Source organism: Mesorhizobium sp. P3_A8 (assembly GCF_056402995.1).
In genome coordinates this window covers 114093-170789 of the sequence record NZ_JBFUGI010000005.1, presented here as the reverse complement: position 1 = coordinate 170789, position 56697 = coordinate 114093, and the positions used below count along the sequence as shown (strand labels likewise).

52 protein-coding genes (2 of these 52 running past the window's edge) are annotated in these 56697 nt (G+C 64.3%); 28 read left to right on the top strand and 24 right to left on the bottom strand.

All coding sequences use genetic code 11. The features are described 5' to 3' along the window. On the bottom strand, positions 1-12 hold the start of the coding sequence (locus AC1DX4_RS13880; RefSeq protein WP_477220835.1) for an aldo/keto reductase. 1023 nt of this gene lie to the left of the window's left edge; only the first 12 of its 1035 coding nucleotides appear in the window; it begins with the start codon at positions 10-12; its stop codon lies off the left edge, out of view. Positions 13-196: 184 nt separating this feature from the next. Between AC1DX4_RS13880 and AC1DX4_RS13875 the strand changes: the two genes are divergently transcribed. From AC1DX4_RS13875 to kdgD, 4 genes are all read left to right on the top strand, one after another. After that, on the top strand, positions 197-1288 hold the full coding sequence (locus tag AC1DX4_RS13875; RefSeq protein ID WP_477220834.1) for a substrate-binding domain-containing protein: 1092 nt from the start codon (positions 197-199) through the stop codon (positions 1286-1288). Between the two features lie 141 nt (positions 1289-1429). Further along, entirely contained in the window at positions 1430-2503 is a 1074-nt protein-coding gene (locus AC1DX4_RS13870) for an ABC transporter permease (RefSeq protein WP_477220833.1), read from the top strand. Beyond that, a complete protein-coding gene (locus tag AC1DX4_RS13865; protein WP_224599357.1) occupies positions 2500-3327 on the top strand; it encodes an ATP-binding cassette domain-containing protein in 828 nt (275 codons plus the stop codon). Before AC1DX4_RS13870 ends, AC1DX4_RS13865 begins: the two co-directional genes overlap by 4 nt. Positions 3328-3407: 80 nt before the next feature. Next, on the top strand, positions 3408-4340 hold the full coding sequence (gene kdgD, locus AC1DX4_RS13860) for a 5-dehydro-4-deoxyglucarate dehydratase (RefSeq protein WP_477220832.1): 933 nt from the start codon (positions 3408-3410) through the stop codon (positions 4338-4340). Positions 4341-4388: 48 nt separating this feature from the next. Here kdgD and AC1DX4_RS13855 read toward each other — a convergent pair whose 3' ends face one another. Then, positions 4389-5120: a FadR/GntR family transcriptional regulator gene (locus AC1DX4_RS13855; RefSeq protein ID WP_477220831.1), complete on the bottom strand. Its 732-nt coding sequence runs from the start codon at positions 5118-5120 to the stop codon at positions 4389-4391. A gap of 155 nt (positions 5121-5275) precedes the next feature. Here AC1DX4_RS13855 and AC1DX4_RS13850 point away from each other — a divergent pair, with 155 nt between their 5' ends. After that, entirely contained in the window at positions 5276-6100 is an 825-nt protein-coding gene (locus AC1DX4_RS13850; protein ID WP_477220830.1) for an NAD-dependent epimerase/dehydratase family protein, read from the top strand. A 219-nt stretch (positions 6101-6319) separates the two neighbouring features. On the opposite strand, the gene AC1DX4_RS13845 is transcribed toward AC1DX4_RS13850, so the two are convergent. Next, positions 6320-7915 carry a GMC family oxidoreductase gene (locus AC1DX4_RS13845; RefSeq protein WP_477220829.1) on the bottom strand — a complete coding sequence of 532 codons (1596 nt, stop codon included), beginning with the start codon at positions 7913-7915 and terminating at the stop codon, positions 6320-6322. A 216-nt stretch (positions 7916-8131) separates the two neighbouring features. Between AC1DX4_RS13845 and AC1DX4_RS13840 the strand changes: the two genes are divergently transcribed. From AC1DX4_RS13840 to AC1DX4_RS13825, 4 genes are all read left to right on the top strand, one after another. Then, positions 8132-9208: a sugar ABC transporter substrate-binding protein gene (locus AC1DX4_RS13840; protein WP_477220828.1), complete on the top strand. Its 1077-nt coding sequence runs from the start codon at positions 8132-8134 to the stop codon at positions 9206-9208. A 159-nt stretch (positions 9209-9367) separates the two neighbouring features. Then, the gene (locus AC1DX4_RS13835) at positions 9368-10351 is read left to right on the top strand and encodes an ABC transporter permease (protein WP_477220827.1); all 984 of its coding nucleotides are present in this window, start codon (positions 9368-9370) and stop codon (positions 10349-10351) included. A 5-nt stretch (positions 10352-10356) separates the two neighbouring features. After that, positions 10357-11859 carry a sugar ABC transporter ATP-binding protein gene (locus AC1DX4_RS13830; RefSeq protein WP_477220826.1) on the top strand — a complete coding sequence of 501 codons (1503 nt, stop codon included), beginning with the start codon at positions 10357-10359 and terminating at the stop codon, positions 11857-11859. A gap of 4 nt (positions 11860-11863) precedes the next feature. Continuing rightward, positions 11864-12829 (top strand): ABC transporter permease, encoded by a 966-nt coding sequence (locus AC1DX4_RS13825; protein ID WP_477220825.1) that lies wholly within the window; start codon positions 11864-11866, stop codon positions 12827-12829. 83 nt (positions 12830-12912) lie between these two features. Here the strand turns inward: AC1DX4_RS13825 and gloA are convergent, their stop codons facing one another. Next, positions 12913-13323, bottom strand: a complete 411-nt coding sequence (gene gloA / locus AC1DX4_RS13820; RefSeq protein ID WP_019856614.1) for a lactoylglutathione lyase — start codon at positions 13321-13323, stop codon at positions 12913-12915. Positions 13324-13484: 161 nt separating this feature from the next. Here gloA and AC1DX4_RS13815 point away from each other — a divergent pair, with 161 nt between their 5' ends. Together AC1DX4_RS13815 and AC1DX4_RS13810 are read left to right on the top strand one after the other, a co-directional pair. Further along, positions 13485-14927, top strand: coding sequence for an FAD-binding oxidoreductase (locus tag AC1DX4_RS13815; RefSeq protein ID WP_477220824.1), 1443 nt, complete (start codon positions 13485-13487; stop codon positions 14925-14927). A gap of 3 nt (positions 14928-14930) precedes the next feature. Continuing rightward, positions 14931-15734: a FadR/GntR family transcriptional regulator gene (locus tag AC1DX4_RS13810; protein ID WP_477220823.1), complete on the top strand. Its 804-nt coding sequence runs from the start codon at positions 14931-14933 to the stop codon at positions 15732-15734. Positions 15735-16005: 271 nt separating this feature from the next. On the opposite strand, the gene AC1DX4_RS13805 is transcribed toward AC1DX4_RS13810, so the two are convergent. After that, positions 16006-16911 (bottom strand): NAD(P)-dependent oxidoreductase, encoded by a 906-nt coding sequence (locus AC1DX4_RS13805; protein ID WP_477220822.1) that lies wholly within the window; start codon positions 16909-16911, stop codon positions 16006-16008. A 122-nt stretch (positions 16912-17033) separates the two neighbouring features. Here AC1DX4_RS13805 and AC1DX4_RS13800 point away from each other — a divergent pair, with 122 nt between their 5' ends. Continuing rightward, positions 17034-17774 (top strand): FadR/GntR family transcriptional regulator, encoded by a 741-nt coding sequence (locus AC1DX4_RS13800; RefSeq protein ID WP_477220821.1) that lies wholly within the window; start codon positions 17034-17036, stop codon positions 17772-17774. Positions 17775-17803: 29 nt separating this feature from the next. Here the strand turns inward: AC1DX4_RS13800 and AC1DX4_RS13795 are convergent, their stop codons facing one another. The 5 genes from AC1DX4_RS13795 to AC1DX4_RS13775 all read right to left on the bottom strand — a co-directional run bounded on the left by AC1DX4_RS13795 (position 17804) and on the right by AC1DX4_RS13775 (position 22404). Continuing rightward, a complete protein-coding gene (locus AC1DX4_RS13795; RefSeq protein WP_477220820.1) occupies positions 17804-18526 on the bottom strand; it encodes an ABC transporter ATP-binding protein in 723 nt (240 codons plus the stop codon). Further along, positions 18523-19245, bottom strand: coding sequence for an ABC transporter ATP-binding protein (locus tag AC1DX4_RS13790; RefSeq protein WP_477220819.1), 723 nt, complete (start codon positions 19243-19245; stop codon positions 18523-18525). The genes AC1DX4_RS13795 and AC1DX4_RS13790 overlap by 4 nt, the downstream gene beginning before the upstream one ends. Next, positions 19242-20252: a branched-chain amino acid ABC transporter permease gene (locus AC1DX4_RS13785; RefSeq protein WP_477220818.1), complete on the bottom strand. Its 1011-nt coding sequence runs from the start codon at positions 20250-20252 to the stop codon at positions 19242-19244. Before AC1DX4_RS13785 ends, AC1DX4_RS13790 begins: the two co-directional genes overlap by 4 nt. Further along, on the bottom strand, positions 20249-21121 hold the full coding sequence (locus AC1DX4_RS13780) for a branched-chain amino acid ABC transporter permease (protein ID WP_477220817.1): 873 nt from the start codon (positions 21119-21121) through the stop codon (positions 20249-20251). Before AC1DX4_RS13780 ends, AC1DX4_RS13785 begins: the two co-directional genes overlap by 4 nt. Positions 21122-21195: 74 nt before the next feature. Further along, entirely contained in the window at positions 21196-22404 is a 1209-nt protein-coding gene (locus AC1DX4_RS13775; RefSeq protein ID WP_477220816.1) for an ABC transporter substrate-binding protein, read from the bottom strand. A 176-nt stretch (positions 22405-22580) separates the two neighbouring features. On the opposite strand from AC1DX4_RS13775, the gene AC1DX4_RS13770 reads away from it, so the two are divergent. Continuing rightward, entirely contained in the window at positions 22581-23567 is a 987-nt protein-coding gene (locus tag AC1DX4_RS13770) for an aldo/keto reductase (RefSeq protein ID WP_477220815.1), read from the top strand. Between the two features lie 14 nt (positions 23568-23581). On the opposite strand, the gene AC1DX4_RS13765 is transcribed toward AC1DX4_RS13770, so the two are convergent. From AC1DX4_RS13765 to AC1DX4_RS13755, 3 genes are read right to left on the bottom strand one after another with little or no spacing between them, the layout of a single operon-like run. Next, entirely contained in the window at positions 23582-24106 is a 525-nt protein-coding gene (locus tag AC1DX4_RS13765) for a DUF5943 domain-containing protein (RefSeq protein ID WP_477220814.1), read from the bottom strand. An 11-nt stretch (positions 24107-24117) separates the two neighbouring features. After that, complete coding sequence (locus AC1DX4_RS13760; protein ID WP_477220813.1) at positions 24118-25392, bottom strand: metal-dependent hydrolase family protein; 1275 nt, start codon at positions 25390-25392, stop codon at positions 24118-24120. 28 nt (positions 25393-25420) lie between these two features. Further along, positions 25421-26305: a fumarylacetoacetate hydrolase family protein gene (locus AC1DX4_RS13755; RefSeq protein ID WP_477220812.1), complete on the bottom strand. Its 885-nt coding sequence runs from the start codon at positions 26303-26305 to the stop codon at positions 25421-25423. 145 nt (positions 26306-26450) lie between these two features. Between AC1DX4_RS13755 and AC1DX4_RS13750 the strand changes: the two genes are divergently transcribed. After that, positions 26451-27152, top strand: a complete 702-nt coding sequence (locus AC1DX4_RS13750) for a GntR family transcriptional regulator (RefSeq protein WP_477220811.1) — start codon at positions 26451-26453, stop codon at positions 27150-27152. Positions 27153-27217: 65 nt separating this feature from the next. Here AC1DX4_RS13750 and AC1DX4_RS13745 read toward each other — a convergent pair whose 3' ends face one another. The 10 genes from AC1DX4_RS13745 to AC1DX4_RS13700 form a co-directional block, all read right to left on the bottom strand. After that, positions 27218-28264: an extracellular solute-binding protein gene (locus AC1DX4_RS13745; protein WP_477220810.1), complete on the bottom strand. Its 1047-nt coding sequence runs from the start codon at positions 28262-28264 to the stop codon at positions 27218-27220. 90 nt (positions 28265-28354) lie between these two features. Then, positions 28355-29158 (bottom strand): ABC transporter permease, encoded by an 804-nt coding sequence (locus AC1DX4_RS13740; protein WP_477220809.1) that lies wholly within the window; start codon positions 29156-29158, stop codon positions 28355-28357. Continuing rightward, on the bottom strand, positions 29155-30024 hold the full coding sequence (locus AC1DX4_RS13735; protein WP_477220808.1) for an ABC transporter permease: 870 nt from the start codon (positions 30022-30024) through the stop codon (positions 29155-29157). Before AC1DX4_RS13735 ends, AC1DX4_RS13740 begins: the two co-directional genes overlap by 4 nt. 1 nt (position 30025) lies before the next feature. Beyond that, positions 30026-31024 (bottom strand): ABC transporter ATP-binding protein, encoded by a 999-nt coding sequence (locus tag AC1DX4_RS13730; RefSeq protein WP_477220807.1) that lies wholly within the window; start codon positions 31022-31024, stop codon positions 30026-30028. A 143-nt stretch (positions 31025-31167) separates the two neighbouring features. Then, positions 31168-32259, bottom strand: coding sequence for an ABC transporter ATP-binding protein (locus tag AC1DX4_RS13725; protein ID WP_477220806.1), 1092 nt, complete (start codon positions 32257-32259; stop codon positions 31168-31170). A 4-nt stretch (positions 32260-32263) separates the two neighbouring features. Further along, positions 32264-33193: an ROK family protein gene (locus AC1DX4_RS13720; protein WP_477220805.1), complete on the bottom strand. Its 930-nt coding sequence runs from the start codon at positions 33191-33193 to the stop codon at positions 32264-32266. Then, positions 33193-34236, bottom strand: a complete 1044-nt coding sequence (locus AC1DX4_RS13715) for an SIS domain-containing protein (protein WP_477220804.1) — start codon at positions 34234-34236, stop codon at positions 33193-33195. Before AC1DX4_RS13715 ends, AC1DX4_RS13720 begins: the two co-directional genes overlap by 1 nt. A gap of 61 nt (positions 34237-34297) precedes the next feature. Beyond that, the gene (locus AC1DX4_RS13710; RefSeq protein ID WP_477220803.1) at positions 34298-35173 is read right to left on the bottom strand and encodes a carbohydrate ABC transporter permease; all 876 of its coding nucleotides are present in this window, start codon (positions 35171-35173) and stop codon (positions 34298-34300) included. A gap of 8 nt (positions 35174-35181) precedes the next feature. Continuing rightward, complete coding sequence (locus AC1DX4_RS13705; RefSeq protein WP_477220802.1) at positions 35182-36069, bottom strand: carbohydrate ABC transporter permease; 888 nt, start codon at positions 36067-36069, stop codon at positions 35182-35184. 98 nt (positions 36070-36167) lie between these two features. Then, positions 36168-37436, bottom strand: coding sequence for an ABC transporter substrate-binding protein (locus AC1DX4_RS13700; RefSeq protein ID WP_477220801.1), 1269 nt, complete (start codon positions 37434-37436; stop codon positions 36168-36170). A gap of 178 nt (positions 37437-37614) precedes the next feature. Between AC1DX4_RS13700 and AC1DX4_RS13695 the strand changes: the two genes are divergently transcribed. After that, positions 37615-38652: a Gfo/Idh/MocA family protein gene (locus AC1DX4_RS13695; protein ID WP_477220800.1), complete on the top strand. Its 1038-nt coding sequence runs from the start codon at positions 37615-37617 to the stop codon at positions 38650-38652. Position 38653: 1 nt separating this feature from the next. Beyond that, the gene (locus AC1DX4_RS13690; protein ID WP_477221090.1) at positions 38654-39439 is read left to right on the top strand and encodes a GntR family transcriptional regulator; all 786 of its coding nucleotides are present in this window, start codon (positions 38654-38656) and stop codon (positions 39437-39439) included. Between the two features lie 56 nt (positions 39440-39495). Here the strand turns inward: AC1DX4_RS13690 and tssH are convergent, their stop codons facing one another. Then, positions 39496-42321 (bottom strand): type VI secretion system ATPase TssH, encoded by a 2826-nt coding sequence (gene tssH, locus AC1DX4_RS13685; RefSeq protein ID WP_477220799.1) that lies wholly within the window; start codon positions 42319-42321, stop codon positions 39496-39498. A 325-nt stretch (positions 42322-42646) separates the two neighbouring features. Here tssH and tssA point away from each other — a divergent pair, with 325 nt between their 5' ends. The 12 genes in view from tssA to tssM are tightly spaced (at most 48 nt apart) and all read left to right on the top strand, a layout consistent with a single transcriptional unit that may run on beyond the window. Continuing rightward, the gene (tssA, locus tag AC1DX4_RS13680; protein WP_477220798.1) at positions 42647-43819 is read left to right on the top strand and encodes a type VI secretion system protein TssA; all 1173 of its coding nucleotides are present in this window, start codon (positions 42647-42649) and stop codon (positions 43817-43819) included. Positions 43820-43825: 6 nt separating this feature from the next. Continuing rightward, positions 43826-44365 (top strand): type VI secretion system contractile sheath small subunit, encoded by a 540-nt coding sequence (gene tssB, locus AC1DX4_RS13675; protein WP_023767752.1) that lies wholly within the window; start codon positions 43826-43828, stop codon positions 44363-44365. Positions 44366-44368: 3 nt separating this feature from the next. After that, entirely contained in the window at positions 44369-45874 is a 1506-nt protein-coding gene (gene tssC, locus AC1DX4_RS13670) for a type VI secretion system contractile sheath large subunit (protein WP_477220797.1), read from the top strand. A 48-nt stretch (positions 45875-45922) separates the two neighbouring features. Next, entirely contained in the window at positions 45923-46378 is a 456-nt protein-coding gene (locus AC1DX4_RS13665) for an Hcp family type VI secretion system effector (RefSeq protein ID WP_477220796.1), read from the top strand. Further along, positions 46365-47120, top strand: a complete 756-nt coding sequence (gene tssE, locus AC1DX4_RS13660; protein ID WP_477221089.1) for a type VI secretion system baseplate subunit TssE — start codon at positions 46365-46367, stop codon at positions 47118-47120. The genes AC1DX4_RS13665 and tssE overlap by 14 nt, the downstream gene beginning before the upstream one ends. A gap of 1 nt (position 47121) precedes the next feature. Continuing rightward, positions 47122-48996: a type VI secretion system baseplate subunit TssF gene (gene tssF, locus AC1DX4_RS13655; RefSeq protein WP_477220795.1), complete on the top strand. Its 1875-nt coding sequence runs from the start codon at positions 47122-47124 to the stop codon at positions 48994-48996. Further along, entirely contained in the window at positions 48960-50045 is a 1086-nt protein-coding gene (gene tssG / locus AC1DX4_RS13650) for a type VI secretion system baseplate subunit TssG (protein WP_477220794.1), read from the top strand. Before tssF ends, tssG begins: the two co-directional genes overlap by 37 nt. After that, on the top strand, positions 50042-51511 hold the full coding sequence (tagH, locus tag AC1DX4_RS13645; RefSeq protein WP_477220793.1) for a type VI secretion system-associated FHA domain protein TagH: 1470 nt from the start codon (positions 50042-50044) through the stop codon (positions 51509-51511). Before tssG ends, tagH begins: the two co-directional genes overlap by 4 nt. Before the next feature lie 3 nt (positions 51512-51514). After that, entirely contained in the window at positions 51515-51967 is a 453-nt protein-coding gene (gene tssJ, locus AC1DX4_RS13640; protein WP_477220792.1) for a type VI secretion system lipoprotein TssJ, read from the top strand. A gap of 39 nt (positions 51968-52006) precedes the next feature. After that, a complete protein-coding gene (gene tssK, locus AC1DX4_RS13635; protein ID WP_477220791.1) occupies positions 52007-53341 on the top strand; it encodes a type VI secretion system baseplate subunit TssK in 1335 nt (444 codons plus the stop codon). 4 nt (positions 53342-53345) lie between these two features. Beyond that, entirely contained in the window at positions 53346-54668 is a 1323-nt protein-coding gene (gene icmH / locus AC1DX4_RS13630; protein WP_477220790.1) for a type IVB secretion system protein IcmH/DotU, read from the top strand. Between the two features lies 1 nt (position 54669). Beyond that, a protein-coding gene (gene tssM, locus AC1DX4_RS13625) for a type VI secretion system membrane subunit TssM (protein ID WP_477220789.1) crosses the window boundary here: on the top strand, positions 54670-56697 show its 5' portion. It continues 1509 nt past the right edge of the window; only the first 2028 of its 3537 coding nucleotides appear in the window; it begins with the start codon at positions 54670-54672; its stop codon lies off the right edge, out of view.

Sequence of the window (56697 nt, the reverse complement as noted above, 5' to 3'; positions counted from 1 at the left end):
GATTTCAGCCATTTTCTCTTCCTGTGATCCCTGCTGTCCATCCTGCCGGCTCAAGCGGCGGCCTTCTTGTCGCTGCGACCGCAAACGGCCCGTCTTGGAACCGGCGCCGAAAAAGCATTGACACAAAAGTTGTCATATAACAATGTAACCAGACGACAAAGGTGGGCATGCCCGCAAAACGAAGAGGGAGGAACGCATGGACGACGACACGAAAAATCACATCGAGATGGTGAATGCCGCCATCTCCAGGCGCAGTGCTTTCGCACTGGCAGGAAAACTTGGCCTTGGTGCAGCAGGCCTCGCCAGCGGACTGGCAGGCGCCGGTCTGGCCGGCGGCATCAGTGCGGCCAGAGCAGCCGATTCATCGCCCGGCCTGCCGAAGAAGCCCTACAAGTTCCACTTCGTCTGCCATGTGACGCTGGACCAGTTCTTCACGCCGACCGTCTACGGCATCCAGGATGCCTGCGCCGCCTTCGGCTGCAGCTACCAGTGGACGGGGTCGCAGAAGAACGTGGTCTCCGAAATGGTCAGCGCCATGCAGACGGCGATTGCGCAGAAGTCGGACGGCATCGCCGTCTGCCTGGTCGACCCGACGGCTTTCGATGCCGCCACCGACATGGCAGCCCAGGCCGGCATTCCGGTTGTCGCCTTCAACGCCGACGTGCCGGTCGGCAGCCCCAACAAGCGGCTCTCCTATGTCGGCCAGCCGCTCTATCAGTCCGGCTATAACTCGGCGCTGAAGTGGCTGAAGCTGATCCCCAAGGGCGGCCACGTCATGTTGTCGATCGGCGTGCCGGGCTCGCTCAACACGCAGCCGCGCCTCGACGGCTACATCCAGGCGATCAAGGACAGCAACAGCGGCGTCACCTACGATGTCGTCAACACCGGCCCGGATCCGGCAACGGAAATCTCGCGCGTCGAGAGCTATTATCTCAGCCACAAGACCGTGAACGGCCTGTTCGGCACCGGCGGCTCCGACACCTATGCCTGCGGTTTCGTGTCCAACAAATATGGGTTGGTGAAAGCCGGCGGTGCGGTGGCCGGCTTCGATCTGTTCCCGCAGACGCTGGACTTCATCAAGGCCGGTGATGTCAACTTCACCACCGACCAGCAGGCCTACCTGCAAGGTTTCCTGCCGGTGCAGCAGATGTATCTCTACAAGCTGTCGGGCGGCCTCGTCGGCCCGGCCAACAGCGACACCAGCCAGGCTTATGTGACCAAGGACAATGTCGACGCCTATGTCGGCAAGTCCCGCTTCGAGGGTCGCAGCGACGTCGAACCGACCTGACACGGTCAACCCCGTGAAACGCCTGCCCTCGCCGCGTCATTTCGAATGATGTGGCGGGGGCAGCGACGGCTGCCGGTCCGGCTGTTTTGCCCCGTCGCCGATCCGCTTCTTCGCCCATAGCCCGAAATCAGGAAGACAAGAGTGCCGCCCACAGAAACCAAGCTAGCGAAGAAGAGCGCCGTCGGCGTCAAGGTCCCGCACACGATGACGGAAAGGCTGCTGATCCTTTTGTCGCGCTATCGCGAGGCCAGCATCGCCGTCGTCGCCATCGTGCTCGTCATCTATTTCCAGTTCGGCAGCGATGGCGGTTTCCTGTCGCCGCAATTCATGAGCGTCGTGCTGCGCGACACCGGCCGGCTCGGCTTGATCGCCGCAGCCGAGGTGATGCTGATGATCACCGGCGAGATCGATCTGTCGCTCAGCGCCATCTTCTCGATCGCGCCCTATGTCATGGCACTGCTGTCCGTCACCTATGGCGTGCCGCTGGCCGTCGGCGCGCTGATCGGCGTGCTGATCGGCATACTGGTCGGCGCCATCAACGGCATCATCACCGTGCGCTTCAAGGTGCCGTCGCTGATCACCACGGTCGGCATGCTGTTCTTCCTGCAAGGCATCGTCGTCTCGATCTACAACAGCCAGCCGATCGTGGCGCCGGTCGAGCAGCCCTTCAACGCCATCTTCGGGCAAAGTCTCTACCAGCCATCGGACGCGCTCCTGTCCTGGCACGGCATCACGGCGTTCACGCCCTTCCTGTGGGCGGTGCTGGTCGTGCTGGTGCTGGCGCTGGTGCTTTCCCGCACCACGTTCGGCCTGCACACCATTGCGACGGGCTCCAACATCATCGGCGCCCGCGAGATCGGCGTGCGCACCGACCGCATGAAGATCTACAATTTCATGATCGCCGGCGGCTGTGCGGCCTTTGCCGGCATCATCAACACCGCCCAGTTCACCTCGGCCGACCCGCAGGCGGGCAGCCCGTTCCTTACCTTGCAGGCGATCGCGGCCGCGGTCATCGGCGGCACCTCGCTGCTGGGCGGCTCCGGCACCGTCATCGGCGCGCTGATCGGCGCCTTCGTCGTCGCTTCGCTCAACAACGGCCTGGTAATGATCGGCGCCCAGGCCACCGTATCCGACATCTATCTCGGCGCGGCCATCATCGCCGCGATGATCCTCTCAATCCAGGTCGACCGCCTGCGCACACGGAGGCGCGTATGAATTCGCCAACCATTCCGCCGCTCGCGTCCGACGCGCCCGTCGTGCTGGAGATGTCCAACATCTCCAAGAGCTTCGGTGCCGTCACGGCGCTGGTCGATGTCTCGATCAAATTGCGCCAGGGCGAAGTCCTGGCCCTGGTCGGCGACAATGGCGCCGGCAAGTCGACGCTGATCAAGATCCTGTCCGGCTTCCACCAGCCCGACACCGGCACCATCGTCTCGCAAGGCAAGGAGGTGCGTTTCGCTTCGCCGCGCGATGCCCGCGCCCAGGGCATCGAGACCGTCTACCAGGACCTTGCGCTGATCGGCGACCTCAGCGTCTTCCACAACATGTTCCTCGGCCGCGAGTACCACAAGCGCTTCCTCGGCCTGAACCTGCTGGACAACAGGAAGATGCGCGAACAGGCGCAGCTCTATCTAGATACGCTCGGCATCACGATCCCCAGCGTCAACAGCACGGTCGATCTCCTGTCGGGCGGACAGCGCCAGTGCATTGCGGTTGCCCGCTCGATCTATTCGTCGCCGAAGATCCTGGTGCTCGACGAACCGCTGGCGGCACTGGGCGTGCGCGAGAGCGCGCATGTGCTGGGCCTGATCCAGAATCTGCGCCAGCAGCGCCAGGTCTCGGTGATCCTGATCGTCCACAACTACAACCAGATTTTCGAAGTCTGCGACCGCATCAACTTCCTGCATTCGGGCGAGGTCGCGCTCGACGCGTCCACGGCTGATACCAGCGAAGAGGAACTGATCCGCATCGTCAAGTCGGGCCTGGGCACCAGGGCGATCGACGCCGCCGCGGCCGAAGTCCGGCCGGGCCTCGTATGAACCTGCCGGCAAGTCACGGCTAGAACAATCCTTGCCGGCCCGACCTCCCATCGGCCGGCCCCTCGCACGGAGTATTCGTTTTGACGTTCTCACCCACCGAACTGACCAGATCCCTTGGCCGCGGGCTGCTGTCCTTTCCGCTGACCTTCTTCGACGATGACGGTGCCTTCAACGAGGACGGTTACCGCGCCCATGTCGCGGCCCAAGGCACAGCCGGGGCGAGCGGGCTTTTTGCCGCCGGCGGTACCGGCGAGTTCTTTTCGCTGACACTCGAGGAATACAAGCGCGTCGTGCGGGCGGCTTCGCAGGAGGTGCCCGACACGATGCCGCTGCTGGCCGGCGTCGGCTACGGCACGCATATGGCGGTCGAATTCGCCAAGGCGGCCGAGGCCAATGGCGCCGACGGCTTGCTGGTGCTGCCGCCCTATCTGGTCAAGTCGGAGCAGGAAGGCCTGCGCCGCCACCTGACGGCCATCTGCCGCTCGGTCGGCATCGGTGTGATCGCCTATAACAGGGACAACGCCATTCTGACGCCCGAGACGCTCGAGCGTGTGGCGCAGGATTGCCCTAACCTGATCGGCTTCAAGGACGGCGTTGGCGATATCGAACTCCTCACCGCAACACGCTACCGCATGGGCGACCGGCTGGTCTTCATCGGCGGCATGCCGACGGCCGAGGTCCATGCCAGTGCCGCCGCGGCGATCGGCATGACGACCTATTCGTCGGCGATCTACAATTTCGCGCCCGAGATCGCGCTGCGTTTCTTCAATGCGCTGCGGGCCGGGCGCACAACGGAGGTCGGCGATCTCATCCGCTCGTTCTTCCTGCCCTACCTTGCCATCCGCAACCGGCGCGCCGGTTATGCCGTGTCGATCGTCAAGGCGGGCGCGCGCATTGCCGGAATAGATTGCGGCCCGGTGAGGTCACCGCTGCTCGACCTGACGCCGGATGAGGAGCGGCAGCTCGCGGCACTCATGCAGTCCTGCAAAATGCCGGTCGCGGAGCTGGCGTAGGACAGGATGATTTGCGGGAGCGGATCGAAGACCGGAGTTGACGGCTTGCTACGATCTGGCGTGACCATCGACCATACGGCGATAACGCTCCCGGCCAGCCTCCAGATGTTCGCGCAAGGTGAAGCGGGCGGCTTCGACATTCTGCCGCTCGATGGCCTGATAGATGCGGCGGTGCTCCATCTGGACCTGCTCCAGATAGTGCCGCCGCTGCTCCGGCGTTTCGTCGCGCGGGCGCATCGTTTGGCGCGGAATGACGACGGGTCCGAGAAAATGCATGAAGCGTTCGAAATAGGGATTGCCGGTGGCCGAGGCGATCGCCCTGTGGAAGGCGAAGTCCGGCTCGATGGCGCTTTCGCCCGCCGCGATCGAGGCGTCGATGGCGTCAAGACAATCGCGCATGCGGGCAAGATCATCGTCGCTGCGCTTCTCGGCGGCGATGCCGGCGGCTTCCTGCTCCACCGCAAGCCGAAGCTGCAGCACGTTCTGGACTTCGGTCAGCGAATGAAGCTCGTCGGAGACGATGCGAAACGTGGTGTTCGCCTCATGGTCGGCGACGAACACGCCCGAGCCCTGGCGGCTGACGACAAGGCCCTCCGATCGAAGCGAAGCCATGGCTTCGCGGATCACCGTGCGGCTGACGCCGAATTGTGCGATCAGTTCCTGCTCGGTCGGCAGTTTCTCGCCGCTCGTCATATGGCCGGCGCGTATTTCGCGCGCAAACCAGTCGGCAACCTGTGCCGTGCGGCTGATCTGCGGGGGAAGGCCAAAGGAACGTTTCATCGCCATCAAGCAATAAACGAACCGCTGTCCTTGGCAACCCATTATTTATACGGTGATATGATGACATTTTCGGCGTACCGGCCGCGACCAGTCTTCGTTCGCCTTGCCGGCTCCGCGCGAACATGTCCGCGGTATCAGCGAAAGGACAGGGCGTGATGATCCCCGAAAGACCGGTGCTGTTGACCGGAGCCTCCGGCACGATTGGACGGCTGCTCTCCGCCAGGTTGGCGGCGCTCGGCTGGACCTTGCGGCTCACCGATGTCGTACCCTTGCCGATCCCGCTGCCGCCAAACGCAAGCTTCACCATCGCCGATCTCGAGGACCAGCAGGCGGTGAACGATCTGGCCGAGGGCTGCGGCCTGATCCTGCATTTCGGCGGCATCTCCACCGAGCAATCCTTTGAGACGGTGCTTGGCCCCAATCTGCGCGGCAGTTTTCACATCTATGAGGCGGCGCGCAGCCAGAAGGCGCGCGTCGTGTTCCCTTCCTCGGTACATGCAGTCGGGCTCTACGAGCGGACGGAGGTCCTCGATCAGGACTGCCTGCTCAGGCCCGACGGCTATTACGGCCTGTCGAAGGCCTATGGCGAAATGCTGGCGAGGCTCTATTTCGACAAGCATGCGGTGGAAAGCGTGCTGATCCGCATCGGCTCGGTGCTGCCGGAAGTTCCGGACGAACGGATCCTGTCGACCTGGATATCGCACGATGACTTTGTCCGCCTGATCGAACGTTGCGCCGAGGCCGAGCGTGTCGATTGCTCCGTCATCTGGGGTCAGTCCAACAACAGCCGCGGCTTCTGGCGGCACGATGCCAGGCTGAAGCTCGGCTGGGTGCCGCTCGACAGTTCCGACAGCCAGGCCGAACGCGTGCGCGGCAAGGTGACAGACAATCCGGTGGTCGAGCGCTACCAGGGCGGCAAGTTCATCGTCGTCGATTATAGCCGTACGGATTTTCCGCCGCGTGAGATGTTTCCGGAGTGAGCCTGCCTGCGCCGGCAGACTGTAGCATATGGCGCTCCCCCTCTCCGTCTCGGCTTCGCCGAGCCACCTCTCCCCCACTTTGTGGGGGCGAGGAACCCAAGCTTTTGAAGGCGACGACCTCGGAGATTAGCGTTTCCTCGCCCCCATGAAATGGGGGAGAGGTGGCCGCGAAGCGGACGGAGAGGGGGCTGGCGCTGCAGTTCGCGGTTATCGTCCTGCCTATGCCGTCGGCAGCTTCCGCCCCACGATCAAATCCGCCGCCTTCTCGGCGATCATGATGACGGCGGCGTTGGTGTTGGACGACACGATGCTTGGCATGATCGAGCTGTCGCAGACGCGCAGGCCTTGCAGTCCGCGCAAACGCAGCTCGGGATCGACCACGCTCCCGGCATCGCCGCCCATCCGGCAGGAGCCGACCGGATGGTAGGCGCTGCGTCCATGCTCGCGGGCGAAGGCTTCGAGTGCTGCGCGCCCCTGCATGGCCACGCCCGGAAGGTGCTCGCGGCTGATGTATTTCGAAAAAGCCGGCTGAGACAGGATCTCGCGGCTGATCTCGATGCCGTCGATGGCGCGCTCCAGATCATAGCGTTCGGCAAACGGGTTGGGATCGATGAACGGCTTGTCGCGCAAATCCGCCGATTTGAGCGTGACACTGCCGCGCGAGCGAGGCCGGACATGGTAGCTATTCAGCGTGCAGCCATTGCCGCCGGGGACCGAGCCGATGCCTTCCTCGACGCCGGCGCCGGGCAGGAAATGGAACTGGATATCGGGCGTCTTCTCCGCGCGGTCGCCCCACCAGAAGCCGCCGGCTTCGACGATGTTGGAAGCCACCGGCCCCTTGCCGAACAACGCATATTCGAGGCCGGCGACAGCCTGCCAGCGCTTCTTCTTGTAGCGGTCGATGCCATGCGGTCCGTTGAGTTCGGCGACGACGTCGACATCCATGTGATCGTGCAGGTTCTGGCCGACGGCGGCGAGATCGTGGACGACCTTGATGCCATGCTCGCCAAGATGCGCGGCCGGGCCGATGCCGGACAACATCAGCAGCTTCGGCGAGCCGACGGCGCCGGCGGTGACGATCACCTCGCGCTCGGCACGCAACAACTCGGTGCGGCCGTTGACTATGATCTCGACACCGATGGCGCGGCCATTCTCGACGACGATGCGGCTGACCGTGGCGTCGGTGCGCAGCGTCAAATTCCTGCGGCCAAGCGCCGGCTTGAGATAAGCGACGGCGGTGCTCGAGCGTTTCCCCTGGCGCGTCGTCGTCTGGTAGAAGCCGGTGCCTTCCTGCTGGCCGGCGTTGAAGTCGGCGCGGAACGGCAGGCCCGCCTGCTGCGCCGCCTTGACGAAGATGCGGGTCAGCGGATGCGGCGCGCCGCTGGAAACGCCGAGCGGGCCGTCGATGCCGTGCTGCGGGCCGGCGAAGGTGTCGTTTCCCTCGGAGCGGATGAAGTAGGGCAGCACCTCGGCATAGCTCCAGCCCGCACAGCCATTGTCAGCCGCCCAGCCGTCGTAATCCTGCGGGCAACCGCGGGTGAAGACCTGGGCGTTGATCGAGGAGCCGCCGCCCAGCACCCGCGCTTGCGGATAGACCATGGTGCGGCCGTCGATGGCCTTGCCGGGCGCCGTGTCATAGCCCCAGATCAGCGGCCCCGCCGTCATCTTGAAGAAGCCGACCGGCAAATGGATGTAGCGATCGGTGTCGGGCGGGCCGGCCTCGAGCAAGGTCACCGACACGTCCGGATCCTCGCTTAGCCTGGCAGCCAGGATGCAGCCGGCCGAGCCGCCGCCGACGATGATGTAGTCAGACATTCTCACTCCCTTGGCAGCGCGAAATCATTGCCCTGCTCTCCTCTACGCAACGATCTCAAGTCGCTTGTGCCGCGTCAAGAGAAAGGGTATGGTTATCGTGTTGAAGGGTTGTCGTACAAGTGGAGGAACTTGGCAACCCATCGATCGGAGGCCCGGCCGCGCTCCCCCGCGCATGCCGCCGGGCGGGAAACAGATTTCAATCGGGAGGTTTTGAATATGAAGGACAAGACAGACTTGACGCTTTCGGTCAGCCGCCGGACGCTGATGATAGGCGCCACCGCTGGCGTGGCGGCGCTCGCCATGCCGAGCGTGTTGCGCGCGCAGGAAAAGCCGACGCTGGTGACGTCGATCCGCTCGCTCTCCAACCCCTATCACGCGGTGTGGAAGACCGGCGCCGAGGCCTACGCCAAATGGGCCGGGCTCGAACATGTCACGCTGGTTTCGGAAGGCAACAGCGAGAAAGGCATCGCCGACATCAAGGCGATGCTGGCCAAGACCGGCGGCAACATGGTGCTCAATTCCGACCCCAACGACACGCCTGATGCGCGCCCGATCGTCGAGGCCTGCGCCAAGGCCGGCGCCTATGTGGTGACGCAATGGAACAAGCCTTCCGACCTGCACCCAAAGGACTTCAACCCGAACTATGTCTCGCACATCGAGTTCGACGGCATCGAAAGCGGCAAGACCATCGCCGAGATCCTGTTCAAGACCATCGGCGGCAAGGGCGGCATCGTCGCACTCGGCGGCCTGATCTCGACCACGGCGGCGATCGAACGCAAGAAGGGCCTCGACGCGGCGCTGGCCGCCAATCCCGACATCAAGCTGCTCGACTTCCAGGTCGCCAACTGGAAATCGACCGAGGCCTTCGACCTGATGGGCAATCTGCTCACCCGCTTCGGCGACGACATCAAGGGCATCTGGGCCGCCAATGACGATATGGGTTCCGGCGCGCTGGAAGCGCTGCGGGCCGAAAACCTCGCCGGCAAGGTGCCGATCGTCGGCGTCGACGGCATCAAGACGGCGGTCGACGCGGTGCGCACCGGCGAGTTCGCCTGCACCGTCACCTCGGATCCGTTCTGGCAGGGCGGCATGGGTCTGGCCATCGGCTACAACGCCAAGATCGGCAAGTTCGATCCGACCAAGGAGCCGCCGGAACACCGCGAATTCTACGGCAAGGCGGTGCTGATCTCGCACGACAATGTCGAGGAATATTACAAGACCAATGTCGATGCCAAACCGGAGATCGACTGGAACGATCTGTGGGGCCGGGTCACCGGAGCGATCCGGACCTGATCAACCGAAGCGGGCCGCATCTCCCTGGTGGCCCGCTTCCTCCCGCAGCCGTCGCGATCCCCTTGTCGCGACGGCTGTCATCAGCAGACGGGAAGCGGTTTCTTGACAATCCATACAGAACCCCTGAAGTCCGTTTCGGACATCGAGCGGACGACGCTTATGACAGATCTTCCCGGCCGCATCGCCACTGTGTTCGGTGGCAGGCGCTGGCGCAGCCTGGCGCCGCTAGCGGTGCTGATCGTGCTGTGCGTGCTCATCGCCATCGCCAATCCCAATTTCATCGAATTGCGCAACCTTGTGCGGCTTGCCAATTCGGCCGCCGTGCCGCTGACGCTGGCGATGGGGCTGACCTTCATCATCCTGATGGGCAGCATCGACCTTTCGGTCGAGGGCACGCTGTCGGTGTCGGCCATGGTGGTGGTGCTGCTCGCCGCCAATGACGCGAACGGCAATGATTATGGCTGGTGGGCGGTGCTCGCCGCAATCATCGCCGGCACCGCCATGGGCTTCGTCAGCGGTCTCGTCCAGACCATGCTGCGCATCCCCTCCTTCATGGCGACGCTCGGCATGTGGTTCATCGGCCTTGGCCTGTCGGTCTATATGCTGGGCGGCTCGGCGATCCGGCTCAACGACGCCTCGATCCGCGACCTGGCATTGCACCGTTTCCTTGGCTTGCCGGTGGCGGTCTGGGTCGCATTTGGCGCTTTCCTGCTCGCCGCTGTCATCCAGTACCACACCAAGCTCGGCCGCCACATATTGGCGATCGGCGGCGACGAGGACGTCGCCAAGCTCTCCGGCGTCAACGTGGTGCGCGTGCGCATCACCGCCTTTGCGCTGGCCGGTTTCTTCTTCGGCATATCGGGCGTGCTTGCTGCGGCGCAGCTTGGCCAGTCGCACGCGGTCATCGGCGACGGCAGGCTGTTTGCCGCCGTCACCGCCGTCGTCGTCGGCGGCACGGCGCTGACCGGCGGCGAAGGCGGCGTCGTCAACACGCTGATCGGCGTGCTGATCGTCACCGTGCTTGCCAACGGCATGATCCTGCTCGGCATCTCGCCCTATATCCAGCAGACGGTGCAGGGCCTGATGATCATCGCCGCCGTGGCGCTGTCGCTCGACCGCGTTCGCCTCAGAATCGTGAAGTGAACGCCATGCTGAGCGCATCCGGCATCATCAAGAACTTTCCCGGCGTCCAGGCCTTGCGCGATGTCTCGATCGAGGTCCGGCCCAACGAGGTGGTCGGGCTGATCGGCGAGAACGGCGCCGGCAAATCGACGCTGATGCGCGTGCTGGCCGGCAGCTACCGGCCGGATGGCGGCAGCCTGACGCTGGACGGCGAACAGCTGCGCATGCGCAGTCCGCGCGACGCCGCGAAGCATGGCATCGGCATGGTGTTTCAGGAACAGTCGCTGGTGCTCAATCTGACCGTCGCCGAAAACATCTATCTCGGCGAGGAAGACCGCTTCACCCGCTTCGGCATCGTCAACTGGCGCGCCATGAACGCCGCGGCGCGCCGTCAGCTGGCCAAGATCGGCATCGACATCGATGTCACGGCGCGCACCTCCGAACTCACCTTCGCGGCGCGCCAGATGGTCGAGCTGGCCAAGGCGCTGACCTTGGAGGAAGTGGTCGAACGGCAGTTGCTTATCCTGCTCGACGAGCCGACCTCGGTACTCAATGCCGCCGACATCGAGGTGCTGTTCGCGCGCGTGCGCTCGCTCAAATCGCGCGCCAGCTTCGTCTTCGTCTCGCACCGTCTCGATGAGGTGCTGGCGATTTCAGACCGCGTCTACACGATGAAGGATGGCGCGGTCGTCGCCGAACACCGCGCGGCCGAGGTCACTGCGCCGGAATTGCACGAGATCATGGTCGGGCGCGGCCTGCAGGCCGAATATTACCGCGAGGCCCGCCAGCTGGCGCCGCGCGACACGGTCATGGTCGAGGCCAAGGGGCTGGGCGCCAACGGTGCCTATCACGGCGTCGACCTGAAGATCCGGGCCGGCGAGATCGTCGGCATTGCCGGCGTCGTCGGCTCCGGCCGCGAGGAGGTGACGCGCACCATCGGCGGCTTCCTGCAGCACGATGCCGGCGAAATGAAAATCGCCGGCGATGCCGTGCGGTTCGCCTCGCCGGAGCCGGCGGTGCGCAAGGGGATCGGCTATGTGCCGCGCGAGCGGCGGCTCGAAGGGCTGGTGATGTTCCTGTCGATCGCCGAGAACATTTCGCTGGCCGATCTCTCCAGCGTCACGCGCCATGGCGCGATCGACTATGGCAAGGAGCGCCGGCTGGCCGCCGACTGGATCAAACGGCTGCGCATCAAGGCGCCCGGCCCCGATGCCGCCTGCCGCAAGCTCAGCGGCGGCAACCAGCAGAAGGTGGTGCTGGCGCGCTGGATGACGGCGGGCTCGCGCATCCTGGTGCTCGACCATCCGACGCGCGGCCTCGATGTCGGCGCCAAGGAAGAGGTCTACGAGCTGGTGCGCGATCTCTCCGCGCAAGGCGTGGCGATCCTTTTGATTTCCGACACGCTGGAGGAAACCATCGGCCTGTCGCACCAGGTGCTGGTGATGCGCGACGGCGAGATCACCGCCCGCTTCGACGCCAGCCCGGGCAAGAAGCCGAACCAGGTCGATTTGTTGCGAGCGATGGTATGAGCCGATGAACGAAACCTCCATCAGGCAGATCTTCGAGGGCAAGTGGACGCAAGGCGCCATTCCGCTGGTCCTGCTTGTCGCCCTGTTGCTGATCATCGAGATCGCCGCGCCCGGCTTCCTGACCGGCGAGACGGTGGCGCTGCTCTTTGCCAACACCGCCGTGCTGTTCATCCTGGCCACCGGCGTCACCTTCGCTATCCTGCTTGGCGGCATCGACCTGTCGATCCAGGCGGTGGCCTCGCTGGCGAGCGTCATCCTGGCGCAGTTGCTGCCTTCGCTCGGGCTTGCCGCCTTCCCTGTGGCGATCCTGTCCGGCCTTGCCTTCGGAGCGTTGAGCGGCATCGTCCATGTCAAGCTGCGCGTGCCGTCCTTCGTGGCGACGCTCGCCACCGGCGGTGTCGTCACCGGCCTGGCGCTCTGGGTCTCCAACGGTCGCGCCATCACCATCGAGGAAGCGGGCCGCGAAAACACCGCCTGGATCAACGCCACAGTTGCCGGCGTGCCGGTGGTGGTGCTGATTTCGGCGGTCATCGGCATCGCCGCCTTCCTGGCGCTGCGCTACACGCGCTTCGGCCGCCAGGCGATCGCGGTCGGCGCCGGCGAACCGGCCGCCTGGGCGGCTGGCATCAATGTCGACCGCACCAAAATCATCGCCTTTGCCGCATCCGGCATGCTGGCCGCTGTCGCCGGCGTGGTGCTGGCAGCCAGACTGTCGAGCGGCTCGCCGGTGCTGGCCAACCAGTTGCTTTTGCCGGCCATTGCCGCCGTCATCGTCGGCGGCACCGCCATAACCGGCGGGCTGGGCGGCGTGGCGCGCACCGCCGTCGGCGCGCTGATCATCTCGATCGTGCGCATCGGCATGACCTTCGTCGGCGTCAACATTTTCCTGGAAAACATGGTGTTCGGCGCGGTGCTCATCGCCGCCGTCGCCATCACCATCGACCGCAGCAAGATCGCGGTCATCAAGTGACAGCTCGATCCGCACCGCCTCCCAAGCCAGCGCGGACAGGACGGGGTCGCATCACAAGCCCGATGCGACCCCGCTTGGTTAGATCACATCGTGTCGAGGCCGATCAGTTCGATCTTGTAGCCGTCCGGGTCTTCGACGAAGGCGATGTGGGTGGTGCCATGCTGCATCGGCCCGGGCTTGCGCGGGATCTTGGCGCCACGCTTTTCGAGTTCGGCGCAGACGGCGTAGATGTCGTTGACGCCGAGCGCCAGGTGGCCGAAGCCGGTGCCGATCTCATAGGGCTCTTCCCTGCCCCAGTTCAAAGTCAGCTCGACGACGGCCTCCTTGTCCTCCGGCCCATAGCCGACAAAGGCGTTGGTGAACTTTCCGCCGGGATAGTCGTCGCGGCGCAGCAAGGTCATGCCGAGGACCTCGGTGTAGAAGGCAATCGACTTGTCGAGGTCGAGCACCCTGATCATGGTGTGCATATAGCGAAAGCCCGGGGCGTCGCTCATTGGGTAAGTCCTCCGAATTCAGGGATTTGCTGGTCTGATCTTCCACATCAAACGCTTGATGGCAACGTGGCTTCGCTTGATGTTCTAAATCAGGGTTGTATGATAACACGACAAGAACGGTGGTTGTCCAGTCGTTTTCCCCAGGGGTCCAGAGTCAATTCATGAATGCCGTGCCGCCAACCTCCGCATCGCTGATCGCAGCCCTGGCCGGCGTGTTGCCGAATGGCGGGTTGCTGACCGCGGACGAGGATCTGGCGCGCTACAGCCGCGACTGGTCCGGCGACCATTTCGGCCGGCCGCTGGCGGTGGCGCGGCCGTCTTCGGTCGAGGAAATGTCGGCGTTGATGCGGCACTGCCATGCCGAGCGCATTCCCGTCGTGCCGCAAGGTGGCCTGACCGGACTTGTCGGTGCGGCGGTGGCGGCCGATGGCGGCGAGATCGTCATCTCGCTGGAGCGCATGAACAGTATCCGCTCGATCAGCCCGATCGACTTCGCCATGGTGGTCGAGGCCGGCTGCATCCTCGAGGACGCCAAGCGCGCCGCCGAGGAGAGCGACTGCCTTTTGCCGATCACCTTCGGCGCACAGGGAAGCTGCCGCATCGGCGGCAATGTCGCCACCAATGCCGGCGGCTTCAACGTGCTGCGCTACGGCATGACGCGCGACCTTGTGCTCGGCCTCGAAGTGGTGCTGGCCGACGGCCGGATCTGGAACGGGCTGAAAGTGCTGCGCAAGGACAATCGCGGCTACGACCTCAAGCAGATCTTCATCGGCTCGGAAGGCACGCTCGGCATCGTCACCGCCGCCGCGCTGAAGCTGTTCCCCAAGCCGACGCAGATCGAGACCGCGCTGGTGGGCTTACGCTCGGTCGAGGACGCGATGGCGCTCTATGCCCGCGCCCGGCGCGATTGCAGCGACCTGCTCACCGCCTTCGAACTGATCCTGCGCGGCGGCATCGAGATCACCATGCGCGAGGGCAAGGATTTTCCCGATCCGCTCAACAAGCCCTACCCGGCCTATGTGCTGATCGAGGTGTCCTCCGGCGGCCTGATCGACCTGTCCGCCATGCTTCTCGGTTTTCTCGGCGGCGTCGCCGATATCGTCGAGGACGGCATTGTCGCCTCGACGCGGGCCCAGGCCGAGCGCTTGTGGCTCTACCGTGAGATCATGGTCGAGCGGCAGGGACGCGGCGGCCGCTATCTGCGCACCGACGTTTCGGTGCCGATCTCGAAACTCGCCGATTTCGTCACCGACGCGCTGTTCGAATTGCAGCGCGCGCGCCCGGACGCGCTGGCCGTCACCTATGGCCATGTCGGTGACGGTAACATCCACCTCAATGTGGTGCCGCCGGAAGGCATGGGCGCTGAAGCGATCGAGCATCTGTTCGAAGAGGCCGAGGCGGAGATCTTTGCCGTCGTCGACCGCTATGGCGGCTCGATCAGCGCCGAGCACGGCATCGGCCGGGTCAAGCAGAAGGCGTTCCTCGAACGCATCGATCCGGTGACGCTCGATCTTGCCGCCGGCATCAAGGAGGCTTTCGATCCGCGCCACATATTGAGCAACGGCCGCATTCTGGCGTCCACATCCGCCGTCGACTATAGGTGAGCGATGACGCTGAAACTCGACAAGGTCAATCGCGGTCCGCACCTCTCCACTTTGGTGGCGAGTTCCATCTCGCGCGAGATCGCGCAGGGGCGCCTCAAGCCCGGCGACCAGCTGCCGACCGAGCAGGCGCTGGCGACCACCTTCGGCGTCAGCCGCAACGTGGTGCGCGAGGCGATCGCAAGGCTGCGATCGGAAGGCCGCATCTGGTCGCAGCAGGGGCGCGGCGCCTTCGTGGTCGAGAGCAACAACCCGACGGTCCTGACCATCGACTATGAGGCGCTGCAGCGCGCCGATTCCTTCCGCAACCTGTTCGAACTGCGCGGTATCCTCGAAGTGCAGGCGGCAGCCCTGGCCGCCAAGCGGCGCTCGGAGACCGATCTCGCCGCGATGGGCGATGCGCTGGCCGGTATGCGCGCCGCCCCCTATGGCAGCGTCGCCTGGCTGCGAAGCGACCTCGAATTCCACCGCACCGTCGCCGAGGCGACGCGCAACAGCTACATGGGCCAGTTCCTGGTGTTCGTTTCCGAGCGCGTCCGCGAAAGCATTCTCGCCGCCGGCAACCAGCAGAAGTCGGACGACATGGCCCGCATTACGCTGGGCGAGCACGAGCGCATCCTGACCGCCATCCGTGCCGGCGACGCCGAGGGCGCGCAAGCAGCGATGCGCGACCATCTGGCGGGTGCGGCGCTGCGGGTGGGATTGCATGAGGGGGAGGCGGCGGCAGAGCCGGCTCCGGTGCCGGAGGTGCCGTCTCCGGTGCGGCATTCACGGCTGCGGAAAGCTGTGCGCGGGCAGGCTGCGCGGTAGCGGTTTCACTCGGTCTTACACCCTCAAACGGGCCATCACGTATGGCAGCGCCAGCCCCCTCTCCGTCTCGGCTTCGCCGAGCCACCTCTCCCCCATTTCATGGAGGCGAGGAAACGCCAATCTCCGAGATCGCGGCTTTGGGAAGCTTGGGTTCCTCGCCCCCACAAAGTGGGGGAGAGGTGGCTCGGCGAAGCCGAGACGGAGAGGGGGAGCGCCGTATCCGATTGCCCAGCCCTTGGGCAGAAAGGGGGGGGCAATTCCATCCCTTCCGTCAAATCTCTGGCGGCTCCACCAGCGACACGCCATTGAGCCCCGCGACAATGTCCGACAGCGCCGGCACGAATTTTTCGCCATGGCCTGTCGTGACCGCGGTGGCAAAGCCGTTGCGCACCGCGGCGCCAATCGGATTGGCGATGCCCGCCGCCTGGGCGAACGACGCGAGATAGGTCATGTCCTTCAGCGCATTGGCGATGGCGAAGCGCTGGGCGTTTTCGTTGCGGTTGAGGACGAAATCGAAGAAGGCCTGGTAGAAGCCGCAATCCATGCGGCTGCCCGAAATGACGCTGTTGAAGACCTGCGGTGTCAGGCCGGCCTTGGCGCCCAGCGTCAGCGCTTCCGAATAGATCGCGGAATAGCCCATCGAGACGAAATTGTTGAGCAGCTTCATGGTGTGGCCGCTGCCGGTCGGGCCGGTGTGGACGACGCGGGCGGCAAAGGCTTCGAGCACCGGCCGTGCGCGGGCGATGGCTTCGGCCGGGCCGCCGACCATGACGTCGAGCTTGCCTTCGGCCGCTTCCTTGGGCGTGCGCGCCAGCGGTGCGTCGATCAGCGTCACGCCTTGTGCAGTCAGCTCTGCGGCCAATGCCGTCGTCGACGACGGATTGGAGGTCGAGCAGTCGATGATGAGCAACGGCTTGCCTGCCGTGGCCAGCCCGTCGGGGCCCTTGACCAGCATTTCCACCTCGCGCGAGCCGGTGACGCAGAGGATGACGACATCGCAGGCAGCGGCGAGCTTGCGCGGGCTGGCCGCCTCGGTGGCGCCGGCTGCGATCAAACGATCGGCGGCGGCGCGGCTGCGATGCACGCAGACGGTCAGGGGCCAGCCCTTGCGCAGCAGATTGTCGGCCATGCCGGCGCCCATGCTGCCCAAGCCGATGAAGCCAATGCGTTCTTTCATAAAATCCTCCTTTGGCCCGCGCCGGCGGGCTCAACTTTCGTCACCTTGCGGCGGGCACCTGTCGATGCAATCCTTTGCCGAAGAATCGGCCTTTGCCGAAGACTCGGACCGGAGCCCGCGCGATGGCGGAAACCATGCTTTTCGATGCCATACCGCAGGCGCCCAATCTGCGGACCGGGCTCGTCAACACGCTGATCGCGCAGATCGAATCCGGCGACCTGGCGCCTGGCCAGCGGCTGCCGACCGAGCAGGAGATCGTCGCTGCCACGGGTGTGAGCCGCACCGTGGTGCGCGAGGCGCTGGCGGCACTGCGCGCTCGCGGGCTGATCACTACCCGCCAGGGTCTCGGCGCCTTCGTCGCCAAGGATCCCCTGCCCCGGACCTTTTCCATTCTTCCGGACGATCTCGAATCGATCGACGAAGTGCTGCGCGTTCTGGAATTGCGCATGGGGATCGAGGTCGAGGCGACCGGCCTTGCGGCCGAACGGCGCAGCGAGGCGGCGCTGGCGCAGATGGGCGCGCGGCTCGACGCGCTGGAGGCGGCGGTGCGGGCCGGCGGCTCCGGCTCGGAAGAGGATTTCGGCTTCCACCGCGCCATTCTCGCGGCGACCCAGAACCCCAATTTCACCCGGCTGTTCGACACGTTCGGCAGCGCCATGATCCCGCGCCAGTGGACGCGGCTCGACCGGATGACGGAGGCCGAGCGGGAAAAATACCTCGACCGCATGCAGCGCGAGCATCGCGCCATCCTTGCCGCGATCGAAGCCAGGGATGTCAATGCGGCGCGGCGCGCCATGCGCAGCCATTTGACCAAGAGCTATGCCCGCTTCGAGGATCTGCGCGACAAGGCTGTTCACGACTAAGGGGCCAGCCACGACTGATTGCTTGCCGCTCATCCGGCTACTCCGCCGAGATAGAGTTCGCGCATCAGCGACATGTCGCGCAATTCGGCGATCGGCCCGGAGACGACGATGCGGCCGTTCTGCATGAGATAGCCGCGCGAGGCGACGGCCAGAGCAAGGCCGGCATTCTGCTCGACCAGCAGCACCGAGGCGCCGAAGCGCGCGCCGATATCCAGAATGATCGCCTTGATCTCCTTGACCAGCAGCGGTGACAGGCCGAGCGACGGCTCGTCCAGCAACAGCACCCTGGGCCGTGTCATCAGCCCGCGCGCGATGGCCAGCATCTGCTGCTGGCCGCCGCTCAGCGAGCCGCCCCTGTCGCGCCGTTTGGTGGCGAGGATCGGGAAGAAGGCCAGCATGGTTGCGAAATCGGCCTCCACGGCGGCCTCGTCGCGGCGGGCATAGGCGCCAAGCCGCAAATTCTCCTCGACCGTCATGTCGACGAAGATCTTGCGCCCTTCCGGCACCAGCACGACGCCGCGCCTCGCCATGACATCGGCGGCCAGCCCGGTGACCTCGGCGCCATCGAAAGCAATGCTGCCCGCGCGGGGTTTGATCAGGCCAGCGATGGCTTTCAGCAGCGTCGACTTGCCGGCGCCATTCGGTCCGAGGATGGTGACGATCTCGCCTTCAGCTAGCGTCAACGAGACGCCGCGGTTGACGATCGTCGGCCCGTAGCCGGTGACGACATCGGAAACGGCGAGCAGGCTCACAGGTCGCCTCCGAGATAGACTTCCAGAACCTTGGGATCGGCAAGCACCTTATCGGTCGGCCCGTCGGCGATCTTGGAGCCGAAATCGAGCACGGCAAGACGCCGGCACAGCATCTGCATCAGCTTCATGTCGTGGTCGATGACGCAAACCGTGATGCCATGGCCGGGAAGCTGGCGGACAAGCCCGACCAGGGCCGTGGTCTCGCGGTCGTTGAGGCCGGCGGCCGGTTCGTCGAGCAGCAGCAGCGACGGCCGCGTGGCCAGCGCAAGTGCCAAGCCCAGCAGGCGCAGGCTGCCGAAGGGCAGCACGCCGGCTTTTTCTCCGCCAAGCGCGCTCAACCCAACGAAGTCGAGCAGCGCCTGCGGTGTCGGCCAAGGGTTGGCGCCCGCCCTCGCCCGCGCGTGCTCGCCGGCGATCTGGACATTCTGCAGCACACCAAGCCCGGCAAAGGCCATGGCCTGCTGGAAGGTGTAGCCGATGCCGGCCCGCGATATGGCGTGCGGCTTGAGACCGGTGATGTCTTGCCCGCGAAACGCCACGCTGCCGCCGCTCGGTTTGTGGACGCCGGTGACGACGTTGAACAAAGTCGTTTTGCCGGAGCCGTTCGGGCCGACGACGCCAAGGATTTCGCCCTCTTCGATGGCGAGGTCGACGCCTGCCAGTGCGGTGACGCCGCCGAACTGTTTGCTCAGGCCGCTGATCGCCAGGATCGGGCTCATCGCCGCGCCTCCGCTGCGTCGCGCTCTTCCGTCTCCTGTTTCGGCTTGCCCGAAAATGCCGCGCGGAGCGCTCGGACGATGCCGCCGATCAACCCGTCGGGCAAAAGCATGATCACCGCGATCAGGCAGACGCCGTAGACGATGCGCGACTGCACCGGATCGAGGTTGAGCACTTCCGGCAGGAAGGCGACGAGGATGCCGCCGGCGAGCGGCCCCTCGATAAGCCTGGCGCCGCCGATCATCACCATGAGCGCCAGGTAGATGCTGGGGAAGGACGAGAATTGCGAGGGCGAGATGTGGCCGAGGAAATAGGCCAGCAGCACGCCGGAGATGCCGGCAAAGATGCCGCTGACAACGAAGGCGCCGATCTTGTGCCGGCCGACATTGATGCCGAGCGAGGCGGCCAGTTTTTCGTTTTCGCGGATGGCCCGCAATGTGCGGCCATAGGAGGAGTGGATGATCGCCCAGCTCGCCACCGCCGCTATGGTCACGAAGGCAACGACCATCAGATAGTAGCGCGTCAGGTCGGTCATGTCGGCGCCGAACAGGGTGACCGGACCGGCGATATCAAGCCCGGTCGCAGCGCCGGTATAGTCGCCGCCATTGGTGAGCACGATGGCCAGCAACTGGCCGAAGGCGAAGGTCATGATGACGAAGTGATGGCCGCCGACGCGCAGCGATGGAATGCCGACGATCATGGCGAAGACAGCACTGGCAAGGGCGGCCGCCGGCAGCGCGGTCCAAAAGCCGACGTCAAAGTCCCGCGCCAGGATCGCCGCCGCGTAGGCGCCGACGCCGACCAGTGCGGCATGGCCCATCGACAGGATGCCGGTCTGGCCGAACAGCACCGAAAGGCCGTAAAGGGCGATGACGTTGATGCCGGCCGAGATCGCCAGCGACAGGAAGCGGTTGCTGGGCGAGAACAACGGCACGGCCGCGATCAGCGCCAGGATGACCAGCACCGGCAAAAGGGAGCGCAACGGCTTGAGAGTGGCGCCGGCATTCATGACGCCATCCGGGGTCCGCTGGTGCCGCCGAACAGGCCGTGCGGTCGCACGATCAGCACCAGGATCATCAGGGCGAAGGAATAGGCGTCGGTCCATTGCGAGAAGCCGTAGCCGGCGCTGAAGCCTTCGACGATGCCGAGGATGAGGCCGGCGGCGACGGCACCGTAGATGTTGCCGAGCCCGCCGATCAACGCGACGGCAAAGCCTTTCATCACCATGGTGCCGCCGGTGAACGGGGTGATCGGAAACAGCGCGATCAGCAGGGCGCCGCCAAGGCCAGCCAGCGCGCTGCCGAGCACGAACACGCCGGTGATGTAGCGGCGCACGGGAATGCCCATCAGGGCCGCCGTGTCGCGATCCTCGACGCTGGCGCGCAAGGCGCGGCCATAGCGGCTGGCGGTGATCATACGGAAGCTCAGCGCCACCACTGCGATGGTGATCAGGATGACCATGACGCGGACAGAGGCGATGCGTACGCCGCCGATCTCCCAGACCGTGGTCAGCGGGCGCGGAATGCTCTTCTGGTTGGGATTCCAGAACAGCACGACGACATGCTGCAACACGACGATGAGGCCAAGCGAGACGATGAAGCCGTTGGTCGGCCGCTCCAGCGTGAAGCGGAACAGGCCGCGCTCCAAGATGTAGCCCATCAGCCCGACCGCCAGGATCGAAAGCACCACGGCCAAGGGGAAGCCGAGGCCGGCGCTGACGGCGAGCCAGGTGACGATGCCGCCGATCATCAGGAACTCGCCATGAGCGAAGTTGATGATGCCGGTCAGGCCGAAGATCAGGGTCACGCCGATGGCGATGAGCGTGATGACGCTGGCGATGGAAAGGCCGTTGAGGATTTGCTGGATGAAAATATCCACGGCGATCGAGACCTGCCTTTATTGCAAGAAAGGGAGTTGGCGGTGGATGCCGCCAACTCGGGGATGATGAAGCTTCAGCTCTTCGGCGCTTCGGCCGGTGGCTGCTGCATGGCGCAGGAGATGGCGCCGCCGGGTGCCGCGGCGCAAACCTCGGTGGCATGGGTGACCTGGTGCGTCGGATTGAAGGTCAGATCATCCGAGACCACGCCCTGATGGTGCAGCGTCAACAGCGCCTCGACTGTCTTGTCCGGATCGAAGCTGTCGGCCTTCTGCCAGGCTTCGACCAGGAAGTGGACATAGTCATGGTAGAGCAGCGACACCGAAGAGGTCACGCCGTGCGGCGCGCCGGCGGCGAAATAGGCGTCGAAATAGGCCTTGGCTTTCGGGTTGGACGACTCGCCCCAACACACCGGGACGCAGCTCATCGCCACCGGCACATCGGCCGAAAGCTGCTTTTCCTTCCAGATGCCGGGGTCGACGCCGAACAGGAAATAGCTCTTGGCCGCGCCGAGTTCGAGCGCCTGCGGCAGCGCCGTCAGCGTTGAATCGCCATTGTACCAGAAGTGGATGATATCCGGATTGAGGCTCTTGGCCCGCGTCAGGAAGGGCGAGAAATCGGTCGTGTCGGGCGGATAGAAGATGATGTCCGGCACGTCCTGCCCTTCGGCCTTCAGCGCCTTGTAGTAGTAGGACGACAGGAACTGGCCGGTGGCATCGTTGCCGACGATCATCACCGACTTTTTCGGCTTGAAGCCGAGCAGTGGTTCGAGCAGGGACAGGACACCACGTGCGGTCGATCCGGAGCGCTGGAATTCCTGCGGTTCGGACTGGAAGAGATAGTGGTCCTCGCCACCCGGCTTGACGCTATCGGGGTTGAGGATTTTCGCCAGTGTCGAATTGCCAGCGAAATGGATGATCTTGGCCGGCTGCGTGATCTTGGCCATGGCCAGCGTGAAGTCATGCGTTTCCGAGCCGAAGATCGCCTGCACCTTGACGTCGCGCACCAGTTCCTGGGTCGCGGCGATCGCGGTCGCGATATCGGTGCGGTCGTCACGCTTGACCATTTCGAGCTTGTAGGTCTTGCCGCCGACCTTGAAGCCGCCGGCATCGTTGATCTGCTTGACGGCAAGGCCGACGCCCGCGGGCAAGGTATGGCCGGCGGAAACGAACGAGCCAGACTCGGCGGCGACGACGCCGATCTTGACGATGTTGTCCTCGGCCCACGCCGGATGAGCAAGCGCGCCAAGGCACAGGGCCGCGCCCAGTTTAAGAACGGTTTTCAATTTGAGATCCTCCCGACTCCAAACGATTGCAGTCTTACCGGGTTGTCATACAACCCTGTAATCTGGTAAATCTTACGGACAGGGATGTCAATCGCATTGCCATGCGATAAGAGGCTTCCCGAAAATCAGAATCGCAGAGCCGGAATCGCCGGCAAGCCGCAGTCAGGAACAGCAAGATGCAATCACGGAAATTCGGCCGCACCGGCAGATCAGTCAGCGAAATCGGTTTTGGCTCATGGGCTATCGGTGCCGCCTGGGGCGAGGTCAATGACGACGATGCGGTGGCCGCCCTACATGCAGCCCTCGATGCCGGCGTCACGTTTATCGACACAGCGGACGTCTACGGCGACGGCCGCTCCGAAAAACTCATCGCCAGGGTGATGAAGGAGCGCGGCGGCGAACGACCGTTCATCGCAACCAAGGCCGGAAAGCGGTTGCCCTCACAGACGGTCGAGGGCTTCAGCCAGGAGAACCTGACCGGCTGGATCGACCGCAGCCTCAAATATCTCGAGGCGGACACGCTCGATCTCGTACAGCTGCACTGCCCGCTGACAGACCTCTACTATCATCCGGAGGTTTTCGAGCGCCTCGACCGGCTCGTCGAGCAAGGCAAGATCCGCAATTACGGCGTCAGCGTCGAGCGGGTCGAAGAGGCGCTGAAGGCGATGCAATATCCCGGCGTCGTCAGCGTGCAGATCATCTTCAACGCCTTCCGCCAGCGTCCGGCGGAATTGTTCTTCGATCAGGCGAAAAAGAACGACGTGGCCATCATCGCCCGCGTACCGCTGGCCAGCGGGTTGCTTTCAGGCAAGTTCAAGGCCGACACCAAATTCGAGACCACCGACCATCGCCTGTTCAACCGCAACGGCGAAGCCTTCGATGTCGGCGAGACGTTTTCGGGCGTGCCCTATGAGGTCGGGCTGGCTGCGGTCGAGAAGATCCGGCCGCTGGTATCGGGTGACACGACGATGGCGAAATTCGCGCTGCGCTGGATCCTGATGTTCGACGCGGTGAGCGTGGTCATTCCCGGCGCCCGCAATCCGGCGCAGGCGGTTTCCAATGCGGAAGCGGCGGAGCTTGCGCCATTGTCAAGTGAGCTGATGGGCAAGGTGAAGGCCATATACGACCAGGACATCAAGCCTTACGTGCATCAGCGCTGGTAATTGGCGTCAGCGGGCTATTGCCGGGCTTCGAAATCGAACCGGCAATGGTCATGCTGGCCGTCGCAGGCGCAATAGGTCTCCTCGCATGCGACCGCCGTCGGATCCGCAATGCCGAGCAGGAATGAGAAGGCGCCGGTGAAGAAGCCTTCAAACATGTAGCAGACGCGCTGGCCAGGCTGCTGCCCGGCCTCGAGGGCGAAGATCGAATTGCGCAGGCTGATGCTGCCGCGACGGCCGATAGTATCCAGCACGTCGATCGAGAACTGGCCCCAGCCGCGCTGCGACAGGCGCTGGAAATAGTGGCGGAAGGTCGCCTCAGGATCGAGGCCCTTGCCGCGCACCTGCGCCTCGCACCATTCGATGGCGGATTTCGCCGTCGATATCAGCAGGATGGCGCGGTAGGCCTCGCGGCCGAGAGCTGCCTCGACCGCGAGATGATTGTTCACCAGGAAATGCCTGGGCAAATAGACCATCGGCAGCCCGTCGGTCCGCCAGATTCCGGTCGTCTCATCGACATCGATCGGAACCGTGGGCTGCATGATGCCCAGGCCTAGGCCGCTTGCCGCTGCGACGCGACCGAGGCCGACTGGTCCTTGTAGAGCTCGCCATCCTTCATGATGACGATGAGGTTCTTCTCATGCACCATCATGTCGAGATCCTTCAGCGGATCGCCATTGACCAGCAACAGGTCGGCGATGAAGCCCTCCTTGACCATGCCGAGCTCGTCGCCGAGACCCATCACCTGGCCGCCGAGCCGCGTGCCGCACTGCAGGGCTTCGCTGGGCGAATATCCCAGCAGGTCGACGAAGTGTTTTAGATCCCGCGCGTTGGTGCCTTGCGGCGTCTGCGCGAAACCGTAGTCGCCGCCGATCAGCGCGCGCACGCCGCGCTTGCGCAGTTCGGTGTAGACCTTGCGGCTGTCGTCGAGGATGCGCTGCATGCCGAACTTCACCGCCATCTCATGGGTGAAGCCGAAGGGCTCGCCCTCATAGAGCGTGCCGTAGATGATGCCGATGGCCGGGCCGACGAAGATGCGGTCCTTGGCCGATTCCAGCGCGTCGAGCGCCTCCTTGTCGGCGGATTCGCAGTGGTAGATGACGTCGACGCCGCACTTCACCGCGCGCTTGACCGAACCGGCGGCACGGGCATGGCAGTTGATCTTCTTGCCGAAGTCACGCGCCACCGACACTGCCGTCATCACCTCGGCCTCGCTCATGACGGTGAGGCCGCCATGCGCGGCGGGGCTGAGATCATCGCCCGAAATGTTGATCTTGATGTTGTCGGCGCCTTCTCGGCAGCAGAGCCGCACCGCCTTGGTGATCTCCTCGACGCCGTCGGCGATCATGCCGAAGCTCTCGTGGTACATATGCTGCTGGCGCTCGTCGCCGAGACCGCCGGTAACGGTGATTTCCGGGCTGCCGGCACGCATGCGCGGGCCCGGCAGGCGGCCGGCATTGATTTCATTGCGGATTACGATGTCGAGCCTGAGCTTCGAGGTCGCGGCGCTGTAGGCGCTGGTGAAGCCATGGTCGAGCAAGGTCTTGGCGTTGCGCATGGTGAGCAGCAGATGCTCCTCGGGCGGGATCAGGCCGAGATCGGAATCCTTGATCGCGCCGCCGAAGGAGATGTGGGCATGGCCTTCGACAAGGCCCGGCATCAGCGTCATGCCGCGGCATTCGACCGTCGTCGCGCCCTCGCCCGACAATTGTCCAGGCGTGCGCGCGATGGTGACGATGCGGCCATTGTCGACCAGCAGATCGGCCGGATAGGCGTCAGCGCCCGTGCCGTCCCAGATCATGGCATTTCGAAACATCACTCTTGTCATGACTTCGTCCTTTCGGAGTTGGCGAGGGTTATTGGTTGACGGCTTGCGCTGCGATGACGTCGTCGGCCACGACATTGGACAGGATGCCGACGCCTTCCAGTTCGACTTCGCAGATGTCACCATGCTTCATGAACAGCTGCGGCTTGCGCGCCACGCCGACGCCGGACGGCGTGCCGGTGACGAGAATGTCGCCGGGCTCCAGCGTGATCGCCTCGCTGATGATCGAGATCAACGAGACGACATCGAAGATCATGTCGTCCGTCGTGGCATTCTGGACGATCTCGCCGTTGAGGCGCGTCTGGATGCGCAGGCCCTTGCCGCCCGGCGGCAGTTCGTCAGCCGTGACGAAGATCGGCCCGAACGAGCCGGTGCCGTCGAAATTCTTGCCGACGGTCCATTGCGGCGCCTTGGTCTGGAAATCGCGGATCGAGCCGTCGTTGAAGATGGAATAGCCGGCGACGTGGCTGAGCGCCTGGCTAGGCGCAATGTGGCGGCCGGCCTTGCCGATGACCGCAACCATCTCGCCCTCATAGTCGAGCTGGATCGAGGCCTCCGGCCGGCGGATCGCCGCACCATGGCCGATCAGGCTGGTCGAGAAGCGGGCGAACAAAGTCGGATAGGTCGGCGGAACGAAGCCGCTTTCGATCGAATGGTCGACATAGTTCAGGCCGACGCAGATGATCTTGCCGGGCCTCGCGATCGGCGGCAGCCATTCGACGGACTTCGCATCGACCTTGCGCCCGCAGGCCAGCTTCTCGCCGGCGGCCTGCAGCGCCGGTGTGCCTTCGGCGATCAGCTCGTCCAGCCACCCGGGAAACATCGCATCGCTGGCGTCGATGCCGCGGAACTCACCTGCCGGCAAGGCGATCGCCAGCCCAGGTCCCCGCGACGATTTATAGGCTGCAAATCGCACTGGCCACATCCTTGCTCGTGAAGACTGGACTTTGTTGAGAAATTATATATCTGTCAACAGAGAATATATTATTTTGCATTCTGATTTTCCGCTGGGATAATGTATCAAGGCCCCTCGAAGGACGGATTCGCCCGCAGGCAAACGAATGGCTAGGGAAGGCTCGATCAATCTCACCCAGGGCGCGTATGAGGATCTGCGCGCCGACCTGCTGTCGTGCCGGATCGCGCCCGGCAGCCGGCTCAAGGTGCAGGAACTGTGTGACAGGCTGTCCGTCAGCCTCGGCGCCATCCGCGAGGCCTTGTCGCGGCTGACGTCCGAAGGCCTCGTCGTGGCCGAACCGCAGCGCGGCTTTCGCGCCGCCCCGATCTCGGCGGAGGATCTGCTCGATCTCACCAAGACGCGCATCCAGATCGAAACCTTGTGCATTCGCCGCGCCATCGAGGTCGGCGATGTCGCCTGGGAATCGCAGCTGGTCGCCGCCCTCCACCGGCTGTCGCGCACGCCCGAGCATACGCCGGACGATCCGGTGCATTCGAGCGACGAATGGGCGACCGCGCACGCGGCCTTCCACAAGGCGCTGGTCGCCGGCTGCGACAGCCGCTGGCTGCTGCGCCTGCGCGACCAGCTTTACGACCAGAGTGAGCGTTACCGCCGCCGCTCGGTCTCGCTGGCGCCAAAAGCCCGCAACATCAGCAAGGAACATCAAGACCTCGCCGGTGCTGTGCTCGACCGCGATGCGGAGAAGGCATGCGAATTGCTGGCGGCGCATCTGGCTGTCACCACCGACATCCTGCTGGCCGCCGAAGCCGACGACCTGCCGACGCGCAAGACGATCGAGCGGGCGTAGCGTTTCATTCGATCTCCTCGGACAGACGCCGCCCGCGCGAACGGGCGCCGTTTTCGCGTCGCGGCCTACTGGCGCAGATTGGTCCAGATCCGGTCATAGGCGCGGATTGCCTTCTCGTCGCATGACGGCGCGAAGGTGATCTTGAGATCGGCCGGCGGATTGAATTCCGGCGAGCCGCCAACATCCGGCGCCAGCAGCTTGTTCGATCCGGCGATCCCGCTCTGGTAGCCGGTGTATTTCTGCTGCAGCGCGATGTTTTCGGGATCCATCAGGAAGTTGAGGAACTTCTTGGCATTGTCGAGATTGGGCGCCGTGGTCGGCACGGCGACATTGTCCATCCAGCCAACCACACCTTCCTTGGGGTAGACGTATTTGACCGTCGACTTCTGCTGACGTGTCGCCAGCGCCTTGCCCGACCACTGCTCATGCATGACCGTCTCGCCGGCGACCTGGCGCTCGACAATGCCATCGGAATTGTAGACCTTCACGAACGGCTTCTGCGCCTCGAGCAACGCATCGAGTTCCTTGAGGTCGGCCGGATTGCTGTTGCACTGGTCCTTGCCGAGATAGACCAGCGCCAGCGATATCACCTCGGTCGGCGAGCCGAACATGCCGACCTTGCCCTTCAGTTCCGCCGGCGGATCGAAGAGCGGCTTCAAACTGTCGGTCGGACCCTTGTAGACGGCTGTGTCGACCGAATAGGAGGTGGTGCCCCACACCCATGGCACAGTATACTTCGCATCCGGATCCCACGGCCGGTGCTGCCATTTCGGATCGACGTTCTTGAAGTTCGGCATCGCCGCCGCGTCGACTTCCTGGAACAGCTTCTGCTTGACGAAGATCGGCACGAAGTCGTTGCTGATGATCATCACGTCGTAGCCGGCGGCGCCCGAGCTCAGCTTGGCGAGCGCGGTCTCGTTGGAATCATAGGTGTCGATGGTGACCTTGATCCCCGTCTCGGCCTCGAACTTCTTGATCATCTCGTCCGACGTGTAGTCGGTCCAGTTGTAGATATGCAGTTCGCCGGCATCAGCGAGCGCGCCGGTGGTGATTGCGCCGAGCATCGCGGCGGCCAAGGCTATTCCCGAAAGTCCTTCTTTCCATTTGGTCACGGTCGTTCTCCTCTGGTCTGGTTTCTTTGTAACTTCTTGTTTGACCATGATCTTTTCCGAAAACCGGTTCCCACTTTTCGGGATCATGGTTTAGGCAAATCTGTTGCGTCGTCCAACGAGCAGGGCCGCGGCGACGAAGACGATGGAAACGGCAAGCAGGATGGTGGAGATGGCGTTGACTTCCGGCGTCACGCCAAGCCGCATCATGCCGTAGATGTAGACTGGCAAAGTGGTCGATCCCGCGCTCGACACCATCATCGAGATCAGGAAATCATCGAGCGAGACGACGAAGGCCATGATGGCGCCGGCCGAGATCGCCGGCAGCAGCAAGGGCAGCGTGACGCGTCGGAACAGCCGCCACTCGTCGGCATAGAGATCGCGGCCGGCCTCCTCCAGCGTGCCGCCCATGTCGCGCAGCCGCGCCTGGATCGGCAGCAGCGCGAACGGGATGCAAAAGACGGTGTGGGCGATCATCAGATTGATCAGCCCATGATGCATGCCGAGACCGGAAAAGAAGATCAGCGTGGTGATCGCCACGACGATCTCCGGCACCACCAGCGGCATGGCGATCAGCGCGGTTGCGGCACTCCGCCCGAAGCGCAGCCGGCCGCGTTCCAGCGCAATGGCGCCGGCCGTCGCAATCGCTGTCGAGGCGATGGTGGCGACGATGGCGATGATGACGCTGTTGAAGGCGGCATCGCGGATCGCTTCGTTGTTGGCGACCGCCACGAACCATTTGAAACTGAAGCCGGCCCAGACGGTGACCAGCCGGCTCGAATTGAAGGCATAGATCACCAGGATCAGCAGCGGCGCGTAGAAGAACACGAAGATCAGCGCGGTGTAGGCCGACAGGCCAGGCGTATGCCGCCAGTCGAAGGGTTTGGCGCCATTCATCGCTGGTCCTCCTGCACCCGGCGCGAACGGATGACGAAGACGGTCAGCACGACGACCGTCACGACGGTCGAGAGTGCCGCGCCAAATGGCCAGTTGCGCGATGAGGTGAACTGCATCTGGATCAGGCTGCCGATGAGCAGCTTCTTGCCGCCGCCGAGCAGGTCCGGCGCCAGGAAAGAGCCCAACGCCGGCGCGAAGACCAGCGTGGCGCCAGCCAGCGCACCGGGCCTTGCCAGCGGCCAGACGATGCGGCGGAAGACGGCGGCGCGGCTGGCGTAAAGATCGTGAGCGGCCTCAATCAGCCGGGGGTCGATGCGCTCCAGCGTCGAATAGATCGGCAGCACCATGAAGGGCAGGAAGGTGTAGACGAGGCCGAGCAGGATCGAGCCGTCATTGTAGAGCAACGGCAGCGGATCGGAGATGATGCCGGCATGGCGCAGCGCGCCGTTCGCCAGCCCTTCGTCGCGGAGGATCAGGATCCAGCAATAGGTGCGGATCAGCGTGTTGATCCAGAACGGCAGCGTGACGGCGAACAGAAGGATGCGCCGGCGCTCCGGCGTCTGGCAGACGATGTACCAGGCCACGGGAAGGCCAAGCACGAGGCAGATGATTGTGGTGGCGATGGCGAGATAGATCGAGCGCAGGATGATCAGCGCATAGCTCGGCGAAAACACCAGGCTGTCGTCGAAATCGCGCTGGTAGAGGAATTGCAGATAGGCATCGAAGGTCGCCGGCGCGGTGACGCCGCCATAGGGGTTGGCGGTCATGAAGGAATAGGCGACCGCCAGGAACAGCGGCAGCACCATGAAGACGCCGATGACCAGCATGGCTGGCGCAATCAGGAGCCAGGTGCGGTTCGGACCCATCTCAGTTCGCCAACTCGCGTTCGACGGCACGGGCCCAGTCGACGACGACCTTGTCGCCGGTCGCGAACGACGCACCGCCGCGCGAACGCGAATGCAGTTTTGCCCCCTCCTCCAGCACGACTTCATAGAGCGTGTCGGAGCCGAGGAAGGTGATGGCGGAGACCGCGCCCGTGGCGTGGCCCTTGGTGCCATCCGATACCGGCGACACCACGATGTGTTCGGGGCGCACGACGATGGTTTTCGCCGGATCCCGGCCAAGGGCTGCACCAGGCAAAAGGTTGGACTCGCCGATGAAGTCGGCGACGAAGCGGTCCTGCGGATTGTCGTAGATGTCCCTTGGCGTGCCGACCTGCAGCACGTCGCCGCTGCGCATCACCGCGATCCGGTCGGACATGGCCAGCGCCTCCTCCTGGTCGTGAGTGACCAGCACGAAGGTGATGCCGGTCTCGCGCTGCAGCCGCTTCAATTCGCTCTGCATGCCCTTGCGCAGTTTGAGGTCGAGCGCCGACAGCGGCTCGTCGAGCAAAAGCACGCTCGGCTTGGGCGCAAGCGCGCGCGCCACCGCGACACGCTGCTGCTGGCCGCCCGACAATTGTGCGGGGCGCCGCGTGGCAAAGCCTTCGAGCCGCACCATTTCCAACGCTTCCCGGACGCGCTCGTCGATCAGCGCTTTCGGCGCGTTCTGCATTTCCAGCCCGAACGCGACATTTTCGGCGACGCTCATATGCGGGAACAGCGCGTAGCTCTGGAACACCGTGTTGACCGGCCGCTTCTGCGGCGGCAGGGCGGCGACATCCTTGCCGGCGATGCGGATGGCGCCCGAGCTCGGTGCCTCGAAGCCGGCAATCAGGCGCAGCAGGGTTGTCTTGCCACAGCCCGACGGGCCGAGCAGCGTGAAGAACTCATTGTCGTAGATTTCGAGGCTGACTTCCTTCAGCGCATGCACCGGATCGGCATCCCGGGTCACGAAGGACTTTGACACGCTGTGGATGTCGATCATGACCGGCACATTCCTGGACTGCAGGGAGATGGCCAGAAGGCCATCACGGCCGTCTGGCGCCGCACCTAAAAATTCGCTCCAAAATTATATTTGTCAACAAATAATATATTGTTTTCGCATTTCGACACGCGAATGTGTGGCGTTCAAAGAACCTTGCCGGTTTCCAGGTCGAGCAGGTGCATGTGGCCCATGCCGAGTGACAGCGTCGCCATCTCGCCGGGCCTCGGTGTCGCGGCCGGATCGATGCGCGCGGTTGCCTCGGCACCGGCGACCAACACATGCAGCAGCGTCTCCATGCCCATCGGCTCGACCACCTCGACCGGCACTTTGATGTCGACGGTATCGGGCCGCTCGCGCTGCTCGGTGATGTGCTCGGGACGCAGGCCGAATTCGAGCTCGCGCCCGACATGGCCAGCATAGCGCGCGGTGCGGGAAGCAGGCACAGTGAGTGCGGTGCCATCGCCAAGCACGACCGCCAAGCGGTCGCCGCGCGCTTCCAGCCAGCACTTGAAGAAATTCATGCCCGGGCTGCCGATGAAACCGGCGACGAAACGGCTGGCCGGCTCATGGTAGAGGTCGTTGGGCGGGCCGATCTGTTCGATCCGGCCCTTGTTCATCACCACGACGCGGTCGGCCAGTGTCATCGCCTCGACCTGGTCGTGGGTGACGTAGACCGTGGTGGTTGCGACCATCTGGTGCAGCTTCTTGATCTCGGCGCGCATCTTCACCCTCAGCTTGGCGTCGAGGTTGGAAAGCGGCTCGTCGAACAGGAACACTTTCGGCTGGCGCACCATGGCGCGGCCCATGGCGACGCGCTGGCGCTGGCCGCCGGACAGTTGGTGCGGCTTGCGCTGCAGCAATTCGCTGAGGTCGAGTATGTCGGCGACACGGGCGATGCGTTGCGTTACCTCGGCGTCCGGCACCTTGCGGATGCGCAGGCCGAAGGCCATGTTCTGCGCCACCGTCATCTGCGGGTAGAGCGCATAGCTCTGGAAAACCATGGCGATGTCGCGGTCCCTGGCCTGGACGTCGTTGACCAGCCTGCCGCCAATATGGATCTCGCCGCCGCTCGGGCGGTCCAGTCCGGCCACCATGCGCAGCGTCGTCGACTTGCCGCAGCCGGAGGGGCCGACAAGGACGACGAATTCGCCTTCGGCGATTTCGAGATCGATGTCGTGCACGACCTTCAGGTTCTGAAAACTCTTGGAAATCTTGCGCAGTTCGACATCGGCCATGGCGCTATTCCTTTGCCGCGGGCGCGAACATGTCGAGCGCCAGTGCCGCGGTGCCGATCACACCGGCATCGTTGCCATGCTCGGCCGCCACGATCACCGGCGGGCGGCCAGGTTTGAGCAGCACGAAATCCCTGACATTCCTGGCAATGCGGTCGATGAAGAAGGGACCGGCCAGCGACAGCCCACCGCCGATGATTGCCGCCTCGATGTTGAGCATGTTCGACATGATGCCGATCATCTGGCCGAGCCAACGCGCCACCTCGTCGACGACCTGCAGCGCAATCGGATCGCCTCCCTTGGCCAAATCCACGACGGTCTCGGCGTCTTTGGCATCCGTGTCCGGCTTGAGTTGGCGATAGCGGTTGACCAGCGCACGCGCACTGGCCAGGTTCTCGACCATGCCCGGCACCGGATCGGCAATGTCGGTGCGGGCCGGGTCGAGCGAGATGCAGCCAAATTGCGGCGGCAGCCCGTCCGGACCGTCGATCACCTTGCGGTCGATGACCATGGACCCGCCAATGCCGGTGCCGAGCGTCAGCAGCGCAAAGCGCGAGTACGGGCGCCCGGCGCCATGGCGCATTTCGCCATGGGTGGCGCTGACGGCATCGTTGCGGACAACGGCCGGCACGCCGAAGCGGATGGCGAACAGTTTTGACAGCGATCCCTTGAGCAGCGCCGGGATCGCCGGGCAGCGGCCATTGAGCATGCCGGTCTCGGGGTTGGGCGTGCCGGGCACGCCGATGCCGATCGCGGCGATGTCGGGAAACGCCCGCCTCAACTCATCGGTGGCGTTGGTGACCAGATGGACGAAATCCGAAAATTCGATGTCGCGATGCACCGGCACGGCACCGCGCGCCAGCACCTTGCCCGAACTGTCGACAACACCGAGCTTGACCAGGCTGCCGCCAATGTCGATTCCAACAGCGGTTACCATCAGGCCTCCTTGCGGATGCGCACGTTGAGCCGCCGTCCGAGGTTGGGGTAGATCATCTTGTCGGGATCGATGCCGCGCGCGATCGCCAGTTCGCAGCCATACCATTGCAGCGGCATCGGCGCCCAGCAGCCGGCGAGCCATTGCTGCTCCGGCGCTGTCGGCCAGCTGACATCGAGGTCGAAGCGGGTCGGGTGGCCGGAGAGGTTGAGAACAACTGTGCGCGGCCCGAGCTCGGCCAGCGCCTCGCCAAGATTGGCGGCGACCTTCGCCTCGGTCTCGGTCTGCGCGATCGCGATCACCAGGCTCTTGTCGGTCGTGCCGTAGACATGGCCGTGCAGGGCCTCTTCGGTGTCGAAGGCTGATGTCGGCACGCCGCTGATCTCGGCGATCTTCAGCGACGCCTCGAGCGCGGTGCCGAGATGCGTCGCCTGTCCGGCAACCAGAATGTAGTCGGGGACGTCGAAGCGGGTGATCAGGTCCTTCGCAGCGGCCAGACCGGTTTCCGCCGTCCGCTCCAGTTGCGCGACCAGACCCGACAGATTGATCGTCTTGTCGGCGAGCTTGGCGGCGACCGCCAGCACCGAGATGACGGTGGCGGTATACCCCATGGTCTTAGGGCCGACCGTCTCGGGACCGATCGGCATGATGATGATTTCGGCGCCGGTCTCGGTGATCAGGCTTCCGGCCTCACCGGTGATGACAAGCGTCGGGAAACCGAGTTGCACCGACAGGCGCACCGCCTCGATCGTGGTGATGCTCATGCCGGACTGCGAGGCAGCCAGCACCAGCGTGCGCTGGTTCGACGCTCTGGGCGGCAGACGCAGAAAAGCCTCCGGTTCCTTGGCTATCACCGAGGCACCAGTGCCCTCCTCCAGCGCCTCGGCGCCGGCCAGCAACGCATTCATCGAAGAGCCGGTTCCGAGAAGCACGATCCGCTCCGGCGTCTGGCGCAGGCTCGCAAAACCGTCGAGCTCCGCGCCGATGGCGGCGGGGAGACCGGTGAGGGTCGCGGGCTGGCGGCGGATGTAAGTGCCTATCTGCATCTCAGTGTTCCATCAGTTCGAAATTGTCGGTCTTGTTAAAATCTGTCTGCCGGTCGTCCGGCTATTTGCTGTAGCCCTTGCTCAGGCCGCTGATGAATTGCCGCGAGAACAGGGTGAACAGCAGGACGAGCGGCACGGCGCCAAGCGTGAGTGCGGCAAGCAGGGCCGGATAGTCGTTCATGAACTGGCCGACGAATTGCTGCACGCCGAGCGTCACCGTCTGGTTCTGCCGGCTTGGCGCCAGGATCAGCGGGAACCACAGGTCGTTCCACACCGGCAGCATGGTGAGGGCTGCGACCGCGGCAAGGCCCGGCCTGACCAGCGGCAGCACGATCCAGAAGGTGCGCAACTCGCTGGCGCCATCCATGCGCGCCGCTTCCTTGAGATCGGTCGGCACGGTGCGGAAATAAGTGACCATCAACGTCACCGCGATCGGGATGCTCATGGCGGTGTAGACGAGGATGAGTGCTGCCAGCGTGTCCATCAGCCTCCAGGCGAGCATCATCTGGATGAGCGGGATGGTGCCGAGCCTTATCGGCAGCATGATGCCGAGCACGAACAGGCCGCCAAGCAGCGACGCCAGCCGCACGCGGTATTCGACCAGAGCAAAGGCGGCGAGTGTCGACAGCACCACCGTCAGCACGATGGTCGTCACGGTGACGATCAGGCTGTTGCGGTAGTTGACGATGAAATTGCCGCGCGTGAAGACGCGCTTGTAGCCTTCGAGACTGAAGGTCTTGGCCGTCGGCAGGTCGAACGGTCCGCCGAAGATCGCCGGCGTCGTCTTCAGCGAATTGATGATGACGATCAGCACCGGCCCGATGGCAAGCAGCACAAAAACGATCAGCAGCGCGTGCACGATGATGCGCTCGGCCGTCCAGGGTTCGCGGTCCTGGCGGCGGCGGGCGGCTGGTATTGTGAGGTCTGGGGCGCTCATCTCAGCTCCTAGACCGCATAGGATTTCAGGCGGCGCTGGATCAGCCAGAAATAGGCCGCGGTGACCAGCAACACAGTGAGGAAGATCACCGTCGCGACCGCGCTGCCCAGATCGAGATCGGCAAGTTGGCCGCTCGAGCCGAAGAAGGTGCGGTAGAAATAGGTGCCGAGGATATCGGTGCTGTAGTTCGGCCCGGGCGCCGAGCCGTTGAGCGCGAACACCAGGTCGAATCCGTTGAACGTCCAGATGTAGGTAAGGATGGCGATCAGCCCGAATTGCGGCGCGATCAACGGGAACTTGATCTTCCAGAAGGTCGTCCAGCCGCCGGCGCCGTCGATATTGGCGGCTTCGACCAGCTCGTTGGGCACCGCCAGCAGGGCGCTGTAGAGGAAGACCATGGGGATGCCGAAATACTGCCAGACCGACATCAGCGAGATGGTGGTGAGTGCCGTCGATTCCGTGCCGAGCAGCGGAAAGCCGACAAGGCCCCAGAGCGGGTTGATGATCAGCCGCCAGACGAAACCGACGATGACCACCGACAGCGTCGCCGGAATGAACAGCAGCGTACGATAAATGCCTTCCGAGCGCGCCAGTCTGCCTGACGTGAGCAGCCCCGCCAGCAGCAGGCCCATCGGCACTTCGACAATGAGATGGATGGCGAAATACTGCATGTTGTTGAGCAGTGCGTTCCAGAAGCGGGCGCTGATCGTCGGGTGGGTGAACAGCCGCTCGTAATTGGCGAGACCGACGAAAATGTCTCCCGAGGCGCCGTTGGTCTGGAAGAAGCTCATGACGATGGAGGTCGCCAGCGGCAGCACGGCAAAGACCAGATAGACGGCCAGCGCCGGCAGCACGAACAGCAGCAGGTTTCTGTAAGCGGCAGCGGGAGATATCAAAGCAAAACCTCATCTTCACGCCGGCAGAAGTTGCCGGCGTGCCGTCAGGCTTGCGCATGCCCCGCCTCGTGGCAAGGCATGCGCGAAGCAGTGCCGGATTACTTCTTCTGCGGTCCGTACCAGGAGGCGAGCCCGGCCTGGAGTTCGGTCGCGACCTGCTGCGGTGTGACGTCGGACTTGGTGAACATCACCTGCAGCAGGCGCCAGGTCTCGTCATCAAGCGGCGGCGTGCCGGCACTCAGACGATCCAGCGCCAAACGTGGCGTCAGCTCCGCGCCCTTCTTCAGGTCAGCAAAGTCCTGCGCCAGCTTGTTCTTGTAGGTCACCGGCTTCGAGCTCATGGCAAAGAAGCCGGGGGCGGCGTTGACGTAGAGTTCCTGGAATTCTGGTCCGGCAACCCAGTCGAGGAAGGTTTTTGCCGCTTCCTTGTGCGTGCTCTTGGCGTTGATGCCGATGCCCATGTCAGGCATTTCCTGCAGATAGCGCTTATCGCCGGCCTTCGGCACCGGCGGCCCGAAGACACCGACATTGAGGCCGGTCGAGGTCGCCTGGTTGATGTCCCACGAACCGTCGGGAAGGATCGCCGCCTTGCCGAGCGTGAACAGCTGCGTCATGTCGGCATAGTTCAGGCTCTCCTGCCCGGCGGGCAGGAACGGCTTCCAGGCCGCGAAGGCGGCGATGGCATCGACGAATTCCGGATCGGTCAGCTTCTTCTTGCCGTCGATCAGGCCGAGCCGGCCCTCCTCGCCTTTCCAGTAGGCGGGGCCGATCGAATAGAGGCCGTTATAGGCGAGCTGCCAGGATTCGGCCGCGCCATAGGCGAGCGGCGTGTAGCGGCCGTCCTTCTTGATCGCCGTGAGCACATCGATGAACTCGGCGCTGGTGGTCGGCACCTTGAGGCCCAGTTCCTTGAAGATGTCGGCGTTGTAGTAGAAGCCGGCAAGCACGGCGGCGACCGGCAGACAGTAGGCCTTGTCGTCAGCGCCCGACCATGCAGCCCGCGAGGTCTTGTCGAAATTCGCCAGGCCCGGCAGGCCTTCCAGCGATTCGAAATAGCCGCGCTTGATCCATTCGCGGTTCACATCGAAGGGCCGGCAGGTGATCAGGTCGCCGCCGGCGCCGCCTTCGATCTGCGATTGGATGGCGGCGTTGTATTCATTGGTGTTGATCGGCGCGAACTCGACCTTGATGTCGGGATGCTTGGCCTCGAAGGCCGGCAGGATGGTGTCCTGCCACACCGCGATGTCCTCGGTGCGCCAGCTGTTCAAGGTGATGGTGACCGGGTCGGCAAAAGCGGCGCCGACACCGCCTGAAAATATCACGCCGAGCGTCGCCGCCAGCGGGATCGATACATTTATGGAACGCATTGTCCTGCTCTCCCTCAAGATGGTGCCTCGTGTGGATTCACGATTTTGCACTGTTGCCTCGGACCATACCTACTGATACATCTTGTGACAAGTGGTATTGTGTTGTCTTTTCTTGTCGAAGCTCGCTGCCCGGCTGGGCAGCACCAGGCCGATGGGCAAAAAATCTGGGAGGATTTGGATGATTGGCGTTGGAATTCTGGGCTCGGGCTTCATCGCCGAGACCTATGCGGACTCGCTGCTCGACGTGCGCAACGCCGAGCTCGTCGCCTGCTCGTCGCGCAGTTTCGAGCGCGCCACGGCCTTCGCGAAGAAGTGGGGTCCCAAGGTCACTGCCCACAAGGATATCGACGCGCTTTGTGCCGACCCGGCGGTCAAGCTGGTGGTCATCGCGCTGCCCAACGAAATCCATCTCGAAGCCGTCAGGATTGCAGCGGAGCATGGCAAGGCCGTCATCTGCACCAAGCCGCTGGCGCGCACCGGCAAGGAAGCGCAGGAGATCCTCGACATTGTCCAGCGCGCCGGCATCTGGCACGGCTATGCCGAATGCGCGGTGTTTTCCCCCAACATCACCAAGGCCCACCAGATGATACAGGCCGGCGGCATCGGCAATCTCCTGACCATGCGGGCGCGTGAGGCGCATTCGGGACCGCATGCGCCGCATTTCTGGAATGCAGAACTCGCCGGCGGCGGCGCCCTGCTCGACATGGGCTGCCACACCGTCGAAAGCGCGCGTCACTTCTTCGGCAAGGACAATCTCATCACCGAAGTGATGGCGTGGGGCGCGACGCTGGTGCACGGCGACAAGACAACCGGGGAAGACACGGCGATCGCGCTGCTGAAATTCGCCGGCGGCCAGCTGGCGACGATCGAATCGTCATGGATCGAGAAAGGCGGCATGCAGCTGCGTCACGAACTGGTCGGCTCGGCCGGCCGCATCGTCACCGACACGTCGGTCGGTCCGGTCTGGGGTTTTATCGAGAAACCGGTCGGCTATCTCGTCGAGAAAGCGGATGCCGAGACCGGCTGGGTCTATCCGGTGCCCGAGGAAACCCGCGCCTACGGTTTTTCGCAACAAATGCGGCATTTTGTGGAACACTTCGCGGCGGGGACGACACCGCTGGAAACGTTCGAGGATGGCGTCATTGTCAACCACATAATTGACGCCTGCTACCGTTCGATGCGAACGGGGGTATGGGAAAAGATCAGGGGTGACTGAGATGGAGGGCTCGCCACTGCAGTCGGACGGACCGGAGCCACTCTGGCGGCAAGCCGCCGATGCGATCCTGCAGGAGATCGCCAGCGGCAAGCTTGCCTCGGGCGCGCGGCTGCCGGCCGAGCGCGACCTGTTCACACGCATGTCGATCTCAAGGGTGACCTTGCGCCGTGCCCTGCAGAGCCTTGTCGAGGAGGGTGTGCTGACGCCCTCGCACGGGCGCGGCTGGTATGTCTCGGCCAAGGTGCCGAAGGAGTTTCCCAACACGCTGGAATCGTTCAGCGAGACCGCCAGGCGCCTCGGCCTGACGCCTTCCTCCGACGTGTTGCGCGCCGAACAGGCGCCGGCCTCGCTGGATGAGGCCGAGGAGCTTTCGATCGCGCCCGGTGCTGCGCTGTTTCATCTGGAGAGGATCCGCCGCCTCGACAGCGTTCCGGTCGCCGTCGACACCTCTTTCTTTGCGGCAGCGCTTGTTCCCAATCTCGGCCGCATCGACTTTCGCAACGCGTCGCTGTTCGGCCTGCTGATCGATGCCGGCGTCGACCTGGCGCGCGCCGAAACCACGATCGAAGCGCATGACGCCGATCCTGTACTGGCCCGTCATCTCGACATCGATGTCGGCAAATCCACCCTGGTCATGCGCCAGCTCATCGTCGATACCGCCGGGCGACCGCTGCTGTCCTCGACGATCCGCTACGCCGGCGACCGCTATCGCCTGCGCACGTCCTTCTCCCGCACCGGCAAGACCGCCGCCCCTCGCATTGCGCCGCCACGGGTGGATCGCGACTAGCGAGAATCCGCCGGAAAGCAGGAGCCGAGGGCGAAGAGGCCTGCCACGATCAGAACCTACTCGAAGGAATAGGTGAACCCTTCCTTGGAGGCGCCGACGGTGACTTTTGTCATCTTCTCGCCCGCGAGCGAGCGGTTGAGCACGCCGCGGCTCAGTTCCGGCAGGAGCGTGTTGGTCAGGATGGCATCGATCATCCGCCCGCCGGATTCGATCTCGGTGCAGCGGGCCTTGACCAGATCCATGACACCGTCGCCGATCACCAGTTCCGCATCGTTGGTTGCCCGCAGCCGGCGCGCGATCTTGGCGAACTGGTGCCGGGTGATCGCCTCGATCATCGAATCCGAGAGCGGATAGTACGGAATGGTCACCACCCGGCCAAGGAAGGCGGCCGGGAAGACCTTCAGCAATGGGCTGCGCAAGGCGGTATCGAGATCGTCGAGCCCGGCCCGCAGCGTGCCATTCTTGGTGCGGTCCATGATGACCTCGGAGCCGACATTCGAGGTGAGCAGGATCAGCGTGTTCTTGAAATCGATCCGGCGGCCCTCGCTGTCATCCATCATGCCCTTGTCGAAGACCTGGAAGAAGATTTCGTGCACGTCGGGATGCGCCTTCTCGACCTCGTCGAGCAGGATCACCGAATAGGGTTTTCTGCGCACCGCCTCGGTCAGGATGCCGCCCTTGCCGTAGCCGACATAGCCGGGCGGCGCGCCTTTGAGCGTCGAGACGGTGTGCGCCTCCTGGAATTCGGACATGTTGATGGAGATCAGGTTCTGCTCGCCACCATAGAGCGTTTCGGCCAGTGCCAACGCGGTTTCGGTCTTGCCGACGCCCGAGGGGCCGCAGAGCAGGAACACGCCGACCGGCTTTTCCGGCGCGCCAAGCCCGGCGCGGCTGGTCTGCACGCGTTTGGCGATCATCTCCATGGCGTGGTCCTGGCCGACGACCCGTTCCGAAAGCGTGGTGGCGAGCTTGAGCGCCTTTTCGGTCTGGCTGGACAGCATCCGCCCGGTCGGAATACCGGTCCAGTCCTGGACCACGGCGGCCACCGCATTGCGGTCGACGGATGGAAGGATCAGCGGTGTTTCGCCCTGCGCCTCGGCCAGTTCGGCCATCAGTTCGCGCAACCGTGCGAGATCGGCGGCCGGATCTGACGGCGCAGGATCGGCAACCGCCGGCACCTCGGCCTTGGCTTTGGCCGCCTTGGTCTTCGTGGTTTCAGCCGTCGCCGTTTCAGTCTTCGTCGTTTCAGCTTTGGGCGGCTCGGCCTTGGGTACCTTGGTCTTTTCTGCGTCCGCCACTGCCGTTTCGCTATCGGCCTCTTTGGACGTCGCCGCATCGAGCGGCACGCCCTCGCCGCGCAGCCGCGCGCGCAATTCGAGTATCTCGGCAACCAGCGCCTTTTCGCGCTCCCAGCGCCCCTCGGCGGCGGCCAGCGTGGTCTCGGTTTCGGCGAGCCCGGCGTCAACCCGCGCCTGGCGGTCGGTCACCTCGATGCCGATCGCGGCCTCGCGGCCGATGATGCCGCGCTCGACCTCCAGCGCCTGGCGGCGGCGCATGATGTCCTCGACCTCCGCCGGCGTGGCGTGCTGCGATATGGCGACACGGGCGCAGGCGGTGTCGAGAAGGCTCACCGCCTTATCAGGCAGTTGCCGTGCCGGGATGTAGCGATGCGACAGGCCGACCGCCGCCTCGATCGCCTCGTCGAGTATCTGCACCTTGTGGTGCTGCTCCAGGACGCCGGCCACGCCGCGCAACATCAGAACGGCCACCGCCTCCGACGGCTCGTCGATCTTGACCACCTGGAAACGGCGGGTCAGCGCCGGATCCTTCTCGATGTGCTGCTTGTATTCGGCCCAGGTCGTTGCCGCGATGGTGCGCAGTTCGCCCCGCGCCAGCGCCGGCTTCAGGAGATTGGCGGCGTCGCCGGTTCCGGCAGCACCGCCGGCGCCGATCAAGGTATGGGCTTCGTCGATGAACAGGATGACCGGCGTTTCGGACGATTGAACCTCGTCGATGACGGCCTTCAGCCGCTTTTCGAATTCGCCCTTCACGCTGGCGCCCGCCTGCATCAATCCGACGTCGAGCATGCGCACGCTGACGCCTTGCAGTGTCGGCGGCACGTCTTCCGCGGCGATACGCAAGGCAAAGCCCTCGACGACTGCGGTCTTGCCGACCCCGGCCTCGCCGGTCAGGATCGGGTTGTTCTGCCGGCGCCGCATCAGGATATCGACGATCTGCCGGATCTCCGGATCGCGGCCGACGACCGGATCGATCTTGCCGTCGCGGGCGCGCTGGGTCAGGTCGGTGGCGTATTTGGCCAGCGCCGAATCCCCGCCTGGAGCCCGCTTCGGCGCCTCCGGGGCGGAGACCGTGGCCGAGGCGCCGGCTTCGAGCGAACCCTCCACGACATCGCCGAACCGTGCGATGACCGCGTCGGCGTCGATCTTGTCGAACTCGCCGCTGATCTTCGACAGCAGGCCTTCCAGCACCGGCGTCTTCAGGCAGGCGAGCAGAATATGGGCGCTGCGGACTTCTTCGACGCCGAACTCCAGCGTGGCCAGGTTCCAGGCTTCCTGGATGGCGTGAAAGATATGGTCGGAGAATTCCTCGATCGATGTGGCGCCATAAGGCAGCTTGTCGACGGCGCGGGTCATATCGGCCGTGATCCGGCTCGCGTCAACACCCGCATCGGCGATGATCATTTGCACGTCCGAGCGGTCGGAAAGCACCAGTTGCTCGATGAAATGGACGAGTTCGACATAGGGATTACCGCGCAGTTTGGCGGTATCGGCAGCTGCCTTGAAGGCGCGGACACCGACAGGATTGAGCTTGCCGACCAGTTCCTTGCGCTTGAAAGTCTGCGATGACCGGCGCTGTTCCATCGAACGTGCTCCTGCGATCTGCCAGCCGATAAACTGCCACATAAGCCGTCACTTGACAAAGCGATGTCGCGACGCCCGGTTTAGCCGGCTCGTTTCCATTTGTGGAAAGTCCCGCACCACCGGCTGCAAACAGCCACTGACTTGGGCGCCGCTCCGCAATGCGGTTCACCTCCAGCTTCGGCAACCACACCAAGGATTCCCGCACTCTGGCGGCAGTTGCGTTTAGTCTCTGTTAATTTTTGAGCCGTCCTTGAATTGTGGTAAAGTACAACCGTGTGATAACGTCGCGTCACTTACGGTTTGAGGTCGGTCGCTGGGGGTTTGAGTGATTGATGCCGCGCTCTGGCTTAGCCCGCTCGACGGTGGAAACCCGTCAGGGGAGGACTTGCGCAACGACCCGGCTTTTCATGAGCTGGAGCGCCTGACCGAGCCCGAGGTCAAGGTCGTCCACGACGGCAACAACAAGCCCACGTCGCAAAGCACCATTCCGGTCGACTGGTCCACGGTGCTGGCAAAGGCGGCGGAATTGCGCGCGCATGGCCGGGACCTGCGCCTGCTCGTCATCGTCACGCGTGCGCTGGCCAATGAAGACGGACTGGCCGGGCTGGCGCAGGGTCTGACCCTGATCGCACAGACCTTCGATCAGCATTGGGAAACCATGCATCCGGCATTACGGCCAAACGCTTTGCCCCGCGATGCCGCCTTGCGCCGTATCAACGCGCTGCTCGACCTGCAGAATGGCCAGGACGGGTTGTTGGCGAACCTGCGGCAGATGATTTTCTTTACGCCACGTTCGATCGGGCCGATCAGCGGACGCGACCTGGAACAAAGCGCGCTCGACGACCGTGTCATGCTCCAGGAAGCCGCCTCGGGATTGAACACGGCGGAAAAGGCCGCGCTGGTCAGCGCGCACGGGCAATTGTTGAACCGGGTGCGTGCCGGATGTGCGGCACAGATCGATCAGGCCGGTGCGGAGATGGTCTCGCTCGTCGCCGACGCCCGGGCAGCGATCGCAGCCCTTGACGCGGTCGAAACCGCCCTCAACGCCCGCCTCGAAGGCGGCGGCGCTCCCATTCCGGAATTAAAGCGGTTTCTGCAGCGTTTGCTGACGACCCTCGAACGGAACGCGGCAGCGGGTGCGGTGGCGAATGGCGCGGCCAAGCCGCCCACCCCGACAGAACCGGCAACGCCTGCTCGAAACGGTCATGGAGCCGATACTATGGCAAGTGCGGCAAGCTACACGGAGACCAACACGGGACTTCCCGACCGGATTTCCTCGCGCGACGACGTGGTCAAATGCCTCGACCTGGTCGTCGCCTTCTATGACCGCACCGAACCGTCGAGCCCTATCCCGCATCTGGCGCGGCGCGTGCGCCGCATGGTGCACATGGATTTCGTTGAACTGATGGAAGATCTCGCCCCGTCTGGGCTGAAGGAATTCCGGCTCCTTGCCGGCGTTCCCGATGTCAAGAAGACGGCTCAGAAGGATGAAAGGTAACAGCACATGCCAGCCGAAAGCAAAGCGAAGGTCATCGAACGAAATCGCGCGCCGCGGGTGCAGATCGCCTACGACGTGGAAACCTACGGTAGCCCGACGACGATCGAATTGCCGTTTGTGATGGCCGTGATGGCCGACCTTTCCGGCGCTTCGCAGACCAAGGAAGCATCAAAATCGGTGCTGGACCGATCCTTCGTCGAGACCGACGCGAACCGCTTCCCCAAATTCATGGAGGCGCTCGGACCCCGCGTCAAAGCCCGGGTGAAGAACACGCTGCCACAGGCCGAAGGCCAGGAGCGCGACGAGGAACTGGCGCTCGATCTCACCTTCACCAAGATGGGTGATTTCGCCCCCGACAAGGTTGCCGAACAGGTGCCGCAACTGGCCGAGATCCTCAAGATGCGCCGCCAGCTCGAGGAGCTGCTCGGTTTCATGGATGGCCGCGTCGACGCCGAAAAACGCATCGCGCAGCTTCTGAACAACGAGCCGCTGCTCGGCAAGATCGCCAGCCAGGCGCTCGCCGACGACGACAAGGCAGGGGAATAAGCCATGGCCGAACAGCAAAAGACCGCCGCCGTCGCCGCCGAGGCCGAAGCCATAAACCTCGACGAATTCAGCGGGCTCCTCGAGAAGGACTTCAAGGTCAAGAAGGACGACAGCGAGAAGCTGCAGCAACTCGTGCGCAATCTCGCGCTCGCGGCGCAATCGCGTTCCGACACCACGACGATCTCGTCCAATGCGATCAAGTCGATCAAGTCGCTGATTGCCGGCATCGACAAGATGCTGACGACGCAGGTCAACGAGATCCTGCACGCACCGGAAGTGCGCGAGATGGAAGGCACATGGCGCGGCCTCTGGTATCTCGTCAACAACACCGAGACGGATCAGAAGCTGAAGATCCGGGTGATGAACATCTCCAAGGTGCAGCTGGCCGACACGCTCGAAGACTATGAAGGCCAGATGTGGGACCAGAGCCCGATCTTCAAGAAAGTCTATACGGACGAGTATTCGATGCTGGGCGGCGAGCCGATCGGCTGTGTGATCGGCGCCTACGAATTCTCCAATCACCCGCGCGACGTCGGCCTGTTGCGCAATATCTCCGGCATTTGCGCCTCGGCGCACACGCCGTTTATCGCGGCCGCCTCGCCGCGGCTGTTCCGCATGGACAGCTGGCAGGAATTGCCCAACCCGCAAGACCTGCAGCAGATCGTCTCCAACCCGGCCTACGCCTCGTGGCAGTCGCTGCGCGAGAGCGAGGACGCCCGCTATATCGGCCTGACCATGCCCCGCGTTCTGGCCAGGCTGCCCTATGGCACCGATACCGTTCCGGTGAAGGGCTTCACCTTCGAGGAAGAGGTGGAGGGCGATCACAACAAATATGTCTGGATGAACGCCGCCTTCCCGATGGGCGTCAACATCAACCGCAGCCACAAGCTTTTTGGCTGGGGCACGCAGATCCGCGGCGTCGAGAATGGCGGCACGGTGCTCAATTTGCCGGTGCATAGCTTCCCGACCGACGATGGCTCGATCGCGATGAAATGCCCGACCGAAGTCGCCATCGACGATCGGCGCGAGGCCGAACTGGCCAAGCTCGGCCTGATGCCGATCCTGCATCGAAAGAATACCGATCTGGCGGCCTTCATCGGCGCCCATTCGCTGCAGGACGACGAGACTCGTGCCGGCCGTCTGGTCGACCCCGACGCGCAGTCGAATGAAAGGCTGAGCGCCAATCTGCCCTATCTCTTCCCGGTCTCGCGCTTCGCGCACTACCTCAAGGCGATTGCACGCGACAAGGTCGGCTCGTTCAAGGAGCGCTCCGACATGCAGATCTGGCTGACCGAGTGGATCAACCGCTACGTGCTGGCCAATCCGGCCTTCGCAGACGACAAGGCGCGCGCCAAGCGCCCGCTTGCCGCGGCCGAAGTCCAGGTGGACAGCGTGGAAGGACGGCCGGGCTATTACAACGCCCGCTTCTATCTGCGCCCGCATTACCAGTTGGAAGGCATCAACGCCTCGCTGCGGCTGGTATCGGAACTGCCGTCCGTGAAGACCTGATTTGCAGCAACCAGACCTTGTTTTGTTTGAAAGCGGTGGAGAAAGACAATGCCAGTCAAGATTGATGGTTTTCTGAAGGTTCCCGATATCAAGGGCCCCAGCACCCGCGACGGCCACGATGACGAGATCGAAATCCATGGCGTCGACTACAAGATGGTCGCACCCTATGACCCGAATTCGCTGTCACGCCGTGGCCGCGTCTCCATGGGCATGATCAAGTTCACCAAACACTACGACAAATCCTCGCCCTATCTGAAAAAGGCTTTGTTCGAGAACAAGGCGCTCGATGAAGTGGTTTTCTCCGCACGCCGGACCATCGATGGCGAGACCAAGGACTATCTGGTCGTCACGCTCACCGACGCCTCGATCATGGAATACGACATGTCGCAGGCCGAGGATGAGGAGGACCTGATCCAGGAGGAGGTCAGCTTCGCCTACAAGAAGATCAAGTTCGTCTATGACGGCAATGATGAAGCCGAAATGGATGTCTATGTCGGCAAGTGAGGTTCGGCGGCCCGGCGCGGGCAAGCAACAGATCGCGGGCAGCCTGCGGGCGAAAAGCGAGGCGGTCCAGCCGTCGCTGTGGGATCGCCTCGTCAATGACCTGCCGGGCCTGACCTCGGAGATAGACGGGCTGCGCCATGTCCTGCTGGACGAGCTTGGCGCGGACCGTCTCGAAACCCTCGTTGCCGGCAGTGCGCGGACCATCGACGCCGATGCGGAGCTGACGCCCGACCAGAAACGGCGTCTGCATCGCCTGGCCTTTCAGGCCCAGCACCGTGTCGAGATCGAAAGCCGCGGTGTGGTGGTATCGGCCCGCGTGCTCAGGGAAGCGGTGCGGCGCGACATTGAGGCTCTGTTCAACACCGAGCGCTTCGAGGCCACGCCGCTGCTTTCCGACCTGGAAAATGAGCAGATGGCGGACAATCCACCGTCGCTTGCCGATTTTCCGGAGGTCCGTCGAAGCGTGGTCAATTACGGCGTGCCTTCCTTCTCGGGCCGGTCGTCCCGCGACTTCGACCGCGACGTGCTGGCGCGCGAAATCCGCTCGGTGCTCGCCACCTTCGAGCCTCGGCTCAAGGAAAGCGCGACGAAGGTTACCGTCACCCTGGGCGACAAGACCGTGGGCCTGAAGATCGAGATCGATGCCGTGCTGATCATGACGCCGACACCGGAACGCATGCGCCTGCGCACCACGATCAATCTCGACAACGGCTTGGCGCGGACCGAAATTAGGGACGCCTGAGATGGATCGGGTTTTCGTCGAATATTACGAGGAGGAACTGACCCATATCCGCAGCCTTGCGGCGGAATTCGCCGACATGCATCCGGCGGTGGCGCGCAACCTTTCGCTCGATACGGTGCCCTGCCCCGATCCCTATGTCGAACGGCTGCTGGACGGCGTCGCCTTCCTCGCCGCGCGCACAAGACTGAAAGTCGACGCCGAGCGCTCGCGATTTTCGCGCAGCGTGCTCGATGTCCTCTATCCCGATCTGGTCACGCCGGCACCGGCAACCGCGATGGCGGTGCTGAAACCCGGCCAGCAGGTGCAGACCATGCCCGCCGGCCACGTCGTCAAGCGCAACACGCGGCTGGTCTCCAGCCTGCAACCCGGCCTGTCGACGCGCTGCACCTTCTCCACCGCGCAGGACATGACGCTGTGGCCGATAGCAATCACTGCGGTCAGCTATTTTCAGGATCGCAGTGCGCTGGCGGCGGCCGGCATCGGACCGATCGGCGGCATCGCCGGCGAGGCGGCGCTGCGGCTGGTGCTGACGCGGACCGGAAAAGGCAAACTCGACGAATTGGCGCTCGACCAGCTTGACCTCTACTTCGCCGGACGCACCAAGGCGCCGCTGCTGTTCGACGCGATTTTCGGCGCCTGCGTGGCCATTGGCGCTCGGCCTGAAGGCAAGACCAACCGGCTTTCGCCCTTGCCGGCACCCGAAATGGTCGGCATCAGCGACGACGAGGCCTTGATGCCGCGCACCCGCCCGACATTCGAAGGCTACCGCCTGCTGCGCGAATACTTCGTCATGCCGGAGCGCTTTCACTATGCGCGGGTCCTGGGGCTGCAGCCGGTGGTGCGCAAATGCGAGGCCGGACTGGAGATCATCTTCCTGTTCCGCCGCCCGGCGCCCGAACTCGCCGACCTGACGCCGGCGGATTTCGAACTTTTCGCGACGCCGATCATCAATCTGTTCGAGCGTGAGTGCAACGTCGTCGAACTCGATCAGCGCAAGACGCGGCAGGTGCTGCATGCCGACCGCACGCGGGCGCGCGACTTCGAGATCTATCGTGTGCTCCGCGTCGAGGATGCCGACAGTGAAGGCAGCGACGCCGAGATACCGGAGCTGTTCAGCCTCGGGCAGAACCGCGGCAGTGGCTGGGTCTATTCGACGGAACGGCGGCCACGCCGGGCGACGGAAGATGAGCGGAGCGACGGCCTGACCCGCACGTCATACACCGGCGACGATGTTTTCCTGGCCGTATCGCGGCCGCTTGGAAGCCCGGCGAACCGGCCGTTGAAGCGGCTCGACATCATGGCGCTTTGCACCAACCGCGACCTGCCAATCCTCGATGACAATCCGACCTTGACGCTGGAGGCCGGCGACCCGGTCGAATCCGTGCGGTTGCTCGGTGCACTGCGTCCGCCGCAGCCGGCCATCCCCGCGGCACTGCCCACCGGAGCCGACGACGAATCCCGGGCCGACGATCTCGCCTGGCGACTGGTGGCGCAGCTGGCGCTCAACTTCTTGAGCCTCGCCAAGGAGGGCCGCGGCGTCGATCCGCTGCATGCATTGCTCGATCTTTATGCCGACCGCGGCGATCCGAGCCTTGCCCGCAACGTGCATTCGATCGTGCGCATCGACTCGCGGTCGGTGATCGAACGGCTGCAGATCGACGGGCCGATGTGCTTCGGGCGCGGCACTGAAGTGACGCTGCATGTCGACCAGTCGGTGCTGGCCGGGCAAAGCACCTTGCTGCTGTCGGCCTTGCTGGCGCGGCTGTTTGCCCGTCATGCCGGAATAAACGGCTTCGTGCGAACCCGCACGCGGCTGCTGCAGAAGCAGGAGGATGTGCCATGGCCGATGACGCCCGGCAATCGCTACCTGATCTAGACAAGACAGCTGGTCTGGACAAGACCGGTCCAGACCGGGCCGAAGGTCTGTCTGAAGCGTTCGACTTTTTCGAACTGCTGCGCCGTCTCGAACAGCGGAGCGGTCTGTTCGGCCATTCCGGACGCCCCGACCGCGAGCCGGCAAGGCTTGGCCAGCATGTGCGCCTCGCCTTTTCCGCGCGGGATCTGGTGCAATTCCGCGAAGCCAGCGACAAGGCTCCGGCCCGGGTCACGGTTGCAAATCTCGGTCTGTTGGGGCCTGAGGGTCCGATGCCGCTGCATCTGACGCGCTGGGTGCTCGACCGCCTGTCGCAGCGCTGGTTTGCCGGCGCCGACGCCCAGCAGACCAGCGACACGACCTTCGTGGACTTCGTCAACATCCTGCAGCACCGCATGATCGCCCTCTACTACCGGGCCTGGGCTGATGCGCATCCGGCGGTCCAGGTCGAGCGCGCGGTCGGTGGCCGCGTTCGCGCCATGCTGGAAGCGATGGCGGGGATTGGACTTCCGGGCACCCGTAATCCTGACCTCGACACCGTCAAGCTTCGCCAGGCGGCGTCACTCGCCAGCCAGGTCGACGGCCCGGAACGGTTGACACTGTTCCTGGCGGAAGCGTTCAGGGTGCCGGTTCAAATCAAGGAGTTCATCGCCGCCTGGATAACCATACCGACCGGTCTCCAGACCCGCCTTGCAAAAGCCTATGCCGGGCTCGGCCGGGGGGCGACGATCGGCCCCCGCGTTTTCAACCGCCAAAGCAGGATCGAGCTGCGCGTAGGCCCTCTCGGTTTCGAGGAGTTCAAGGCGTTCCTGCCGGGAGGCTCGCGCCTCAAACTGTTCAAGCAGGCCGTTCGCGATATGGTCGGGGAATCGCTCGACGTCGACCTGCGCATCGTGCTGGCGCGCGAAGCGGTGCCGCCGCCCCGCATCGGAGCGGTCCAGCTCGGCCGGACCGCCTGGCTTGCGCGGCCCGCCGAAAGGGGCGATGCTGACGAATTGCGGCTGCGGACAATTGTCGGATGGCGGCCGGAGATGGCGGGGGTCGCGGCATGAGCCTGCTGCTGACGCTGGAGCAAGGGCCACGCACCCAGGCGGTACGGCAGACCCGGCTGGACGAAGGCGAGCTGGTGATCGGCCGCAGCGCCGACGCAGGCTGGCAGATCAACGATCCCGACATGTTCGTTTCCCGCGCCCATTGCAGGATCACGGGTGGGCGAGACGGCTATTTCGTCACCGACACGTCGAGCAGCGGGCTCTACATAAACGACTCCGACAGCCCGCTCGGTGCCGGCCAGTCGACGCGGCTTCAAAGCGGCATGCGGCTGAGACTTGGCGACTATGTCGTCTATGTCGACCTGCAGTCGCCGACAGCTCAGACACCCGCTGCCAGCCAGCCAGTTGCGGAACGCTTGCCGCCGGCATCGCGGGCGCCGCTGAGTATCGGCAGTGATGACTTCTTTTCCGCCAAGGTCGAGGAAGAGCCGCGACGGCCACGTCCAGCCGATCTGCCCAATCCGTTCGAGCAGCCGGTTGCGGGCGCGTTCGAGCGCGCAGCCTCCAGCCAGCGCAGCTCGCCTGCTTTCGATGACCCGTTCAGCCTCGATCCGGTTTCGTCGCCTGGGTCGAAAGGTGTTGCCCCTTATCCCGAACCTGGCTCGCCAAGCTTCGCGGACCCGTTCAGCCTCGACTCGGTGCCTCCCCTCAACGGGTCCACCGAACCTGCCGCCGGAAAGCCATCCGAATTCAAGGACGACTTTGGCTTCGGACCAGCCGCGGCGCCCAGTTCGGCAAACGGCGCCGGCGCGATCGGTCAGCGCGAACGAGCCCCCCAAAGGCCGCAATCCGCCAATCCCTGGGATCTGCCTGTGCAAGCGGCTGATGCCCCGCCTCCGGTGCGCACTGGTGCTGCCGCCAAACCCGCCCGCATGCCGGCAGCGGCACAGCTGGGGGACATGGCGCTTCGCTCCGCATTCCTGCGCGGCATCGGCGTCGAGGAAGCCGATTTTCCGGGGCGCGACAGCATTGCGGAAATGGAGAAGTTCGGCCGCGAATACAGGCTGATGATGGAAGGCCTGATGCAGCTTCTGCGCAAGCGGGCCGAGGAAAAGGGCAACGCCCGCGTCGCCCAGACCATGGTCGGGGCTTCCGAAGTCAATCCGCTCAAATTTCTGCCGACGATTGACGACGCCATCGTCACGCTTATCGCCGAGCGCAGCCCCGGATTTCTGGCCGGCGAAGCGGCAATCGCCGACGCGATCCGCGATCTCGCGCAGCATCACGTGCGCGCCTGGCGCGGCGTGCAGGCCGCATTGCGACGTATGGTCGACCGTTTTGAGCCGGCTGCGATCGAGCAGGAGCTGAAGTCGAATTCGGCGCTCGGCAACCTGCTTGCGGGCGGGCGCAGCGCCAAGCTGTGGGAGCTTTACCAGAAACGCCATCGTGAAATCGCCGAGAGTGCCGAGAAAAGCTTTCTTGGCGAAATCGGCGCCGATTTTCGGGACGCATATGAGGAGGAGTGAGACATGATCGACCGACGTCAATTCGTTGTTACCCTGGGCGCGACCGGGCTGCTTACGGCTTGCCAGAGTGGTCCGCCAAAACCCTCGGTGATCACCATCAATGTGACCGGAGGGGCCGGCATGAACCCGGGACCTGGCGGTGGCGACCGGCCGGTGACAGTTCTCGTCATGCGGCTGCGCAGCACCGGCAAGTTCAATTCCGCCGACTACTTTGCCCTGCAAGGCGATTCCGGCTCGGCGCTGGCAGGCGATCTCATCGGATCCGACCAGATCGCCGTCGGGCCGGGTAAATCCGCGTCGAAAACCATCACCGTCGAACCGGACGCGACGGCGCTGGGCTTCGTCGCGCTGATCCGCGAACCCACCGGCAGGAACTGGCGCACGACCAAGTCGGTGTCGTCGGGATCGAAATTCACGATCAATGTCTCGCTTGGCAGCGGCGGCATTTCCGCCTAGCGGCCAAGGCAAGGGGAGCTCGATGCAGAGAGTAGCGGCATGAGCGATGCAAACAGGGTGCTGTGGTCCGAAGGGCTTTTCCTGCGGACCCAGCATTTCCAGCAGCAGGATCGCTTTTTCGAGGCGACAGTACGCGGCGCGTTGCAGGCCGGGCAACTGCATACGTTCGGCTTTCAGCAGCTGACGCTGGACCAGGCGTTGCTCGACGCCGGCCAGGTCGCCATCCTGTCGGCACGGGGCATCTTTCCGGACGGGACACCTTTCGCCATTCCAGAGATGATGGACGCGCCGCGGCCGTTGCCGGTCACGTCCGATACGGCTGCGGGATCGGTGCTGGTCGCCTTGCCGCTCGAGCCTCCCGGCGGTGTCGGCTTCGATCCGGCACACGCCGCCGCCTCGGGAGCCCGCTATCACGGGCGGATCGTTTCGGTGCGCGACGCCGTCCAGGGCGGTTCAGACCCTGAAGAGATCGAAATCGCCCGGCCACAAGCGCTGCTGCTTGCACCCGGCAAATCGGTTGGCGGCTACACAGCCTTGCCGATCGCCGATCTCAAGGGTGTTCGAGCCGATGGCGGCGTCTCGCTGGACGAGACCTTCCTGCCGCCGACACTGGTGACCGGAGCGGTTGCCTGGTATCGGCAACTGCTGCTGGAAGTCGTCACCGGCCTCGACCAGATCGCCGAGGCGCATGGCAAGATGGTGATGGGCGGACCGGGGCGCAGCGTCGAAGACCTGCTGATGCTTAACCTCGCCAATGCGGCGCGGCCGCGGCTGGCCCACATGCTGGCGCAGGATGTCTTCCATCCGGCCGAGCTTTACCTTGAACTTGCCGGGCTCGCCGGTTCGATGGCGACGTACGGATCGAGCGCGCGGCGGCTGGGCGAGCTGCCGGCTTACGATCACATGGCGCCCGGCCCCGCCTATATGGCGCTGGCGGATGCGCTACGCTCGCTCATCCTCAGCCTGCGCTACATCGAACCGAAATCGCGGGCGCTGCCGGTCATGCGGCATTCGACCAATGTCTGGAAAATCCGCATCGACAACCCGAAGCTGCTGGTGGCCAGCCGCATCGTCATCCGGGTCGGTTCGGAGCTGTCGGAAGACGCGCTGCGCAAGATATTCGTCAATCAGGCGACTGTCGGTTCCGCCGACCAGTTCGAGGGCTTGTGGAAATCGCGTCTGCCCGGCATTCCGCTGAAACCGCTTCATTCCCAGCCGCGCGAAATCCCTTACGACGGCGATCGGCTGTGCCTCGAGCTGGACCAGAAAAGCGAACACTGGGCGTCGCTGCTCGATGCCCCCGGCTTCGTCATCGGCGTTTCGGGCGTATTGCCAAGCGAGCCGCAGGTGGACTGCTACTCGGTGAACAGGTGAGATGATGAGCCGCGATGATCCTTTCGGACTGTCGGAGGATCGCGAACGCACCCGCATAAGGCTGACCGGCGCGCCGATGCCGCGGCCGATGGCGCCACTCTTGCCGGGTGCGGCGGTGAAGCGGTCTCGCACCCACCCGAACGCACTCGTCAACGCATTCGCGCCCTTGCTCGAATTCGCGCCCGAGCTTGAAAGCGCGCTGGCGCCGGAGAACCCGGAAGCGCTGCGCACCCGACTGCTCGAAGAACTGGTTCGGGCACGCGACACGGCAATGTCGACGGGCTCCTCGATGGAGCGGGCCGATCAGGCAGCCTGGGTGGTGGCGGCGTTGCTCGACGATCTCGCCCTGAACACGCCCTGGGGCGGGGCCAGCGCCTGGCCGAGGCAGCCGCTTGTGGTCATGCTGCGTGGCGACGTCGATGCCGGCACGCAGTTCTTCACGCGTCTCGACGAACTGGAACGCCATCCCAACCGCGACCGCGAATTGCTGGAGCTGCAGTACAATTGCATGGCGCTCGGCTTCCGCGGCAAATATCGCGTGCCCGGCCGCTCAGGCGATCGCTCGCTCAATGCGGTTCGCGTGGCGGCGGCACGCTTCCTGCGCGATGCCGACGCCGAGGGCGCGCCGCTGTCGCCAAACTGGAAGGGCGTCATCGCCTCCGACGAGCCGCAGCGCTTCATCGTTCCGATCTGGGTCATGGCGCTCGGCGCGGCGGTTGTCGCCACCGCCATCCATATCGGGCTGTCGATGGGGCTGAGCAGCCAGGCGGTCGAACTATCAGCCCTTGTGCGCGCATTGCCGCCGCCCGAACGCGGCGACATCAGCCGGACCTCGCCCAAGGTCGATGCCCCGCCACCGGAAAAAGTGGATTTTGCGCTGTTGCCGGAATTCCAGGCCGGGGCGCCGGCCGACCTCAAATCCGCCCTCAGCGGCACCGAGAGCGTTTCGCTGGCCAAGCTGATCATCCAGGCTTCCAATCCCGAACTGTTCCAGTCGTCGCGGCCACAACTGAGCGACGGCTTCGAACCGCTGATCGCTTCGATCGCCAAGGTGATCCTCGCCAATCAGGAGCTGATCGGGAACATCACGGTGATCGGTCATACGGACGGCGTTCCCCTGCAAAAGACCAACCCGCTGTCGACCAACCAGCGGCTGTCGGAGGCGCGCGCCCAGACGATCGCCGACATGCTGGTGCAGAACGGGGTGCCGCAGGACCGCGTCCATTCCGAGGGCCGCGCGGCGACCGACCCGGTGGCCAGCGACAGCACGCGCGAGGGGCGAGCCTTGAACCGCCGCGTCGAGGTGCTCGTCGAAAAGAGGCTGTGAGATGTTTATCCTGCGCTTCCTCTGGGCGGTCCTGACATCGCGCTGGCTGTGGACGCTGATCGGCATCACGCTGCTGTCCCTGGTCATCTGGGTGTTCGGTCCGATCGTCAGGGTCGGTCCGTATTCGCCTTTCGATTCCGACAATGTGCGCATTGCCATGATCGCGGGGCTGATCATCTTCTGGCTGATCTGGTTGATCGTCGCCCAGCGCCGGGCGATCCGCGCCAACCGCATGTTCGTCGCCGAGATCGCAGCACCCGTAGCGGAAAAGCCGCTCAGCCCCGGCGAAGAGAACGTCGCCGCCGTCGGCGCCAAATTCGCCGAAGTGATGGCCGAACTGAAACGCCGCAAGCTCGGCGGACGCAAGTTCCTGCGCGAGATGCCGTGGTACGTGATCGTTGGGCCGCCGGCCACCGGCAAGACCACCGCCTTGCGGCAGTCCGGACTGAATTTTCCGATCGACCTCACCGACGATTTGCAAGGCGTCGGCGGCACGCGCAACTGCGACTGGTTCTTTTCCGAGAGCGCCGTTCTGATCGACACCGCCGGCCGCTATGTCCAGCAGGAGAGCCAGCCCGATGTCGACGCGGCGGAATGGCTGGGCTTCCTCGACCTTTTGAAGAAGCATCGCGGCCGCCGCGCGCTCAACGGCGTGATTGTCGCGCTGTCGATCGACGTGCTGTCGGAGGGCGACGAAGCCATCAAGGCGCATGGCCGCAAGATCCGCCGCCGGCTGGCCGAGCTCAACGACCGGCTCGAAATCCGCCTTCCGGTCTATTTGATGCTGACCAAGGCCGATTTGATCAAGGGTTTCGAGGCTTTCTTCGGCGGCCTGTCCACAGCCTCGCGCGAACAGGTGTGGGGAACGACCTTCGCGCTGGATGCGCGCGTCGATGCCAAGACCATCGAACGCGAAATTTCGACGCTGGCGACGGAGCTCGAGCGGCGGCTGGTGCCGCGCCTGGAAGACGAGGACAAGCTCGCCGCCCGCGCCGAGATCTTCAGGTTTCCCGCCCAGCTGTCCAGCCTGTCCGAACCGATCCAGGTGCTGGTCGAGGCGATGGTCGGCGAAAGCCGCTATGAAGAGGCAGCCTGGCTGCGCGGCCTCTATCTGACTTCAGCGACGCAGGAAGGGGCGCCCATCGACCGGCTGACCGCTGCGCTGTCGTCGTCCTTCGGCCTGCCGCCACGGCGGGCCCTGCCCGCGCAAAGGGTGGAGAAACGCAGCTTCTTCCTGAAGAACCTGCTCACCGAAGTCATCTTCAAAGAGGCCGGCCTCGGCACGTTCGATCCGCTGGCGCAGCGCCGCCGCGCCTGGATCTGGCGCGGTGCGGCGGCTGCGTGTGCTGCGGCAGCCGTGCTGGCCGGCGGGCTGTTCACTTGGTCCTATTTCGACAACCGCAACGCGATCACGGCGCAGGCGAGCCAGTTCGAGGCGCTGCAAACGCCGCTGACCGCAACTGCCGCAAATCCGGCATCGGTGCAGCAGCCTGCCATAGACGGCGCACTCGAGGCGATGGACGCGGTCGCGAATGCCCGGACAGCACCGCCAGGCGCAGCCCAGGATCTGCTGGGGCCATCGGCCTCGGCGGAGCTGGTGCGGGCACAGACCGACACTTACGACCACGCCCTGCGCAACGTGCTCGAACCACGGATGGTGGCGCTGCTCGAGGCGACCATGTGGCGGCAGATCCGCGATCCGGATTTCATGCTCGGCGCATTGAAGACCTATCGCATGATGACGGGCCTGTCGCAGATGGACCCCGATTTCGCCCAGAACTGGTGGGTGAACATCCTGCCGGAATTCGCGGCCGCAGCACCCTTTCCGACCGCCGATGCCGAAGAGCATCAGCTTGCCGCCATCCGCCGCATGGCGGTCGACGAAAGCTATGTCGCGCCCGACCAGGCGCTGGTCGCCGAAGCGCTGAAAACAGTGTGCACGATCTCGTTGCCGGCGCGGGCCTACAAGCAGTTGCTGGCCGATCCGGAGGTGGCCGGGCTCAAGGAGTGGATCCCGGCCAATTTCGCC

What these genes read in the sequence shown, in the direction of transcription:
- AC1DX4_RS13815 (WP_477220824.1), top strand. Translation starts at nt 13,485, where the DNA reads ATGAATGCCGTGCCGCCAACCTCCGCATCGCTGATCGCAGCCCTGGCC.
- AC1DX4_RS13875 (WP_477220834.1), top strand. Translation starts at nt 197, where the DNA reads ATGGACGACGACACGAAAAATCACATCGAGATGGTGAATGCCGCCATC.
- tssH (WP_477220799.1), bottom strand. Translation starts at nt 42,321, where the DNA reads ATGGAACAGCGCCGGTCATCGCAGACTTTCAAGCGCAAGGAACTGGTC.
- icmH (WP_477220790.1), top strand. Translation starts at nt 53,346, where the DNA reads ATGAGCCGCGATGATCCTTTCGGACTGTCGGAGGATCGCGAACGCACC.
- AC1DX4_RS13710 (WP_477220803.1), bottom strand. Translation starts at nt 35,173, where the DNA reads ATGAGCGCCCCAGACCTCACAATACCAGCCGCCCGCCGCCGCCAGGAC.
- AC1DX4_RS13715 (WP_477220804.1), bottom strand. Translation starts at nt 34,236, where the DNA reads ATGCAGATAGGCACTTACATCCGCCGCCAGCCCGCGACCCTCACCGGT.
- AC1DX4_RS13790 (WP_477220819.1), bottom strand. Translation starts at nt 19,245, where the DNA reads ATGAGCCCGATCCTGGCGATCAGCGGCCTGAGCAAACAGTTCGGCGGC.
- AC1DX4_RS13720 (WP_477220805.1), bottom strand. Translation starts at nt 33,193, where the DNA reads ATGGTAACCGCTGTTGGAATCGACATTGGCGGCAGCCTGGTCAAGCTC.
- AC1DX4_RS13725 (WP_477220806.1), bottom strand. Translation starts at nt 32,259, where the DNA reads ATGGCCGATGTCGAACTGCGCAAGATTTCCAAGAGTTTTCAGAACCTG.
- AC1DX4_RS13855 (WP_477220831.1), bottom strand. Translation starts at nt 5,120, where the DNA reads ATGAAACGTTCCTTTGGCCTTCCCCCGCAGATCAGCCGCACGGCACAG.
- AC1DX4_RS13695 (WP_477220800.1), top strand. Translation starts at nt 37,615, where the DNA reads ATGATTGGCGTTGGAATTCTGGGCTCGGGCTTCATCGCCGAGACCTAT.
- AC1DX4_RS13850 (WP_477220830.1), top strand. Translation starts at nt 5,276, where the DNA reads ATGATCCCCGAAAGACCGGTGCTGTTGACCGGAGCCTCCGGCACGATT.
- tssB (WP_023767752.1), top strand. Translation starts at nt 43,826, where the DNA reads ATGCCAGCCGAAAGCAAAGCGAAGGTCATCGAACGAAATCGCGCGCCG.
- AC1DX4_RS13835 (WP_477220827.1), top strand. Translation starts at nt 9,368, where the DNA reads ATGACAGATCTTCCCGGCCGCATCGCCACTGTGTTCGGTGGCAGGCGC.
- AC1DX4_RS13765 (WP_477220814.1), bottom strand. Translation starts at nt 24,106, where the DNA reads ATGCAGCCCACGGTTCCGATCGATGTCGATGAGACGACCGGAATCTGG.
- tssG (WP_477220794.1), top strand. Translation starts at nt 48,960, where the DNA reads ATGGCCGATGACGCCCGGCAATCGCTACCTGATCTAGACAAGACAGCT.
- AC1DX4_RS13665 (WP_477220796.1), top strand. Translation starts at nt 45,923, where the DNA reads ATGCCAGTCAAGATTGATGGTTTTCTGAAGGTTCCCGATATCAAGGGC.
- gloA (WP_019856614.1), bottom strand. Translation starts at nt 13,323, where the DNA reads ATGAGCGACGCCCCGGGCTTTCGCTATATGCACACCATGATCAGGGTG.
- tssE (WP_477221089.1), top strand. Translation starts at nt 46,365, where the DNA reads ATGTCGGCAAGTGAGGTTCGGCGGCCCGGCGCGGGCAAGCAACAGATC.
- tssJ (WP_477220792.1), top strand. Translation starts at nt 51,515, where the DNA reads ATGATCGACCGACGTCAATTCGTTGTTACCCTGGGCGCGACCGGGCTG.
- tagH (WP_477220793.1), top strand. Translation starts at nt 50,042, where the DNA reads ATGAGCCTGCTGCTGACGCTGGAGCAAGGGCCACGCACCCAGGCGGTA.
- AC1DX4_RS13840 (WP_477220828.1), top strand. Translation starts at nt 8,132, where the DNA reads ATGAAGGACAAGACAGACTTGACGCTTTCGGTCAGCCGCCGGACGCTG.
- AC1DX4_RS13825 (WP_477220825.1), top strand. Translation starts at nt 11,864, where the DNA reads ATGAACGAAACCTCCATCAGGCAGATCTTCGAGGGCAAGTGGACGCAA.
- AC1DX4_RS13810 (WP_477220823.1), top strand. Translation starts at nt 14,931, where the DNA reads ATGACGCTGAAACTCGACAAGGTCAATCGCGGTCCGCACCTCTCCACT.
- tssC (WP_477220797.1), top strand. Translation starts at nt 44,369, where the DNA reads ATGGCCGAACAGCAAAAGACCGCCGCCGTCGCCGCCGAGGCCGAAGCC.
- AC1DX4_RS13805 (WP_477220822.1), bottom strand. Translation starts at nt 16,911, where the DNA reads ATGAAAGAACGCATTGGCTTCATCGGCTTGGGCAGCATGGGCGCCGGC.
- AC1DX4_RS13700 (WP_477220801.1), bottom strand. Translation starts at nt 37,436, where the DNA reads ATGCGTTCCATAAATGTATCGATCCCGCTGGCGGCGACGCTCGGCGTG.
- tssK (WP_477220791.1), top strand. Translation starts at nt 52,007, where the DNA reads ATGAGCGATGCAAACAGGGTGCTGTGGTCCGAAGGGCTTTTCCTGCGG.
- AC1DX4_RS13800 (WP_477220821.1), top strand. Translation starts at nt 17,034, where the DNA reads ATGGCGGAAACCATGCTTTTCGATGCCATACCGCAGGCGCCCAATCTG.
- AC1DX4_RS13770 (WP_477220815.1), top strand. Translation starts at nt 22,581, where the DNA reads ATGCAATCACGGAAATTCGGCCGCACCGGCAGATCAGTCAGCGAAATC.
- AC1DX4_RS13730 (WP_477220807.1), bottom strand. Translation starts at nt 31,024, where the DNA reads ATGATCGACATCCACAGCGTGTCAAAGTCCTTCGTGACCCGGGATGCC.
- AC1DX4_RS13785 (WP_477220818.1), bottom strand. Translation starts at nt 20,252, where the DNA reads ATGAATGCCGGCGCCACTCTCAAGCCGTTGCGCTCCCTTTTGCCGGTG.
- AC1DX4_RS13735 (WP_477220808.1), bottom strand. Translation starts at nt 30,024, where the DNA reads ATGGGTCCGAACCGCACCTGGCTCCTGATTGCGCCAGCCATGCTGGTC.
- AC1DX4_RS13690 (WP_477221090.1), top strand. Translation starts at nt 38,654, where the DNA reads ATGGAGGGCTCGCCACTGCAGTCGGACGGACCGGAGCCACTCTGGCGG.
- AC1DX4_RS13760 (WP_477220813.1), bottom strand. Translation starts at nt 25,392, where the DNA reads ATGACAAGAGTGATGTTTCGAAATGCCATGATCTGGGACGGCACGGGC.
- AC1DX4_RS13830 (WP_477220826.1), top strand. Translation starts at nt 10,357, where the DNA reads ATGCTGAGCGCATCCGGCATCATCAAGAACTTTCCCGGCGTCCAGGCC.
- AC1DX4_RS13740 (WP_477220809.1), bottom strand. Translation starts at nt 29,158, where the DNA reads ATGAATGGCGCCAAACCCTTCGACTGGCGGCATACGCCTGGCCTGTCG.
- AC1DX4_RS13750 (WP_477220811.1), top strand. Translation starts at nt 26,451, where the DNA reads ATGGCTAGGGAAGGCTCGATCAATCTCACCCAGGGCGCGTATGAGGAT.
- AC1DX4_RS13865 (WP_224599357.1), top strand. Translation starts at nt 2,500, where the DNA reads ATGAATTCGCCAACCATTCCGCCGCTCGCGTCCGACGCGCCCGTCGTG.
- tssF (WP_477220795.1), top strand. Translation starts at nt 47,122, where the DNA reads ATGGATCGGGTTTTCGTCGAATATTACGAGGAGGAACTGACCCATATC.
- AC1DX4_RS13845 (WP_477220829.1), bottom strand. Translation starts at nt 7,915, where the DNA reads ATGTCTGACTACATCATCGTCGGCGGCGGCTCGGCCGGCTGCATCCTG.